Raw genomic sequence first — 55,122 nt, 5'->3', positions numbered from 1 at the left:
TTGACCCGGGGCCTCGCCGTAAAGCTTGCCCAATCGAACAAGAGGCCCCGGATCCAGTCCGGGGCGGGATACGCTCTTGTCGACCAATAGCTCCGATCAATCTTCGAGCGCATCTGCACGTTTTTCAGGGATCAGTTCGGCCTCTTGCGATTTTCGCTTGAGGAACCGTTCGCCGTAAGCGTCATTTTCTTCTTCTCCGATCACTTGCCTGGCCCGTTTGAAAACGTCCTGTTCTTCCTCTTCCATGTGATGTTCGTAATCGTGTTTCAGCGTCTTGAACCGCGTCAGCCAACCGGTCGATGAGAAATCCATCTCGCGCAGCTCTTCCAGCATTTCGTCCATCTGTGCATGCTCATGCACCGAATGGCGCGCCGCATCCTGCCCCCAGGTTTGCTGCATCAATTTGGAATAAAACGTTTCTTCCTCAGCCGCCGAATGGGATTTGATCTCGCGGTAGAATGCGTCCCAGGCGGTCTTGCGTTCCTCGCTTGCGCCTGACGTGTCTGCAATCCGGTCAAGAAGGTCGCGATGCAGGTTGTGATCTTCTCGGATGGCGTCGTAGATAGATGGCATGTCTTGTCCTCCGAATTCGATATGGCAGGCAAACGCCCCCCACCCGAAATTCGTTCCCGCAAGGCTTCGGCGGCGGAACGCCGACACGGCGATCAGGACAGATGTAATGTCGTTTTGGCGGTGCTATATTCACGCTAGGCTCAGCAACAACATGATGCAGGTTCCGTCTTGTCCTTCGACCCAGATCTGGCAGAAATTCGCTTTGGCTGCGGGCTATCGCCTGTGCTGGCCCCTGCAAAATCAACCAAAGCAATACTCGCCGCGCTTTCCGGCCCCGATGACATGGCCGCCCGCTTTCCCATCGAATCGTTCGAGACCTTTCAGGGCCGGATGCTGGAGCGCGCGCGCCAGTCCGCAATCCGTCGCAAGGATCGCGGATCGCCCGCATCCCGTGCGGCAACAAAGGCGATCCGACGCCTGAATCAAACCGCGCGAATCGACGCGGCCGGTTGGTTTGGGCAAACATTGATGCGGCGCACCTGGACCGAAGACGGATTTCGCGAAAGGTTGGCGCATTTCTGGGGCGATCACTTTACGGCACGAGGCAAGACCGGCGTGCTGCGTCGCGCCACCTCTCCCTATATCGAGGATGCCATCCGCCCGCATCTGACCGGCCGGTTTGAAGAGCTTTTGATCGCTGCGGTGAAGCATCCGTTGTTCTTGCATTACCTTGACCAGCAAAACTCTGTGGGGCCGAACAGCGCCGTGGCCACGCGGCGGAAAAAGAACACCGGGCTGAACGAAAACCTTGCCCGCGAGGTATTGGAACTGCACACGCTTGGCGTTGACGGGCCATATACACAACAAGATGTGCGCCAACTGGCAGAGCTTTTTACCGGGCTGACCTTTCAGATCCGCGCCGGGTTCAAGTTCAACAAGCATTTCGCCGAACCTGGCGCGGAGACAGTGCTTGGCAAGGAATATGGCGGCGATCCGGCGCGGCTGCGCGATGTCCATGCTGCGCTGCGCGATCTTGCCCGCCACCCCGCGACAGCCCGGCACCTGTGTTGGAAGCTTGCCGTGCATTTCGTATCCGACACTCCGACAGAGGCGCTGGTCGTTGCGATGACGCGGCGCTACGATGACAGCCGTGGAGATTTGATGCAGGTGTATGAAACCCTGCTCAATCACCCCGACGCCTGGGTCCCGGCAGGCAACATCAAGCAACCGATTGATTTCGTCAGCTCCGCCTGCCGTGCGCTCGCCGTTGCGCCGGAGCTGATCGCGGGGTTCGACGAACGCGCGCTTCAGCTTAACATCATCCAGCCGATGGGGCTGATGGGCCAGATATGGGAGCGTCCCGAAGGCCCCGATGGATGGCCAGAGGAAGACAGGCAATGGGTGACGCCGCAAGGCATTGCCGCACGCCTGCAATGGGCCGTGGCCGTGCCGCAAGTGCTGCGCCCGGACCTGCCCGACCCGCGCGACTTTGTCCGCACGGCGCTTGGGACGCGCAGCAGCGCGGCCACCGCCTTTGCCGCCAAGGCTGCCGAAAGCCGCGCGGATGGCATCGGCCTGATCCTCGCCTCCCCCGCATTTCAACGCCAATAAAGGCAATCCGATGTCGCAACGCCCCCTTACCCGCCGCGCCTTTCTGACACGTTCGGCAGCCCTTGGATGTTCGGCTGCGGCCAGCCCGCTGTTGACGCCGATGACCTTTGCAGCCGCCCCCGGTGACAACCGACTGATCGTGATCATCCTGCGCGGCGGCATGGACGGTATCGGCGTGGTACGCCCCTATGGCGATCCGGCCTATCGCGCCTTGCGCGGCCATCACCCCATGGTCTCGGACACCGGACCGGTCGATCTGGATGGGTTCTTTGCCATTCATCCCGCGCTCCGCCCATTGATGCCTTTGTGGCATGCCGAACAATTGGGCTTCGTTCACGCGGTCTCGACGCCGTATCGCGACAAGCGCAGCCATTTCGACGGGCAGGACCTGCTGGAGGCCGGAACACCCGATCTGGCACAGGGGTTGGCGCGGGACGGTTGGCTGAACCGGATGATGACGACGATGCCGGGTCTCACCACGCGCTCGGCCTTTGCCATCGGGCGCGACAATATGGCGGTTCTGTCCGGTTCGGCCCCTGTGTCCAACTGGTCGCCCGACAGTGATCTGCAACTCAGCCCGCAGGCCATGTTGCTGGCGGAAATGGTTATGGCCGAGGATCCTCTGTTTTCCGCGGCCCTGAAAGAGGCTTACGGTCTTGCCGGGTCGGACGGAGACCCGGTGCGCAGCCTTGCCAGCGAAAGCGAGATACTCGCCGAGATGCAGCAGAACATGCTGGCGGCGACGCGTGGCGGGACGGAAACCAAGATTGCCGAATTTGCAGCGCAACAGCTGCGCGGTGCCACCCGCATCGCGTCTTTTTCTTTGAACGGGTGGGACACGCATGCTCAGCAATACAAGGGACTGAACAAAGCATTGGGCCGGTTGGCACAAGTGATTCTGGAGTTGAAGTCAGGACTGGGGCCGGTCTGGGACAAAACGGCCATTGTCGCGATGACAGAGTTCGGACGGACGGTCCGCCTCAACGGATCCAACGGCACGGATCACGGCACCGCCGGTGCCATGATCATGGCCGGCGGCGCAATTCGGGGAGGCCGGGTGGTGACCGATTGGCCGGGACTGGAAGAAAGCGCGCTTTACAAGCGGCGGGACCTGATGCCCACCCGCGACGTGCGCGCGCATGCCGGATGGCTGATGCGCGAACTGTTCGGGACGTCGGTCAGTGATCTGGAAAGCATCATATTTCCGGGGCTTGAAATGGGAAGCAACCCGCATCTGGTGCTATGACCCCGTCCCATCCGTACCGTACCAACGCCAATTCCCAAGTCACCCAACCATGTGCAGTCAACCAGGCTGGGGCTATTTTGTCATGGAAAGTCGCACGGTTCTGCGCCAGAAATGCAGAATGTTCCTGATGTCACATTTCATCGCAAAGGGCCTTGGATGAGCAATCCGTACAGGCACCGCGAGACCATCGAAGGCTGGTCGCCGCCCCCGCGCCCTGCGGCCGCGCCGATGAATGGACGGTATTGCCTGCTGGAGCCGCTGCGCACGGGCCGCCACGCAGCCGCGTTATTTGATGCCTATCACGGGAATGATGCGGTCTGGGACTATCTGCCATACGGGCCATTTTCGTCCCTGGAACACTATGCCGAATGGTTGCGAAGTGTCGAAGGGCTGGACGACCCGTCCTTCTATGCCATCCACGACAATGACGCGGGCCGCTGGGGAGGTGTCGCCGCTTATCTACGGATCACCCCGCAAGCAGGCTCTATCGAAGTCGGACACATCAACCTTGCGCCGGCGCTGCAAGGCACCCGCGCCGCAACTGAAGCGATCTACTTGATGATGCGCCACGCGTTCGAGGCCGGGTATCGGCGCTTTGAATGGAAGTGTGACGCACTGAATATGGGGTCGCGCCGCGCGGCGCAGCGGCTGGGTTTCAGCTATGAGGGCGTGTTCAGACAGGCCACTGTGGTCAAGGGCCACAACCGTGATACCGCGTGGTTTGCCATGATCGACAAGGAGTGGCCCGCGTTGCAAACCGCCTTTGACACCTGGCTGGACCCTGACAACTTTGCGGCCGACGGGCAGCAGAAAACACGGCTTAGCGATCTGACGAAACCTGTGCGTTTCGCGGATGATCCCGCATTGGCGCTCTGATCAGATCGCCACCCTTTCGCTCAACCTTTCCTGTACCAAACCTGCAAGCGATGCCGCCAGCGACTGCACCGGTTGCCCCTTCTCGCGTGATATCGCCAGAGCATCGGCTGCATCCAGAAGCGTGGAATCCCCGGCACTGCGCGCGACCCCGGACAGGAACTGCACGACATAGGCGATGCTGCGATCGTCACAGGCATCGCTCAGCACGTCTGCGGCATGGGCCATATCGTCGCGATAGGCGACCGGATCCGGGACGATGATCTCGTCAGAAACCGTTCGCAGACCCGCCGGCCTGCGCTCGGCTGGAAGGTGAGCCAGTACTGCGGACTGAAACAGTGACACACCGCTAAGGGGCTTGGCCAGGAAACCGTCGGCACCGGCCGCGATTGCCACCGTCTCGGCGAAATCATCACCGCTGATGGCAAGGATGACATCGACACGCGGCATCGCCCCCGCCATTTCCGCGATCAGATCGGCCCCGGACCCGTCCGGCAGCCCCATATCCACGATGGCCACCGAGGGGCGGTAAACCTGAAGGTGTCGCCGCGCGGATTTCAGACAATCTGCACGGCGCAAACGCGCCCCGCTGCGCAGACACATCAGGCGCATCGCCTCACACGCATAACGGCTGTCTTCGACCACCAGCACGGTCAGGCCAAGCAGGGGCCGCGTGGCAGTGGGCAGTCGGCTCAGGTCAATCTTGTCCAGTTCATCCATGGCAACCTCCTATTCGGACCTCCGCACTCTGCCCTGAACAGCCCTAATGAGCGGTTAATGGACGCAGCCTGCTTGCGCGCTACCACCCGCCCCATGCATAAGCGGCAAAACAACCACGGAGATTTCCCGATGATCGGTCGCCTGAATCACGTCGCCATTGCCGTCCCGGATCTGGAGGCTGCCTGCGCTCAGTATCGCTCGGCGCTGGGTGCATCCGTTGGCGCACCCCAGGACGAACCCGACCACGGTGTAACTGTCGTGTTCATCGAATTGCCCAACACCAAGATCGAACTGCTTTTTCCTTTGGGGGAGGACAGCCCGATCAAGGGTTTCCTTGAAAAGAACCCGGCGGGCGGCATCCATCACATCTGCTACGAGGTCGATGACATTCTGGCCGCCCGTGACCATCTGAAGGCCACAGGTGCCCGCGTGTTGGGTTCTGGCGAGCCAAAGATCGGCGCGCATGGCAAGCCGGTGCTGTTCCTGCACCCCAAGGATTTCAACGGCTGTCTGGTCGAATTGGAACAGGTCTGACAGCTGGGAGCATCGTCAAATGTCCATTGTTTCTGCTGTCGTTCTTTTCGCGGTGATCTGGTTTCTGTGCTTCCTGATCATCATTCCGCTTCGCCTTCAAACACAGGGCGATGTGAACAAGATCGTGCCCGGCACACATGCCAGCGCGCCAGAGCATCACGGGCTGAAAAAGAAGGCCTTGATCACCACGGGGATCTCCGCGGTCTTGTGGGCGATCATCGCCGGCGTCATCCTGTCGGGCTGGATCACCGTGCGTGATCTGGACATGTTCAACCGGATGGCACCCGAGACTGAAGCTCATGAAACAGATGGGTAAAGGTGGCAGCACCCAAAATCGGGATCAACAGGTTCACCAACGGCACCGATAGCGGCACAGCCATCAACACGCCGGCCAGCCAGATCGTGGCCATGTGACGCCTGCGCAGACGTTTCGCCTCGGCCCGGCCCACCCGCCGCATCGCCGCAAGCGTGAAGTATTCCCGGCCCAACAGAAACCCGTTCACGCCCCAGAAGATAAACGGCCACGCGGGCAGAAAGATCAGCCCCAGAATAAGCGCAACAATATTTGCGAGGATCAGTACCCCGAGAAAGTTGACCGTGTCGCGCAGGGCGTCCCCGAAAGGCACTGGGGCTGCGGGAGGCAAATCAGGGTAGTGCTTGTCCTCCACCGCCTGCGCCACATCGTCGAGAAACATCGAGGTAATGGCCGACGCAACCGGCACCATCAGGAAAACCGACAGAACCATCATCAGGCCAATAGCGGCCCAACTGGCGAAATCATCCAATGCGGTGATCTCTCGGCCGAACAACGTCACGCCTTCGGGGATGATCGCGTCGAGCAGCCACAAGAAACCGGCCGTGGCCCCTATCAGCAATGCGATGGTCAGCCCAACCCCCAGCACCAGAACTTTGCGAAACCGCATATCTCCGATTTGGCCGACAGCCGCCAGAAACGACGACAGGATCATTCTGTAACCCAGCTCGTGATGTCGTCCAGCACCGGGCGCGGACGCTCAGGCGGGGCCGCCGTTTCTGTCCCGATATGAATGTATCCGGCGATACGCTCATGCGATGTCAGACCAAGCGCCTCTTCCATGAATTTTCGGTCATGCGCGACCCAGCCAGACAGCCAGTTTGCCCCCCATCCGGTCGCCAGAGCCGCATTCAAAAGCGCAAGGCACACTGCTCCGGCGGAATAGGTCTGCTCCAGCAACGGCACCTTCTCGGCTTTGCGTTCCACCTGCACGACCGCGACACAAAGCGGGCTGTCGGCAAATTGCGACCGCCCCTTGTCAATCTTGCTTTCATCCAGGCCCAGGCTCTTGCCCCGCCGCTCGGCCGCGGTGGCCAGACGTTGCAACGCCGCCCCCTGAAGGACGATGAACCGCCACGGTTCCAGCTTGCCATGATCGGGCGTCCGCGCCGCTGCGGTCAGGATTTTCTCCAACGCCTGCGTGTCGGGTGCAGGGCCTGTCAGGGTCTTGGCGGGACGCGACCGCCGGCTCAATAGAAATTCCATCGCAGAGGGGTTGGGCGCGGGCATTGGCGGTCTCCTGTTATTACTGCCCCTATGTCTGCCGGGAACCGAAAGGTTTCAAGGGTTTTCAAATGGTTTTAATCAGGTATCCTCGGGGGATCATCGTCACATATCCCCCGCAACAGCCGAAAGTTATGCGCGTTTTTGTGGTGCGGTATGATTTGCAGCAATATATATCGACCGGACGAGCAGCCAGGCATCCGACTGTCCGAGCATCACGCACTCACGAACAAGAAACCCCAGGCCCGACAACATCCACGCCCGGTCAGAACCTATGTTGGCTGCCCTGATTTGTATAATGAATAAAGCCCCTTAGCGGTGCTTTGAGTGTAATGGCCATATTCCACACCCGGATGATAAAATCCCGTTTCATCCGGTTTGAGACCGCCCAGCCGATCACAAGATGCGCGACAGGTCCAATAACTCAGCTACTCAGCTACCTAGAGCGCCAATAACCGCCCACCATGTGCGCATAAGCCCATCAAACCAAAAGGTTTCTTCCAGGTGGGGCGCATGCCATGGCGGCACCAAGTCTCTGACCATCAGGGTGTCATCGGTCGGAATTTGGATAGAATCTGGCAGCGTTCGTCCATGTAATTCAACTGGATAGATCAAGGACCTTCTAATCCGTTGGTCAAGCCCAAATTTTGCTTTGAAGTGACGTTGATTAGCAAGTAGTAGAATATCGCGGACTGTTTTACAGCCTGTTTTCAGCGGCTCCGTAGCTCAACTGGATAGAGCGAGGACCTTCTAAGCCGGAGGTCTGGGGCCAGAAGGAGATGAAAATACAGACGGTTAGGGAAATGTCACCGGTTTGAGAACCGTTTTCCGAACCGTTATCAAAGAGCCACGGTCCCGTAGCTCAACTGGATAGAGCACCTGACTTCTAATCAGGATGTTGGGGGTTCGAGTCCTCCCGGGATCGCCAAATCAAACTACTTACTGAAATCCCGCGTTGAAAGCGGCTATTGGGTGTTCCGCGCACCTACCGGATACAAACACGTTTCCGCCAAAGGTGGCGGCAAGGTGCTTGTGCCTGACGAGCCGATAGCCGCCGTGGTTCGCGAAGCTCTCGAAGGTTATGCTAGCGGGTGTTTCGCCAGCCAAGTCGAAGTGCTGCGCTTTTTCAAACGCAATCCGCATTTCCTTAAAGATCGCAAGGACGGCTCATTGCGCTCCATGACGGTCACGCGGCGGCTCAAGAAGGTTGTTTACGCCGGATATGTCGAGGCTCCCAAATGGAAGGTCGCTGTTAGGGAAGGAAAGCACGAAGGTCTTATCAGCTACTAGACGTTCCAGCGCATTCAAGAAAATCTGGCAGGAAGGAAGGAAACGCGCCCCGGCAGCGCGGGCGGATTATCACGAGGATTTCCCGCTACGCGGGTTCGTCGCATGCGGTTCCTGCGGCAACGCCATGACGGCGGCTTGGACTACAGGCTGCCGCAAGCGATACGCCTACTATCGCTGCGAGACGCGGGACTGCGAAGAGCCGCCGAAGTACCGCCGGAATCAAGGGTATAGAACTATAAAATCTGCCTTTTCCCTTCAAGGTGTTAGGGGATTCGACAGGTCTAAATGGAGAAATGGTGCTGTGAGAGAGGATTGAACTCTCGACCTCACCCTTACCAAGGGTGTGCTCTGCCACTGAGCTACCACAGCATCTCGTTTCCAGTTAGTAACCTCTGACGTTGGCACGAGGCAAGAGGGTTCTGGGATTCCTCTATCACGATCAGCGCCTGCTGTTCGTCCGACCGATATGCAGCAGCGATACGTGCGCATACAGGGCAAATGAACCGTAGGAAACCGACGGTGTGGGCGGCTCTCTAGACGCAATTCAGATCGCGTGCAAGCGCAATCTGGACGCTTTTTGCCGAGTGGGTTAAGGAGGGCCGATGAAGCGGAAATCGGACAGTGCAAAACCGGCGAACCGGGATGATCGACTGAAAGCGGCGTTGAAGGCCAATCTGGCCCGGCGCAAGGCGCAAGCGCGCGCCCGAGCCACTGCGGTGGATGACACACAGGCCAACGAGCAGGCCGGGAAAAAGAAAGACTGAGGCATATGGATTCGATCATAGTGACTGGTGGCGGCGAACTCGATGGGCAGATCCCGATAGCCGGGGCCAAGAACGCGTGCCTCACACTTATGCCCGCGACGCTCTTGTCTGAAGAGCCGCTGACGCTGACCAACGCGCCGCGCCTATCGGACATCAAGACCATGACGGAGCTTCTGAGCTCGCTTGGGGCAGAGGTATCCAGCCTTCAGGGTGGCAAGGTGTTGGCAATGTCCAGCCATAACCTGAACAATCACACCGCGCATTACGACATCGTTCGCAAGATGCGCGCATCCAACCTCGTGCTGGGGCCGATGCTGGCAAGGTTGGGGCATGCGATCGTCTCCCTGCCCGGTGGATGCGCCATCGGCGCGCGCCCGATGGATCTGCATATCGATGCACTGGAGGCATTGGGCGCAGAGATTGAGCTGAAAGACGGCTACCTGCATGCGCAGGCTCCGGGCGGGCTGAAAGGTGCCACGCACGAGCTGCGTTTTGCCTCCGTAGGTGCCACCGAGAACACGGTGATGGCGGCGACGCTGGCCAAAGGCACCACCGTGCTGAAGAACGCGGCGCGCGAGCCCGAGATTGTTGATCTGGTGCGCTGCCTGCGCAAGATGGGTGCGCAGATCGACGGTGAGGGTACCTCGACGATCACCATCCAAGGCGTTGACCGGTTGGGCGGTGCGACACATCAGGTCGTCACCGACCGGATTGAACTGGGCACCTATATGCTGGCTCCCGCGATCGCAGGCGGGACGGTCGAATGTCTTGGCGGCCGGATCGAGCTGGTACAGGCTTTTTGCGAAAAGCTGGATCAATGCGGGATTTCGGTCGAGGAAACCGAAGCGGGGCTGAAAGTGTCGCGCAAGAATGGCCGCATTCGGGCCATCGATGTCGTGACAGAGGTATTTCCAGGCTTTCCAACTGACCTTCAGGCACAGATGATGGCGCTGCTCTGCACCGCAGATGGCACCTCGGTCCTGGAAGAGAAAATCTTCGAGAACCGCTTCATGCACGCGCCGGAACTGGTGCGCATGGGTGCGGAAATCGACGTTCAGGGCGGCCTTGCCACGGTGCACGGCGTCGACCGGCTGAAGGGCGCGCCAGTGATGGCGACCGACCTGCGCGCCAGCGTTTCCCTGATCCTTGCCGGGCTGGCGGCCGAAGGCGAAACCATTGTCAGCCGAGTTTACCATCTGGATCGCGGATACGAACAGGTCGTCCGCAAATTCTCGGGCGTTGGTGCCAAGATAGAACGGGTACAACTCAAATGACCGATGATGCAAAATTCGAAGATGGCGGCGATCGCCCGCTGAACCTCGGGGCTTTGGATGTGGAGGATCTGACAGTCTTGTCGTCACTGGCGCAAGACGCGGTTTTCCCGATCACCGAAATGCGTTGGGATCGCGGCACGGGACGGCTGGCGCTGCTGGTCAATCGTTTCCGTTGGGAGGACCTTCAGTCCGCCGGCCAGACAGCACGGTCGCCCGAACGTGTGCAATCGGTTTTGATGATCGAAAACGTTCACCGCGTCGGCACCCAAGGCATCGACCCGAAAGATCGCGATACGGTGCTGTCCCTGCTTGCGCTGACATTCGAGGCCACCGATGCGCCCTCTGGCAACGTCATTCTGACGCTGGCCGGCGACGGTGCGATCCGGGCCGAGGTTGAGGCTTTGGACATTCGGTTGCGCGACGTGACCCGCCCATATCTGGCACCCTCACGTCAAGCGCCCCGCCATCCAGAGTAGAGCGCACGGTCGCAAGCCGTTCGCCGCGCCCCGTGCCCTGAGACACTCAGCCCCGGCACCCTGTCGGGTGCGGCCCGCCAAACCATGCACTTGGAGAGAGAGATTGAGCGGACCGCCATTCATCCCGGCGGGAGGAGTTTGAAACCGGCAGAGGACCTCGCCGTTTCTGCGTCTGATACTGTCAAACCACGGGCAGAAAGCGAATTCTTATTTCCTAAGAACATGTCAGCCCAAAACCGGTGTCAGCCCTTCAAGGCAAAAACCACGATTGCGCTGCGTCCGGATCTCAAATCCGAAATCCTGCCCGGCGATCTTTTTTCGCAGATAGCCGATATAAACATCGACGACATTTTCCGTGCCGGACCCGTCGGTCGCCCATAACATGTCAAAGATCTGCCCGCGCGACACCGGTGATCCGGCGTTGTCCGCCAGAATGCGCAGCAGCGAAAACTCCCGCTCTGTCAAGAAAGTTTCCCCCTGCGCGCGGCGCAAGCAACGCGTCCTTTCCGTCATGACAGCGGGTGCCGGGCGACTGACCATCGCGCGTTTCTCCTGCACACGCAGCCGGGCCACCAGCTCGTCGAAGGAAAACGGCTTGACGATATAGTCATCTGCGCCGGCCTCCAGGCCGGCGGCGCGATGATCCACATCCGACAGGGCCGACAGCATGATGATCGGCACCACGATACCTCCGGCACGCGCAGAGCGGACAACGTCGATGCCATTCTCTTCCCCCAGCATGACATCGAAAATCGCACCATCGTACTGATCGGCCATCAGCCGTTCCAATGCCCTGTCGGCGCGGTTCTCGGTATCCGCGATATAACCATGCAGGGCCAGACCGCGCGCAAGGGCTGCGGTGATTCCGGGGTCATCATCGACGATCAGAAGGCGTGTTGTCATAGCGGCAGTTTACGGATCCTTGCGCGGCAGTCTAACGGATACTTTCGTTCCGTGCCCGCCCGCATCGTCGGACGGCAGCGGGCTTTGCATCCGGATCGTGCCCCCCTGTGCTTCGACCACCCAACGCGCCAGCGCCAGCCCGATCCCGAACCCCTGCCCTTCCGGGCTGCGCCCGCGCCTGAACCGCTCAAACAGTTCTGCGATGTCGGAGGGGGGCACGCCGGGACCATGATCCACCACGGCAATTCCGACCGATTGCGGCTCGTCTATGGGCACCAAACGCACGATCCCACCGTCCCGCGCATGTCGCACGGCGTTGCGCACCAGCCCCACCACCACCTGCCGCATCCAGTTGGCATCCGCCACAACCGGAAGCGCGGGGCACGACGCCATCTCCAGCACCATGCCCGCATTTGCGCATTCATGGGCAACCTCTTCGGCCACATCGGTCAAGATCTCGGCCAGATCAACAGGCTGCGGATCCAGCGCCAGTTCACCACTTTCCGAACGCGCCACCCGCAGCAAATCATCAATCCGCCGGTTCAGACGCGCTGCGCGTTCTTCAATCGTCGCGAAGGCAGAATCCGCCCCGGACCCCTGCCTTTGGCCGATCTGCGCCTCCATCAGGATCACCGTCAGCGGCGTGCGCAGCTCATGGCTTATATCGGCGAAAAAGCGGCGGCGGTTTTCATCGGTTTTCGCCAGCGCCGCATTGGCGGTGCGCAGCTCCGCCGTGCGCTGTTCGATGATCTCATTCAACGCCTCACGGTCTTTGCGTATGTTGTCCTCGCGCAGGCTTAGCGCCTGTGCCATCCGGTTGGTCTCGGAGTAGAGCAGCCCGATCTCATCCTGCCTGGTTTCGGGCAGCGCGACGGCGTAATTCTCTGACCCGATCTGCCGGGCCGCATCGCGCAGCCGGTCAAGTCGCCCGAATTGAGGCCGAACCAACCCGAAATAAAAGGCCAGTGCGGTCAGGACGGACAGAACGGCAATCACGATTGCCAGCCGTCCAAGCGACTGCCGCAATCTCTCGATCCCCGTCAGGATTTCGTTTCTGAACAGGATTTCGGCATTCACCGCCTGATTGAGCAGCGGATCAAACCCGGATGCGAACCCATTGATCCGTGCCCTCAGCGTTTCTGCATTGTCAGGACCTGCCTGCAATCCGCTGACAGTATTACCGATCAAAGCCTCCATCCGCGCCAGACCCAACGATTGCGTGGCATAGCGGGATTGCGCGTCCAGCCCCAACGCCTCGACCTGCGCGACGGCCTGTTCCAGATCCCGGCGCAACTGCCCAAAAGTGGTATTGATGTTCCTGACGACCGGCTCAAGCCGTTCTCCCCGCGCCCCGGCATCAAGTCCGGCTTGCACCGCTTCGGTCGAAATCACGAGAAAGGTGGAAATCTGGGTAGAGAGCGTGGAATAGCGCGCAATCCGCGCCTCTGCGGCCAGGGCGGTTTCCAACCGATCCGAAACGCGGGTCATCCCGATGAACATCGCCCCCGCGGTAAAAAGCGTCCCCACCGTCAGAAGCATTGCCCCGCCCGCCAGGCGGACCTTGAGAGAGACCTTTCTACGCTGCGACATCACAATTCGACCATTTCTTCGGCATAGGCCGAAAGATGGACAAGAAAACGGATAGTTCGCATGATCATTCCTGCCAACATTTCGTCGATTTCAGGACCCATCGTTAAAGGTGCAACGCCACAGTGCGTTCGGGCTTAGGGGATGTATTGCAGAGAAGTGCGCCGCGCGTAAACGCAATTGCATGCCCTGCGCCATTTTGCAGAGGCCTATCGGAAGGCAACGCCGTTGCAAAGGTTCCGACGGCTTGCGCTTCTCAATCCTTGGCGCGGTTGACCTGTCTATGACAGCACCCAGGTTCATACATTCCCAACCCAAAAGAAAGCGGCTCTCGCCCGAAACCTGACGGGAGATATACGCAGCACCGGGGGAGTGCATTGCGACCCAACCGAGGAGGTACCCATGAAATATATAGTATCCCGCAATGCCTTGGCCGCTGTCCGCTTTTGCTGCATCGGGACGGGAAAATCCTGAATGCAATGCTCCGGCCAATCCGGGCGGCCGCTGGAATTTCATCTGCCGTCAAGTCGGTAAATCCGTGCAGGATCAAGAGTTCATCGACCTTCGGCACTGGCGAGCTGCGCGGAGGCACCATGCAATTGCACAGCGCGTCCGGTATTCGCTGTGCAACCATCACCGGATGAAGCCCGCGCAAAAGAAAGCCCCGGCCAGCGCGTGCTGACCGGGGCGGGTTCGTTCACGTTCAGTGGCCCCGTCAGTGGCCCAGTGTCGCCGCATCGACGCGGCGGGGGTCCGAGGCACCGAACAGGTAGCCGCTTGCTTCGTCCACAAGGATCGACTGGGTCGAGCCCATCACGGACTGTTCGCTGACCTTGTGTCCGCGCTGTTCCAGCAGGCCAATCGTATCGACGCTGATCCCATCCTCGATGCGGATTTCATCGGGCAACCACTGGTGGTGGATGCGGGATGCAAAGCTGGCCTCGGCGATGTTCATGCCGTGGTCAATCACGTTCATGATGACTTGCAGCGTGGTCGTGATGATCCGCGACCCACCCGGCGAACCGGTCACCATGAAGACCTTGCCATCCTTCATCACCAGCGTCGGCGACATCGACGACAGCGGCCGCTTGCCACCTTCGACAGCATTGGCATCCCCGCCGATCAACCCGTAGGCGTTGGGCACGCCCGGTTTGGCGGCAAAGTCGTCCATTTCGTTGTTCAGCAGCACGCCGGTGCCGTCAGCGACCATGCCCGACCCGTAGGAGAAGTTTATGGTGTAGGTATTGGCGACGGCGTTGCCATCCTTGTCCACAATCGAGAAATGCGTGGTCTCATTACTCTCATAAGGCGCTAGGTCGCCCGGTTTGATCGTGCTGGAGGGTGTTGCGGCATGCAGGCTGATCTGCTTGCGAATGTCGGCGGCATAATCCTTGGACGTGATCTCTGCCAGCGGCACATCGACAAAATCACTGTCCCCCAGATACTCCGAGCGGTCCGCATAGGCGCGCTTCATCGCTTCGGCCATCAGGTGGATCGTGTCGGCGGAATTGTGGCCCAGAAAGCCAATGGGATAGCCTTCGAGGATATTGAGGATCTGCACGATATGCGCCCCGCCGGAACTGGGCGGCGGCATCGAGACGATCTCGTATCCGCGATAGGTGCCGCTGACCGGGTCCCGCAGGACGGGCTTGTAGTTCGCCATATCCTCGACCGTGATCCGCCCGCCGGTATTCTGCACGGCCGTCGCGATCTTTTCCGCTGTCTCGCCCTTGTAGAAACCGTCAATGCCCTCATCGGCGATCTTCTGAAGCGTGTTGGCCAGATCGGCCTGCGTCAGGGTTTCGCCCGGTTCGTAGAATCCGCCGCCTTCCTTGAAGAAAATTGCTTCGGATGAGGGCCATTTCTTGAGCCGTGCCTCCAGTCCTTTGAGGCTGTCGGCAAGGCCCGGCGTTACGGCAATCCCGTCGCGCGCCAGTTCGATCGCGGGCTGGATAACCTCGGCCAGCGTCATGGTGCCGTATTGGTCCAGCGCCATCTGCATACCCGCGACAGTGCCCGGTACGCCCGTGGCAAGGCCGGTGAAGCGTGACAATTCGGAATCGGCATTGCCTTCTTCGTCAAGATACATGTCCCGCTCGGCCGAGGCAGGGGCCATTTCGCGGTAATCAATCGCTTTGGTCTCGCCAGATTCCGCGTCATGCACAAGCATGAAGCCCCCCCCGCCGATATTGCCCGCACGCGGCAGGGTCACTGCCAGCGCAAAAGCCACAGCCACGCCCGCGTCGATGGCGTTGCCGCCGGCTTTGAGAATGTCGAGCCCGACGCGGGCGGCAACACCTTCCTGCGCCGCGACCATGCCATTTTCCGCATAAACCGGATGAACGCGGTCAGCACCCGAAAAAATCGCGTCTTCCTGCGCGTGAAGCGTAGAAGCACTGGCGAATGCGAGGCATAAAGCCCCGGAAAAGAGCTGTCTCATGGTGTCCCTTTCATGCTGCGGAAATTATTCAAAACCCAAACGTCTCGGCAAGGATCGTGCCAATTCCATGCCTCCGGATCAACCACCTTTCGATGCATGATGCCCAACAACACACTCTGAGCGAGAGTTCGCCGCGAATTCGGGGCGCCATTCGGTGCATCGTCCGCGCCACGCCATATAGAAAAGATACAGTAAAAAACGGTGTCCGCGTCCTACCGCACGATGCTGAATATTGGCCCTATCGGTGGCGGCCAGTTGGCGGCACTGAACAAACTTCGCGCGTGGCTGAACAACTCGGCGAAGCCCGGCGACCTGTTCAGGACAGCGGTGGCCTGATATTCGAACGCGCCGCCAAGAGAGGAGAGCTATGTATTGCCCGCCCTGAGAATCGTAACATATTGTATTATATTCTATATTTCAGAAATCTCTTAATTCCCTGGCGGTCCGGGGTCGCGGCCCGATCCATTTCATCGACACCAACGCGCCGGATGCAGGCCGTCACCAATACCAAGGATCCGGCTGACATCTGAAAATACTTGAAGGGATCGCTTTTGTCACAATTTCGACTGTCGGCGTTTGCGTCATCATGTGTCACCAGAAACGCACTGTTGGCACGATCCGTGTTCCAGCACGCGCTGATTTTTTGCAAACCACTAATGGGTCTCAAAGACCGGCACGAAGGCCGCCGGAGCCAGGGTTTCGGAAAGTGAAATCGCATCGACATTGTCCCCGGTGATGACTTGGATCTTCGGTCCGGCCTTGGTGATCTCAAGCTTGCCTTCGATGGCACGCACCGCCATTTCGATGGCCAGCCGCCCTTGCAGGATTGGAAAATCAGTCGGTGCCGCGAGAATTCTGCCGCGTCTGATGCCGCGATAGACCGCATGGCTCATGTAATCGGAAACGATCAGAATCTGCTCATCAAGCCCTCGCGCGCGCAGCAACGACACCGCCGCTTCGGCGGTCGGGGCGCTTCCGACAATGTAATCGAGATCGGGGAAATCATCGAGCGCCTCTTCGACCAGTCGCACCTGGATCTCACGACCGGTATCGCCGAATTTGCTGACAACGACTTCCGCCGAACTGCCGCGCAAGGCCTTGTGAAAGCCGTTCTGAACAAAGCGCACCCAGCCAGCTCCTTCGGGGCCGGGAAACCAGGCCAACCGCACCGGCGCGCTGCCCTCCGGGTGGCGCTCTGCGATGATCCGCCCGGCGGCGGCACCCATTTCCTCCCAAGACACGGCCGAACGGGCGCTGATACCGCCTTCGGCGATGTCATTGACCGCAGCGATAACCGGGATCTGCCCGGCGATCTGGCGGATGGTTGTCGAGAGTCCGTGAAACGACACTGTTCCGATGATCAGCGCATCGGCACCGGAGGCGACGCAGCTTTCGACCTGCTCGATCTGGCGCGCGAGATTGGGATAGCCGCCCGCCTCGACCAGTCGGAATGAGACCCCCAGACGGCGGGCTTCCTCGACCATGCCGTAATTGACGCTAAGCCAATAGGCGTCCTTCATATGCGGATATGAGACGCAGATCCGCCAGCGCCGCGCAGCGCCTTCGAGCGGCTGATAGGCAATGGTATCGACCGTCTGCTTACCCTCGGCGGAGAGACGCGGCACGTCGAGATCCCAGCTTTGCGCCAAGGCCGGTGCGCTCAGGGCCAGCCAGATCAGTGCGGCGAGATTTCGCATGGGGGTCCATTCCTGTGAAGTCCGGGCAGTAGACACCGGGCGCGACTGCGTTTCAAGTTTGCGCAAGCGCGACTTTGCTGCGTAAGCTGGCGCATGTTCGAAAGATTGGGATTGGGCGGGCGGTTGATCCTGGCGTTCCTTGTGATCGCCGGGTTGCCGACGCTTGCTGGTGTGTTCGGCCTGATTGAACTGCGCGACATCGCCCATAGTCAGTCGCGCATCGTGAATGAAACGATCCCGGCGATCGCCCATGTGCGCGGCATCACCGAGGAAAGCGGTCGGGTAATCGCCGCCGCGCCGGAACTCGCCAAGGAAACCTCGCAGGTCGGGCGCGAAAGGCGCGCGCAGTTTCTGGCCGAGCAGGTGGCGGCCCTGAGCGGTCGGCTGGAGCGCGATGGCAGTGAGGAGATCGGGAATACCATGGTGCTGCGCGGCGCGGTGGCCGATGTCGAAGCGCGGATCTTCCGGCTTAACGATCTGGTCGAGCAGCGCATCACCCTGACCGAGATCCGCCGCGACCGTCTGCGCGCGGCGTTGCAAGCGGCCACCGACCTGCTCGACATGGCCGATACGCTGGTCGCCAATGCCGAGATGGGCACCACCGCGGTGATCACCAGCCTCTATGATTACAGCACCGAGGATATCAGCCGCGCCGATACGCTCGACAAGCTGATCGAGGTTGACCTTTTTCAATTGGGCCTGATGTTCGAGCTGCGCTCGCGCACCGCCGAGATCGGGCTGCTGGTGAACCGGATCGCCGAAGCCGGCGCGCTGGCGCAATTGCTGGAGATCCGCGCGATGCTCAACAACCGCATCGAGGTGGTGGCGCGGCGGGTCACCTCGATCCGCGATCCGGGACGGTCCGAACAGGCCGCCGCCCATTTGCAGGTATTGTTGCCGCTGGTAGAGGGCGAGCGCGATATTTTTGCATTGTCCGCAGACATCCTGCGCATCCATGACGAGATTGCAGCCCAGCAGACCGAGCTGCAATCCGCCGCGATCCAGCTGGGCAAAGAGGCCGGCAGAGTGGCAAGCATCGCGCAGGAACAGGCGATCGCCACCGGCGTGGCCGCAACAGCGCAATTGCGCCGCACCCAACTGCGCAACGGCATTGCAGCAAGTATCGCGCTGGCAGTGTCGCTGGCGGTGCTCTGGTTCTTCATTCGCGGCAATATCACCCGCCGCCTCGACCGGCTGTCGGGCGCGATGGCCGCTTTGGTCAGCGGTGACCTGGAACGCCGTGTCGTGCCCCTGAAAAGCGATGAGATCGCGCGGATGGAAGAGGCGGTGGAGGTGTTTCGCCAGCAGGCCATCGACAATCGCGAGCTTGAAGCAGAGCGTGATCGCAACGCCCGCGAATTGCTCGAACATCGCAATAACCTGCAAGTTCTGGTCACCCAGCAGACCGAGCAGTTGCGCGAAGAGGTGGAGGCGCATGATGCAGCAAGGCGCAAGGCCGAGAGCGCGGACCGGGCGAAATCGGAATTTCTGGCGATGATGAGCCATGAGATACGCACGCCGATGAACGGCGTGCTGGGCATGTTGCGCACCATGTTTGGCGAGGGGTTGAGCCGGACACAGACAAGACGTCTGCATGCTGCGATCACCTCAAGCCAGAGCCTGCTGCGGATCCTCAACGGCATTCTTGATTACACCAAGATCGAAAGCGGCGTGCCGACACTGGAAGCCACCACCTTTTCCCTGCGAGAGCTGGTCGAGGATATCGTGACGCTGATGCGGCCCACGGCGCGCGAACGCGGCGTCGAACTGCTGCTTGACCTGCCGCCAGAGGTGCCCCCGGCGCTGAAAGGCGATGCCGGGAAGCTGCGGCAGATCCTGTTCAATCTGGTATCCAATGCAGTGAAGTTCACCGCCCAAGGCGAGGTAGTATTGCGGGTCCGGCTGGGAAGCGAGGAAGACGCTCAGCTTGGCGTGACGTTCGAGGTCAGCGATTCCGGCGTCGGGATTTCGGCACAGGCGCAGCAGCGCATTTTCGAAGCATTTGAACAGGAAGACCGCAGCATCGCACGGCAATTCGGCGGCACCGGGCTGGGGTTGGCGATCTGCAAGCGCTTTACCGATGTGATGGGCGGCACGCTCAGCGTCGAGAGCAGCAAGGGCCGCGGCTCGGTTTTTACGCTAAGCGTGGCGCTTGAGCCGGGCGATGCGGCTGATCTGCCGCACGCCGAGGATTCGTTAAGCTTTCCGACCCCGGTACGGGCTTTGCGCATACTGGTGGTGGAGGATAACGAGATCAACCGTATGGTGGCGCGCGGGTATCTGGAAAGATTGGGCCATACCTGCCGCTGCGTCGGCTCGGCGGAAGAGGCGCTGTCGGTGCTCGGGGCGGAGGATTTCGACGTGGTGCTGATGGATGTGAACCTGCCGGGGATCAGCGGCACCGCGGCGACCCGCAAGCTGCGCCAGTCAACCGATCAGCGACTGGCGACCCTGCCCGTGATCGGCATTTCGGCGCATGTACAGGAGGAGCAGACCTCGGTTCATCTCGATGCCGGGATGGATTGCTTCGTGGCCAAACCGATCTCACCGGATCGGCTGGCCCAAGCGCTCGACGCGGTGACGGCAGGCCACAAGCGCAAGGTTTTTCTGCCACAGCACATGGAAGGTTCCGGTGCGATCGCCGACGATCTTCGCCGCGCGCTGGCAGAGAATGCCGCGGATTTCGGCACGGCACGCACGCTGGAAATCGCCGATTTGTTTCTTGAGCAACTCGGGCGCGAGCAGCGCGACCTGCACGCTGCCTGTGCCTCGCAGGACTGGCACAGAGTGTGCAAGCTTGCGCATCGGATCAAGGGCGCGGCGGGAAATTTCGCCCTGACCGAGATGATCGAGACCCTGCAAAAAGTCGAACGGGCGGCAGAACACGGCGAAGGCGCGCTTGTGATCCGCCATCTAAAAAGACTGACCCGCGAACTGACTGCTGCACAGGAGGCGATGGAGCAGGCGCTGACGGAAATGCGCGAGCTTACTCCAGTGGCGCAGTAAAAACGTACCCCTCGCCATGCACCGTGGTGATGAACCGCGGCGCGGCCGGGTCTTCCTCGATCTTGGCGCGGAGGCGGCGGATCAGCACGTCAACGGTGCGCGGATTGGTGCCAAACTGGCGATGGGTGACGCTGCCCATCAACATGTCACGGCTCAGCACTTCGCGGGCGCGCCCGATCAGCGTGTTGAGCAGCTCGAACTCGGCGCGGGTCAGCGGTACTGTCTCGCCGTCGCCATCCTGCAGGCGGCGGCTGGCGCTGTCGAATGTGAAATCGCCAAAGCGCACGACGCGGCGGGACAACCGGCGGATATCAGAGGTGCGGCGCAGCAGGTTCTTGATTCGGGCAAGCAATTCGCGCCGGTTGAACGGCTTGCAGACGTAATCATCAGCGCCAAGCTCAAGCCCGACAATCCGGTCCACGTCATCACTGCGTCCGGTCAGCAGGATAATCCCCAAATCCGATCGCGCCCGCTGCTCGCGGGTAATCTCCAGCCCGTCCTTACCTTCGAGGTTGATGTCCACGATCAGCAGATCTATCTCTTCGGACGGAAGCAGGTCCTCGGCCTCCGGGGCGCTTGCTGCTTCGAAAACAGTATAGCCCTGCGCCTGCAAATAGCTGGCGAGGGTGGTCCGGGTGACCGGTTCATCCTCGACGATCAGGATCTGATATTTGCGCAATGCCGCTGCCCTCCCGCAAGACTGTTAACAAATTTTAACATTCTCTACCATCCTGTTCATCACAACAGGCTTACCTGTTCACATATCCTGAATAATCTGCTGCTGCGGAAGGTCAGACCCGTCCGCGGAACACCGTAGTGCCCACCAGTGGCACCGGGAAACCATCAGGGAGAATTAGATGAAAACGCAATTCAAACTTTTCACGCTTGCCGCGGGACTAAGCCTCAGCGCCACAACTGCTTTTGCCGAAGATTCCTCCGACCCCATTGTCATTCCGACCCATAATTGGTCGAGCCAGATCGTGATGAGCCATGTGGTTGGGCAGATCTTCGAATCGATGGGCACAAATGTCGAATATGTGTCCACCGACAGTCAGGCAGTCTATGAATCCGTGCGCCTGGGTGACGTGACGCTTGAGCTCGAAGTTTGGGAAGGTGCCTTCGGTAATTCGTTCCGAGCCGCGCAGGAGAAGGGCGGGATCGTCGATGCCGGGGACCATGACGCAATCACCCGTGAGGATTGGTGGTATCCTAGCTGGACCAAAGATGCCTGCCCGGGCCTGCCCGATTGGGAAGCCCTGAACGCCTGCAAAGCAGAATTCGTCACGCCCGAAACCGGCGATAACGGCCGTTTCCTTGGGGGTCCAGTGGACTGGCTCAAGCATGACGCAGAGCGCGTCGAGGCGCTGGATATGGATTTCACCGTGGTAAACGCGGGCTCCGCATCGGCGCTCTGGGCCGAAGTGGCCGCAGCCGAAAAGACCAAGCGCCCCGTGGTGATCTTCAACTGGACGCCCAACTTCGTTGAAGCGCTTTATCCGGGTGAATTCGTCGAATTCCCGAAATGGGAAGAAGGCTGTGACACTGATCCGTCGGTCGGTCCGAACCCTGACGCGACCTATGATTGCGGCAACCCGGCCAACGGTTACCTCAAGAAGGCCGCTTGGGAGGGAATGGAAGAGAAATGGCCCGCCGCCTACAAGACCCTGACCGAAGTCAGCTTTACCAACCCGCAGATCGCGGAAATGGCCAAGCTTGTCGATATTGACGAGATGGAGCCCGAAGAAGCAGCTGCGGCATGGCTCGAATCCAACGAAGATGTCTGGAAGCCCTGGGTGGCCGGTGGCGCCTGAGTTGCGCCGACCTGTCATCGCTCTCCGCCCGGCAACTGAGCCGGGCGGGTTCATCGCATCAAGGGGAAAAATTTCATGACCACACCGGAAACCGTCATTTCTTGCAGCAATGTCTGGAAGCTGTTTGGAGAGAAAGCGGAAAACTATCTGGCGGGCATGACCGGCAATCCGACTTTCGATGAAATTCGCCAGGCCGGTTATATCGCCGCCGTGCGCGATGTCTCAGTTGATATAACTCGAGGCGAAATGCTGGTGATCATGGGGCTTTCGGGCTCTGGCAAATCAACCTTCGTACGCTGCCTGTCGCGGTTGCTCGACATCACTGGCGGCACCGTCAAGGTCGAAGGGCAGGATATTGGCGCTCTCGACGAAAAAGAACTGATCGATCTACGCCGCAACAAGATGGGCATGGTATTCCAGAGCTTCGGCCTGCTGCCGCATCGCAACGTGCTTGATAACGTCGCTTTCCCGCTGGAGATGCGCGGCCAGGACCGCCACACCCGCCGCGCCCGGGCGCTCGAAGTGATCGAACTTGTCGGGCTTGGTGGGCGCGAGGAATATTTCCCACGCGAATTGTCCGGTGGCCAGCAGCAGCGCGTCGGCATTGCCCGGAGCCTCGCCATCGAACCCGATATCTGGTTCCTGGATGAGCCGTTCTCGGCACTCGACCCCCTAATCCGCCGGGAGATGCAGGATGAATTTCTGCGCCTGCAGGAAATGCTCGGCAAGACCATCGTTTTCATCACCCATGATTTCGACGAGGCGCTGCGCCTTGCCGACCGGATCGCGATTATGAAGGACGGCGCGGTTGAGCAATGCGACACGCCCGACAAGATCGTGCTGGAACCAGCAACCGAATATGTCCGCAAGTTCACCGAAGATATCAATAAGGCCCGCGTGGTCCATGCCCGCGGTCTGGCCCGCCCGATCAACGGCATCGCCCCGACCGGCGAGCCGATTGCCGGACATACGACCATTCAGGAAATGGGCCGCCTGCTGGTCAATGACACGCGCGACCTGATGCCGGTTTCCGACAAGAACGGCAAGGTGATCGGCGCGATGGCAAGACAGGAAGCGCTCGACGTGCTCTTCGGAGCACCCGCATGACCACCGCGCTTACCAACAATCCGCAGGCGCGCTTGCCCGCGCTCTCAAAAACCCGCGTCGCCCAGGGGCTGCTGGGGTTTGCCGTGCTGCTGGTGCTGACCAAGACCTTGCTCCCCGCCGGGCTGGTCCGGCCGCCGGAATGGCTGGTCTGGCCCTTTGCCGACTGGATCAACGCGCTGTTCAACTTCCTGCGCGATGATCTGGGATTGATGCATGTCACCCGCGCCTTCGCCGAAGGGGTCGAGTGGTTGCTAGATGTCACCGCCAACCTGCTCTATGGGCGCAACCGCTGGCCATATCTGGGCCCGATTCCCTGGAGTGTCATCGCTGTGACCGCCGGGGTTGTGGGTTATGCGTTGCAGGGCTGGCGTCTGGCTCTGCTTTCGGCGGGAACATTTGTTTGGATCGTGGTGATGGGCCAGTGGACCTGGTCGATGGAAACGCTGTCAGTCATTGTCGTAGCGGCACCGTTTTCGATCCTCTTTGGTCTGATGATCGGGGTACTCGGGTGGAAATCACCGCGTTTCGAGAAGATCCTCAACCCGATCCTCAACATCGCACAATCATTGCCGCATTTCGCCTATATGATCCCGGTCGTGGTGTTCATCGGAGTCGGCCCAAAGGCGGGGGCGATCGTGACGATCATCTTCTCAGTGCCGCCGATGATCAGGATGACCTTGCTGGGCCTCAAGAAGGTTTCACCCGAAGTGGTGGAAAGCGGGCATATGTGCGGCGCGACGCGCTGGCAATTGCTGCATTCGGTACAGATCCCGACGGCACGCACCGACATTCTCGTGGGCGTCAACCAGGTGATCATGCAATGTCTCGCCATGGTGGTTCTGGCCAGTTTCATCGGCATGCCGGGCCTCGGCCAGAAACTGCTACAGTTGCTACAAGCGCTGAAGATCGGTCGCTCGGTCGAGATCGGCATTACCATCGTGCTGCTCGCAGTCATGCTCGACCGCTGCACCAAGGCGTGGGCGGTGAGGCAGCCCGAGCATTTCGAGAAGGGCACATCCTGGGTTGTGAGTAACAAGTTTCTGGTGATCTGGGCGGTGCTGGTCGCCGTTGCCTTCGCGCTGGCGCAGGTGTTTCCAATGCTCGACCAGGTCAAGCGCAGTCAGGCGCTGAGCATGGCCAAACCGATCGATGCGGTGGTGGACTGGTTCATCGTGCTGATCGATCCGGTCACCCAATGGCTGCGCTGGTTCCTGATCACCTGGATACTGATCCCGATGCGTGACGCCTATCTGTACCTGCCGTTCAGCGCCGTGCTGGCGTTGCTGGCGGCAATCGGCTGGGCCATCGGTGGGCTGCGCTCGGCGCTGGTCTGCCTTGGCTTCTTCGGGCTGATCGCAATGTCAGGCTGGTGGGATCGCGCGATGATCACCGTCTATATGGTGAGCTTTTCTGTGCTGCTGGCGCTGCTCGTTGGCTTTCCGATGGGGATCTGGGGCGCGCGCAATGAAAAACGCGCCGTCAAAGTGCTGCTGATCTGCGACACGTTGCAGACCTTTCCGAGCTTTATCTACCTGATTCCGGTGGTGATGCTCTTTGGGGTCAATGACGTTGCCGTGGTCAGTGCCGTGTTCCTGTTCGCTGCGGTGCCGCTGGTGCGCTACACGATCGAGGGGCTGCGCGGCGTGCCGGAAGCGCTGATCGAGGCGGCTAACATGTCCGGGGCGACACAACGCCAGACCTTGTGGAATGTGCGCCTGCCGATGGCCCTGCCGACGATCATGGTCGGGGTCAACCAGTCGGTGATGTTCTCGCTGTTCATGGTGATCATCGCCGCCTTCATCGGCACCCAGGATCTCGGTCAGGAGATGCAGCGGGCACTTTCCTCCACCGATGTCGGCAAGGGGCTGGTGCTGGGCTTTGCGGTGGCCTTCATGGGGCTGATGGTCGACCATCTGGTGACCCGCTGGGCTTCTGGACGGCGACAGGCACTGGGGCTCGCATAGCGATTCGTCAGGGGCGGGCCAATGGTCCGCCCCGAGATGGGGGTGTCTGGGGGCTGAGCGTTGGCCCAAAAGGCACCGCCCCCTGAAACTCAACATCTTAAGGTAAAAAGTGGTGTCCGCGGCGGGATTCGAACCCACGGCCCCAGGATTCATACCACTTCGGCTTTCACCGCCGCCCTTGCGGGCGTTCGTGGTCTGGACTGTCCCTTCACCCTAGACCATCGGTCCGTAGGCGCTGCCCATCCAGTCTCTACACCTTCCCCTTGCGGGGCTTGGCTCGGGATTGGCAAGATGCGAGCGCATCGTAGCTTTCCCCGACTTTGAGCAGATCCGTTGCGCGGTTTCCCATCGCAACGCCCAATTGAAAATTAGGAATCCTGTGCTCTATCCAGCTGAGCTACGCAGACACATCTGACCTTTTTCTACGATTGTTCGCCTTGACCGACAAGTCCCAAAAGTCCCGCCGTAGAACACCGCTCGCCGCGGTGGCGTTTGGGCGGTCATGTCGAAGCCCCGACGCACCGACTGCGCGGCTTTGCTGGCTTGAACAGGCTCGGGCGATTGCGTAGCATCGACTGAACCATCACAGGATTACCCACTTTGGCAAACGATGACTCCCGCCCCTTGACCCTGCGCGACGTGTCCGAGGCGTCGGGCGTGTCCGAAATGACCGTCAGCCGCGTGTTGCGAAACCGCGGCGACGTGTCGGATGCAACCCGCGAAAAGGTGCTGGAGGCCGCGCGCAGGCTGGGCTACGTGCCCAACAAGATCGCAGGCGCGCTGGCCAGTCAGAGGGTTAATCTGGTGGCAGTCATCATTCCGTCCCTGTCGAACATGGTTTTTCCGGAGGTTCTGACCGGCATCAACCAGGTGCTGGAAGGCACGGATCTGCAAGCGGTCGTGGGCGTCACCGATTATACCCCTGAAAAGGAAGAGCGTGTCCTGTATGAAATGCTGTCATGGCGGCCCTCGGGCGTGATCATCGCCGGGCTGGAACATACGGATTCCTCGCGTGCGATGATGCAGGCGGCCGGCATTCCGGTGGTCGAGATCATGGATGTGGACGGCACGCCCGTCGATTGCATGGTCGGCATTTCGCATCGCCGCGCAGGCCGCGAGATGGCAAAGGCGATCCTGAAAGCAGGCTACAAGCGGATCGGCTTCATGGGCACCAAAATGCCGCTGGATCACCGCGCCCGCAAACGCTTTGAAGGGTTCACGGAGGCGCTGGCAAAGGGCGGTGTCGAGGTCGCGGATCAGGAGTTCTATTCGGGCGGATCGGCTTTGGTGAAAGGACGCGAGATGACCCATGCCATGCTTGAACGCACACCGGATCTGGATTTCTTGTATTATTCCAACGACATGATTGGCGCGGGTGGCTTGCTTTATCTGCTTGAGAAGGGCGTCGATATCCCCGGAGAGATCGGACTGGCCGGTTTTAACGGGGTCGATCTTCTGGATGGATTGCCAAAGCAATTGGCGACAATGGATGCCTGCCGTCTGGATGTTGGCAAGACCGCCGCCCAGATCATCGCGACACGGGTCGCAGATGGGGATGCGGCTGAATACGAAAGCCATGTGGAACTGACCCCGACGATCGCTTTTGGCGATACGCTCAAACGGAAGTGACGCAGCCGCCGGTCCTGAAGAACCGTGCGGCGCGGCGGCTGTTTCTTGACCGGCACGCCTTGGCGGAAGCACCCACCGGGTCCGCAAAGGGTGCGGATCTCGCGGCTTTGATCAAGCGGCTGGGCTTTGTCCAGATCGACAGCATCAATACCGTGGCGCGCGCGCATCACATGATCCTGCATGCGCGGCGGCAATCTTACCGGCCCGCCGATCTTGCACCTTTGCTGGACCGCGACCGGACGATATTTGAACACTGGACGCATGATGCTGCGGTGATCCCCACAGAATTCTATCCCTATTGGCACCTGCGCTGTGCCCGTGACGCTGCTGCGCTGGGAAAGCAATGGCGCAAGGGACGCCCGGACGGTTTCGAACACAAGACGCAGCCGGTGCTGGATCACATCCGCACCCACGGTCCCGCCAGTTCGTCCGAGGTCGGCAAGGACGAAGGCCGCAGCTCGGGCGGCTGGTGGGAATGGCACCCGTCAAAAACGGCGCTGGAATATCTCTGGCGGTCGGGCGCGCTGGCGGTGACGCGGCGCGAGGGGTTTCGCAAGATCTACGATCTGGCCGAAAACGTGATCCCCGAACGCCATCTTGCCCACCGTCCCACCGAGGCCGAGACAATCAATTGGGCCTGCAACGCGGCGCTGGACCGCCTGGGTTTTGCCACTGCCGGCGAAATCGCAGCCTTCTGGGCCAAGGCCACCGCCGCCGAGGCGAAGGCCTGGGTAGCGCGCGGTCTGGCATCGGGCGCTTTGCAAGAGATTGACATCGAAGGCACGGATGGCAGCCTGCGCCGCTCTGTCGCGCGGCCCGGCATCGCGGACGCCGCACAAAACGCGCCCAAGCCACCTGCCCGGATGCGCGTGCTCAGCCCGTTCGATCCGGCGCTGCGCGACCGCGCCCGGGCAGAGCGCCTGTTCGGGTTTCACTACCGGATCGAGGTCTTTACCCCGGCCCCCAAACGCATTTATGGCTATTACGTCTTTCCGTTGCTGGAAGGCGACCGGCTGGTGGGGCGGATCGACATGAAAGCTGACCGGTCGGCGGGGGTTCTGAACGTTGCCGCAGTCTGGCCCGAACGCGGTGTGCGCTGGACTGACGCCCGCCACGCACGGCTGGAAGCGGAACTGGCCCGCATCGCCCGCTTTGCCAAGCTGGAAGACGTTCGTTTTCCCGCTGGGCCGCTGATCGCCGAAACGCTGTAATGCCAAAAGGCGCCGGGTCAGGCCCGGCGCGCGTATCGCGGAGACCGCATGACCTATCGCCGTTACGCGATCTATTACACACCTCAGGAAAGCGCGCTGGCACGGTTCGGCGCGGCGTGGTTGGGCTGGGACATGTTGACCGGCATGGCCTGCACCGCCCCGGTGGTAAACGGGCTGCATGCGCCTGCACATAGCCTGACCGAAACACCGCGCCGCTACGGGTTTCACGCAACGATCAAGCCACCCTTCCGGCTGGCTGATGAACAAAGCGCGACCACACTTGCAGCGGCACTGGAAACACTGTCCGTGCGCCTGCCCCCCGCGTTTGCCGACTCTCTGAAGATCACTCGTCTGGGCCGTCTTGTGGCACTGACACCTGCGAGAGAGACCACCGCGATTGCGAATCTTGCGGCGCGGACGGTAGAGGCGCTTGATGTTTTCCGCGCGCCGTTAAGTCAGGCCGACCTTGATCGCTACGGGTCACACCCTTTATCCGACCGGCAGAAGCAAATGTTACAACGCTGGGGCTATCCCTATGTGATGGACCAATTCCGGCTCCACCTCACGCTGAGCAGCAAGCTGCCGGTCGCTCAGGCGCGGATGCTTGAGGCGACGCTTGCCGATCATCTGACACCGATCCTGCCCACGCCCTTCGCGCTGGACGCGCTGACCCTTGCGGGCGAAGACGCCGACGGGATGTTTCATGCGATTTCCACGCACCAGTTGCGTGGCCGAGCATGATCCGGCGGCTTCCAAAACAGCTCGTCATAGCGATGTTACATCACACCCTTAATCAAACTGTGGCTGGAAAGATTGAAATCCAGCCGCAAACCCCAAAACGTTTCAGAACGCGTCGGGGCGGCCCCTCGGACCGCCCCAATTCTGTATCAGATTGCGATAGGCTCCGGCGTTAATTCAGCGCCTTGTCGGTGACGGCGTGAGTCCAGGCACCTTCGGGCTGCTTGGTGATCACCGGATCGGATCCGCCCGACAGCAACGAGTCGACGGTCCGTTGATAATCCGCCTCGTCCAACGCACCGTTCGAGCCTGAGGTCAGCTTGCCAATCTCGCGCATCATCCGCTTTTGATGCGCTTCGGTCTGCGCGCCCGTCTCGTCATATTCCAGCACGATCTCTGCGGCTTCATCCGGGTTCTCTTCGGCGTATTTCCAGCCCTTCATCGAGGCGCGCACGAAACGGGCGAGCTTATCAACGGTCGCTTCGTCCGACAGCGTGTCCTCCAGAACATACAACCCGTCTTCAAGCGTCGCGACGCCCTGATCCTCATATTTGAACGTCACAAGGTCTTCTTCGGCGATTCCCGCATCCAGAACCTGACCGTATTCGTTATAGGTCATGGTCGAGATGCACACCGCCTGCTTCTGCAACAGCGGATCGACGTTGAAGCCCTGTTTCAGAACTTCGACACCGTCCTCACCGCCCTCTGTCGGGATTCCAAGCTGGCTCATCCAGGACAGGAACGGGTATTCATTGCCGAAGAACCAGACACCCAGCGTGTTGCCGGGGAAATCCTCGGGGCCTTCGATGCCACTTTCCTTGAGGCAGGTCAGCATCATGCCCGACGACTTGAAAGGCTGCGCGATATTGACCAGCGGCAACCCCTTTTCACGCGCGGCCAGCGCGGCGGGCATCCATTCGACGACCACATCGGCGCCACCGCCTGCGATCACCTGTGTGGGCGCGATATCCGGGCCGCCCGGCTTGATCGTGACGTTCAGATCCTCGTCCTCGTAAAAGCCTTTTTCCAGCGCCACATAATAGCCCCCGAACTGGGCCTGTGTGACCCATTTCAGTTGCAGCGTCAGATCATCCGCCGCCTGTGCGCCCGAAGCGATCAGCCCTGCGGCAACGGCCAGTCCGGCAATCTTGTTCATCGTCATTCTTTAAACTCCGTGTTGTTGATCGCGTTTCATTGTTATCGGCCCCGCCGTTGCGACGGGTGCCAAAAGGTCACCCAACGCTCGATCAGTACGACGAACCCGTAGAGAACCGTTCCTGTCAGCGCAGAAACGGCGATTTCGGCCCAGACCATATCAATCCCCAACCGTCCGACCTCTGTCGAGATGCGGAACCCCATGCCTTTGGTGGGCGAGCCGAAATACTCCGCCACGATAGCACCGATCAACGCAAGGGTGGCCGAGATTTTCAGGCCATTGAAGACAAACGGCATGGCTGCGGGCAGGCGCAATTTGGTCAGGGTCTGTGCATGGCTCGCCGAATAGGTGCGCATCAGGTCGCGCTGCATCCTGTCGGTTGCCGCCAGCCCTGCCAGCGTGTTCACCAGGATCGGGAAGAACACCATGACCACCACAACCGCAGCCTTGGACTGCCAGTCAAATCCGAACCACATCACCATGATCGGCGCGACCCCGACGATCGGCAGGGCCGCCACGAAATTGGCTACCGGCAACAGGCCGCGACGCAGGAAATCCACGCGGTCAATCGCCAATGCAGCCACAAAGCCCGCAACCGCCCCGATCAGAAGGCCGGTCAACGCCCCTTTCAGTACGGTCTGCACCCAATCGACCCAGAGGATCGCAGTTGAGCGTTGGATGGCGGCCCAAATCTCCGACGGTGCGGGCAGGATCGCACGGGGGATGTTGAATCCGACAACAAACAGCTCCCACAAGACAAGCACGGCGATCCCGAACCCAAGCGGCAACCCGATCCGCAAAAACAAGGATGGCTGCCCGGTCATGTCTGCCCTCCGCCCATCGTCCGCACCGCAATTTTCTCGATCCCGGAGACGATCCATATCAGCAAGGCTGCCAGGATTGCCGCGGCAAACAGTGCCGACCACATGATCATCGGATTGCCGAATTGCGATCCGATCAGCATCCGCGCGCCCAAGCCAGAGATCGCGCCCGTTGGCAGCTCGCCTACGATGGCACCGACGAGGCTGGCCGCCACTGCGATTTTCAGCGAGGCGAAGAAATAGGGCAAGGATGCGGGCAGGCGTAATTTCCAGAACACCTGGCCCGGGGATGCGCCATAGGTGCGCAGCAAATCCAGTTGCATTCCGTCAGGGCTGCGCAAGCCCGCAACCATGCTGACAAGTATGGGAAAGAAGCCAAGATACCCCGCGATGATCGCCTTTGGCACCATCAGGCTACCCGCACCGGCGGCATTGGCCAGCACCACGATCATCGGCGCGAGTGCCACCACCGGGATGGTCTGGCTGATGATCGCCCATGGCATCAGCGTCAGGTCCGCAAAACGGCTCAGCACGATGGCAACCGCCAGCGCGACGCCGGCAATGATCCCCAGCGCAAAGCCTGCCATCGTCGCCTGAAACGTGATGAACCCGTGATAAACCAGACTGCGTTTCGAGGTGACCTTCTTGTTGACCACCCCGTCATACAGCTCTGCCGCAACTTGGTGCGGCGCGGGCAGTTTGGCACGATCCTGATTCATCGTATCGCGCAATACTTCCGTGAAGCCCGGTTCAGTCCCGGCCCGCGCGGCCTGATCCATCACCCATGTGCGGTTCATCAGAAAACTGCCGACATACCAGATGGCAAAGATCGTCAGCACGACCACCAGCACCGGACCAAAACGCCTCATCGCCGCCACTCCGTCCGCAAGCGCGCAATACTGGCACGCAGCATCGGACCCCATTCTAAACTGTCGGCTTCGCCACAGGCATCGTCGGTCGATGTTTCGGCTTTCGGACGGACGGACATCAGTGCGGCCTTGCGGGCAGCACGACGCGCAACGCAGGCCTCAGTCATCATAACCATGCCCCGCGCGCAACCCATCGCGCACCCGATGCGCGATCTCGATGAATTCGGGCGTATCGCGGATTTCCAGCGGGCGCTCCTTGGGCAAAGGGCTGTCGATCACGTCGCTGATCCGTCCGGGGCGCGGGCTCATCACCACGATTTTGGTGGACAGATACACCGCCTCGGGGATCGAATGCGTGACAAAGGCGATGGTCTTTTCCGTTCTTCTCCATAACGCCAGAAGCTGTTCGTTCAGATGGTCGCGGACAATCTCGTCCAGCGCCCCGAAAGGTTCATCCATCAGAAGAATATCCGCGTCAAATGCCAGCGCGCGCGCGATCGAGGCCCGCTGCTGCATCCCCCCCGAAAGCTGCCACGGGAATTTCTTCTCGAACCCGTCAAGTTCCACCAGTTCCAACACTCGGGCCACCCGTTCAGCCTGATCCGCCTTGGAATACCCCATGATCTCCAGCGGCAGGCGGATGTTGCCGCCGATCGTGCGCCACGGGTACAGCCCCGCCGCCTGAAACACATAACCATAGGCGCGGTTGCGCCGCGCCTCCGCCGCGCTGACGCCATTGACTGTGATGCTGCCCCCTGTCGGATGCTCCAGATCGGCCATGACGCGCAGGAACGTCGTCTTGCCGCAGCCGGATGGGCCGATGAAGCTGACGAAATCGCCCTTATGGATATCCAGCGACACGTCCTTGAGCGCATGGACGGGGCCATCGTTGGTTTGGAACGTCAGCGATAAATCACTGGCGGAAATCACAGAGCGGTTCATGGCGCATTCACTACCGGTTTGGCCCGCAAAAAGCGCACGGAAATTAATATCAGCGTAATCAAGGCCAGTGGACCAATGACATATAGGTAAACCCGATCAATAACTCCGCCTGCGGAATCGCAGTTGAATATCATTTGCCCCTCCCCGCCCTCACCGGGCGCAGGGGGAACATAACGAGGGGCGTGCAAACAATGAAAGATCCCGCGAACAATGTTTTGTGCAAGCCAGATGCTCGCCAGCGCCCCGATTCCAAAGGCGGCGATCCGATGTAGCCACCGGTTCGCTATCCATGAAGCGGACCAAACGATCCCCACGAAAAACGCCATCCCAACCGCGGTGACAAAAAGATGCGCGGCGAGCATTCATATCCCCGCCGGAATGTTCAGCGGATCGCGCTGGATCATCTTGGGCGCGGTCAGTGCCTTCCACTTGCTCAGCGCCTCATGCGCAGATGGGAATGCGGGGCGCGGGACGAACTTGCCGCGGCCGGGTTGGGGTTGCGAATTCTGGCCCCAGGCCCAAATCACCTCGCCACGGCTAAGCGTGTAGCGGCTTTGCGCGGACACGTTGAACCCTTCAAAGACGTTGTAGTCCAGCACTGAATGGTGGTTCGTGGGCGAGATCGTCTTGGAGATTTTCGGATCCCACACCACGATATCCGCATCCGCCCCTTCGACGATGGCCCCCTTCCTGGGGTAGATGTTGAGGATTTTCGCCACATTGGTCGAGGTCGCCGCGACAAACTCGTTCGGGGTCAGGCGGCCGGTTTCGACCCCTTCGGTCCAGAGCACGGCCAGCCGTTCCTCCACCCCGTTCGATCCGTTGGGGATGATCCGGAAATCGTCCCGGCCCGCGCGCTTTTGTTCGGTGTTGAAGGCCGCATGATCCGTGGCTACCACCTGCAACGATCCCGATTGCAGCCCGGCCCAAAGGCTGTCCTGATGATCCTTGGACCGGAAGGGCGGCGACATGACACGACGGGCGGCGTGGTCCCAATCCTTGTTGAAATACTCGGATTCGTCGAGTGTCAGGAACTGGATCAGCGGCTCGCCGTAAACCCGCATCCCCTTTTGACGCGCGCGCCGGATGGCTTCATGCGCCTGCTCGCAAGAGACATGCACGATATACAGCGGCACCCCCGCCGCATCTGCGATGGTGATCGCGCGATTGGCCGCCTCGCCTTCAAATTCCGGCGGGCGGGAATAGGCGTGACCCTCGGGGCCGGTGATGCCCTGATCGAAGTATTTCTGCTGCATCTCGGCCACCAGATCACCGTTTTCGGCGTGCACCATCGGCAGTGCGCCGAGTTCGGCGCAGCGCTTGAAAGAGGCGAACATCTCGTCATCCTCGATCATCAGCGCGCCCTTATAGGCCATGAAATGCTTGAAAGAGTTGACGCCCATATCAACGGCGTCCTTCATCTCGTTGAAGATGGTCTCGTTCCAGCCGGTGATCGCCATGTGATAGCCGATGTCAGCACATATCTGCGGGGCGGATTTGCGGTGCCATTCGTTGATGGCGTTCTTGATCGACCCATCCGCACCGGGCAGACAGAAATCCACCAGCATCGTCGTGCCGCCGGTGGCCGCCGCCCAAGTGCCGGACTCAAAGGTCTCTGCCGCCGTGGTGCCCATGAAAGGCATCTCCAGATGAGTATGCGGATCGATGCCACCGGGGATGACATAGGCGCCCTCCGCGTCGATATATTCGTCGCCTTTGAGGTCTTCACCGATCTGCTTGATCACCTCGCCCTCGATCAGGACATCCGCTTTCCAAGTGCGATCCGCCGTGCAGACGGTGCCGTTCTTGATGACTTTGGTCATATCTTGCCTCCCTGTGCCAACCCGTCCCGGCCCTGAGCCGGGACCTTGCGTCGGCTCAATCTGGGATTTGGGGTGTTAATTCGTGCCAATTCGGATTGCTTTGCGTTATCAGCGCAATTTTCCAGTCGCGACGCCACCGTTTGATCGCTCGCTCGCGCCTGAGTGACGCCTCGAAACAGTCGTGTTCTTCGAACCAGACCAAGCGTCGGATGTTGTATTTTGCGGTATGCACAGACAACCCAGCGCGATGCGCCTCCACTCGGGTACGAAGATCCGTTGCCCTTCCTGTGTACATGGCTCCGCAAGGCCGAGAGGCCATGATGTAGACAAAATGCGCCATGCCGTAAGATGTCGCGAATAGCGTTACGATTGAGTGAACCCCGTCCCGGGCTTGACCCGGGACCTTGTTCCACGCTGGCCAAAAGGTCCCGGGTCAAGCCCGGGACAGGTCGGATGACACTAAAGCTCACTCCACGATCCCCGCCGTTTCGACCACGGCGTGAAACAGGACGTCCGCACCGGCGGTGGCCCAATCCTTGCTGATCTCCTCGGCCTCGTTGTGGCTTAAGCCGTCCACGCAGGGACACATCACCATCGCCGCGGGCGCGACCTGGTTGATCCAGCAAGCATCGTGGCCTGCGCCAGAGATCAGGTCGCGGTGGGAATAGCCCAAGCGTTCGGCGGCGTTGCGCACGGCCGTCACACAGTCCTTGTCGAACTCGACAGGATCAAAGCCACCGACCTTTTCGAATGAGACTTCCAGACCCATTTCCTCGCAAATCTTCGCTCCCTCAACGCGCAGGCGCTTTTCCATATCCTCGATCACGCTCAGGTTGGGCGAGCGGAAATCGACGGTGAAGACCGTCTTGCCGGGGATCACGTTGCGCGAGTTGGGATAGACGTCGATGTGACCCGCTGCGCCAACTGCATCCGGCTTGTGCGACCAGGCAATCTGATCCACCAGTTCCAGGATACGCGCCATGCCAAGGCCTGCATTCCTGCGCATCGGCATCGGGGTAGAGCCGGTATGGCTGTCCTTGCCGGTCACCGTCACTTGCGTCCAGGACAAGCCCTGCCCGTGTGTCACAACACCGATGTCCTTGCCCTCGGCCTCCAGAATGGGCCCCTGTTCGATATGCAATTCGAACATCGCATGCATCTTGCGCGCGCCGACCTCTTCTTCGCCTTTCCAGCCGATACGTTCCAACTCATCGCCAAAGCTCTTGCCCTCGGCATCTTCGCGGTTGTAGGCCCAATCCTGCTCGTGAACGCCTGCGAACACACCCGAGGACAGCATGGCGGGGGCAAACCGCGTGCCTTCCTCGTTGGTCCAGTTGGTGACAACGATCGGGTGCTTGGTCTTGATGTTCATGTCGTTGAGCGAGCGGATAATTTCCAGCCCGCCCAGCACGCCCAGCACGCCGTCGTATTTGCCACCCGTAGGCTGCGTATCCAGATGCGAACCGACATAGACCGGCAGCGCCTCCGGGTCGGTGCCCTCACGGCGCGCAAACATATTGCCCATCGTATCAAGCCCCATTTCCATGCCAGCCGCTTCGCACCATGACTGAAACAGCGCGCGGCCTTCGGCATCGGCGTCCGTCAGCGTCTGGCGGTTGTTGCCGCCTGCCACACCGGGACCAATCTTTGCCATTTCCATCAAGCTGTCCCAAAGCCGGTCGCCATTGATCCGAAGGTTTTCGCCGGGTGCTGCCATATCCGTCATCCTACCTTATCTGTCGGCCGGGCTGCCCGCCGACCTGGTTGCGCCACCTATGACCAAAAGACCCTGCCTTAAGGCTTGCCACAGCGCCGCATGTTTTTTACCAATTGGTAAAGGCACGATTGCAAGGGCACCGAATTGTGTCAAGGATTGACTTCCACCACCCGCACGGAACCATCAACGCGGGACAAAGACTGCCCAACTAATCAGCAGGTGAAAAACCTCATGGATGACGGCAAGCCCCCGCCCGAAACACCCAAACGCAGCCGTATCCAGAAACGGAACCGAAAGCGTATTCTGGACGCAGCGCTGAATGTGTTCTCGCAGCACGGGTATCGTGGCGCGACACTGGATCAGATCGCGACAGAGGCCGGGCTGTCAAAGCCCAACATCCTTTATTATTTCGATGGCAAGGAAGCGATCCATGTCGATTTGCTGAACACGCTGATGGCCGAATGGCTGGCCCCGCTGCAAGAAATGGATCCGGAGGGTGAGCCACTGGACGAACTGATGCGGTATATTTCGCGCAAGCTGGCGATGAGCCATGCCTATCCGCGCGAAAGCCGTCTGTTCGCCAATGAGATCATTCAGGGCGCACCCCGGATGGGGCCGCATCTGGCCTCAGGGCTGAAAACACTGTTTGACGAGAAATGCGCCTTGATTGCAACCTGGGTGCACCACGGCAAACTGGCCCCGGTCGATCCGGGGCATCTGATCTTTTCAATATGGGCGGTCACGCAGCACTACGCGGATTTCGAAGCCCAGGTAGAGGTGCTGATGCCCCGCAAGACAGAAGCCCGCGCAGGCGCAGAGGCCCATGTGGAAACGCTTTTCCGCAAACTGCTGACTCCGCCGGGTTACAGCGTCAGGACAGCCTGACGCGCCGCCCGACCTGCGATCAGTCGTTTTTGGACGCAGCTTCCAGTGCCGCGATCCGCGCGGACAATGCCTCATTCTCTTCGCGGGCCTTTTGCGCCATCGCGCGCACGGCATCAAACTCTTCGCGCGTGACAAAATCGCGATCCGCGAGCCAGCGATCCATCATGGACTTCATCGCGGTCTCGGCCTCTTGCCGCGCGCCCTGGGCCACGCCCATCGCGTTGGTCATCAACTGCGAGATGTCGTCGAATACTTTGTTGCGGGTCTGCATGTGTCACTCCGGCTTTTGGTCTGTTGCCTATATGGGCGTCGAGGGCGAATATCACAAGGTTGACTTCCCCCGAAGGACAGAGGCACAGAGACGCACATGAACGCTGGCATCCCCTTCCCGCCCCTCTCGCCCGAGGTTTTTTCGATCACCGCATTCGGGATCGATTTTGCGCTGCGCTGGTATGCGCTGGCCTATATCGCAGGCATCCTTGTTGGGTGGTGGCTGGCCGCCCGCGCCTTGCGAAACACCGGGCTTTGGCGGGACGACACGCCGCCGATGTCGCCCAAACAGCTGGAAGATCTGGTCACATGGGTCATCCTTGGCATTATCCTCGGCGGTCGGCTGGGATTCGTGCTGTTCTATCAGCCTGCCTATTACCTTTCGAACCCGGCAGAGATCCTGATGGTCTGGCAGGGCGGGATGTCCTTTCATGGCGGGATGCTGGGGGTGGCGCTGGCTGGTCTGCTGTTCGCGCGTCGGGTCGGCGCGCCGGTGCTGTCCGTGGCTGACATCATGGCATTGGCAACGCCGCCGGGGCTGCTTTTCGGGCGTCTCGCGAATTTCGTGAATGCCGAGCTGTGGGGCCGTCCCAGCGATGCGCCCTGGGCGGTGATCTTCCCCGGCGCTGCGGCACAGGATTGCGGGCAGGCATTGGATCAACTCTGCGCGCGGCACCCGTCACAATTGTACGAGGCCGCGCTGGAGGGGTTGCTGCTGGGCGGTTTCCTGCTCTGGCAGGCCTGGCGGCGCGGCGCTTTCAAAGTCCCCGGCCGGCTGACCGGCTATTTTCTGACAGGCTATGGCTGCGCACGGTTCTTTGTCGAGTTCTTCCGGCAGCCTGACGCGCAGTTCGTGGCACTTGGCAATCCGCTGGGTCTGGCGGTCGAAATCGACGGCTACGGGCTGACGATGGGGCAGCTCCTGTCACTGCCGATGATCCTGATCGGGTTGACGTTGATCGGCTGGACGCAGCGGCGCATGGTATCGAAGTGACCCCGCTGTTGCGGATATTGCGCACACGGATCGCCGCCGAAGGGCCAATCCCGGTTGCGGATTTCATGGCCGAAAGCCTGCTGCACCCCGTCCACGGCTATTACGCCACGCGCGACCCGCTGGGTGCGAAGGGCGATTTCACCACGGCCCCCGAGATCAGCCAGATGTTCGGCGAGCTTATCGGCCTCTGCCTTGCGCAAAGTTGGCTGGATCAGGGCGCGCCTGCGTCTTTCACGCTGGCCGAACTTGGGCCGGGCCGCGGGACAATGATGGCCGACATCCTGCGCGCCACGGCCCGCGTGCCGGGATTTCACGATGCCGCCGGGATCTACCTTGTCGAGGCGTCCGCACCGCTGCGCGCCCGTCAGGCAGAGGCGCTGGCAGGCCATGCGCCAGCATGGCTGGACCACGCGGCGGACCTGCCCGACGCGCCGCTCTGGCTGGTGGCAAACGAGTTCTTCGACGCCCTGCCCATCCGGCAATATGTCCGCAATGGCGCTGCATGGTGCGAACGCCGGGTCGGGCTGTCCGATGACGGGCTGCAATTCGGCCTTGCCCCGCCTGCCCCCGTCAGCGCGCTGACGCACCGGCTGGACGACACGCAAGACGGCGATCTGGTAGAGCATTGCCCGGCTGCCGCCACGATCATCCAGACCATCGGCCAACGCATCGCCGATCACGGTGGCGCGGCACTGATCGCGGATTATGGCGACTGGCGCAGTCTTGGCGACACGCTTCAGGCGCTACAAGCGCACAGCCCGGTTGATCCGCTGGCCGCGCCGGGCGAGGCTGACCTGACCGCGCATGTGGATTTCGAGGCATTGGCTCGCGCCACGCCCTCTGCGCACACAAGGCTTACCACGCAGGGCGTGTTTCTTGAACGGCTGGGAATCACCGCCCGTGCGCAGCAATTGGCCGAGGCGCTAAGCGGTACGGTACGCGAGTCGCATATCGCCGCACATCGCCGGTTGACGCACCCCTCGGAAATGGGGACGCTGTTCAAACTGCTGGGGCTCTTCCCGCAGACCGCTCCACCGCCGCCGGGACTGGACGCATGACACTGGAAATCATCACTGCCGATAGTTTGGCCCCCCTGCGACACGGGTTCTTTACCCGCCGCGGCGGCGCATCGTCCGGCGTGTTTTTCGGGCTGAACTGCGGTCCGGGATCGTCCGACCAGTCCGAAATCGTGGCGATCAACCGCGCCCGTGTCGCAGCCGCGATGGAGGTCAGCCCCGACCACCTTGCGTCTGTGCATCAGGTGCATTCGGCGGATGTGGTCCATGTGGACGCACCCCAAACCGATCCGCGCCCCCAGGCCGATGCGCTAGTGACAGCCACTCCCGGCATCGCGCTTGCGGTTCTGACGGCGGACTGCCAGCCCGTGCTGTTTGCCGACCACGAGGCCCGCGTGATCGGCGCGGCCCATGCCGGTTGGCGCGGTGCGCTGGACGGGGTTCTGGAAGCAACAGTCGATGCGATGGAAGGCTTGGGCGCACGCCGCGCGCAGATCCATGCCGTCATCGGCCCCTCGATCAGCCAGAGAGCGTATGAGGTGGGCGCGGAGTTTTTTGACAATTTCCTTGACGAGGATCCGCAAAACGCGCGCTTCTTTGCCAATGGCGACGGGGACCGGCTGCATTTTGATCTGACCGGCTTTGGCCTGCACCGGTTGCGCGCCGCTGGCGTGAATGCCGAATGGACGCGGCATTGCACCTATTCGGACGCGGATCGATTCTATTCCTACCGGCGGGCGACACATGCCAAGGAAGCGGATTACGGGCGGCTGATTTCAACCATCCGGCTGTGATGCGGATTGCGGCGTTTTTGCCCGCCGCACACAGCACCCCCCTTGTCGCGGCTCAGGCGCTGCGACTCAGCCTGTCTTCCAGAACTTCGAAAGGCACGCCGGGTTCATCCTTTGCGCCGCGGATCACCAATGATGTCTTGACGGACCCGACATTCGTGGCGGTCAGAAGCTGATCCGTGAGAAAAGTCTGAAATGTGCTCAGATCCGGTGCCACGCATTTGAGGATGAAATCCACCTCGCCGTTCAGCATGTGACATTCGCGGACCAGCGGCCAGGCGCGGCAACGGTCCTCAAAGGCGCGCAGATCGGCCTCGGCCTGACTTTGCAGCCCCACCATGGCGAAAACCTGAACCTCGAAGCCCAGTTCACGCGGATCGACATCGGCATGATAGCCACGGATAAATCCTTGCTCTTCCAGCGTACGAACACGCCGCAGGCAAGGTGGCGCGGAAATTCCGACGCGCTTTGCCAGCTCGACATTGGTCATCCGACCATCGGCCTGCAATTCTGACAAGATTTTGCGATCAATTGGATCAAGCCGCACAGCGCGCATCCTTCATGCTCTCCCAAAGCTGCCGGATTGTTATACCACCAATGTCGTACGCGCAATAATCTTTCACAACTGCGCAACATTATTAACTGATCGGCATTTTGAGCAGTTCTACAGGCGTCAGAACGGTGCAAGGGTTTCCGTCCTGATCTCTCATCTCTATATGCAAGCACGACACCGGGCCGACAAGCCCTCAAAATCTGCACGAAGGAAGCTTCGCGATGTCCGACACGCGCCATATCAAGGTACTCATCATCGGCTCCGGCCCGGCAGGCTATACGGCGGGCGTCTATGCCGCGCGCGCCATGCTGAACCCGGTTCTGGTGCAGGGAATCGAACCGGGCGGCCAGTTGACCACCACCACCGAAGTGGAAAACTGGCCCGGTGACACCGAGGTGCAGGGCCCGGATCTGATGGTCCGCATGGAAGCGCATGCCAAGGCGATGGGCTGCGAGATTGTCGGCGACATCATCACCAGCCTTGATCTTTCAAACCGGCCCTTCGTGGCCAAGGGCGACAGCGGCAACACCTATATCGCCGACGCCGTGATCCTTGCCACCGGCGCGCGGGCGAAGTGGCTGGGCCTGCCGTCCGAGGAAAAATTCAAGGGCTTTGGCGTCTCGGCCTGTGCCACCTGCGACGGCTTCTTCTATCGCGGACAGGAAATTGTGGTCATCGGCGGCGGCAACACCGCCGTCGAAGAGGCGCTGTTCCTGACCAATTTCGCCTCCAAGGTGACGCTGGTCCACCGCCGGGACGAGTTGCGCGCCGAAAAGATCCTGATCGACCGGTTGATGAAAAACCCCAAGATTGTCCCGCTTTGGGATCATCAGCTGGAAGAAGTGACCGGCACGGACACCCCGCTGGGCGTCGAGGCCATCAAGGTCAAGCATGTCAAAACCGGCGAGATCACCGAAATTCCCGCCAAGGGCGTGTTTGTCGCCATCGGCCACGCGCCCGCCAACGAGTTGGTCAAGGATGCGCTGGAAATGCACAATGGTGGCTATGTCAGCGTCAAACCCGGAACGACCGAAACCAGTGTCCCCGGAGTGTTCGCCGCAGGCGACCTGACCGATCACAAATACCGGCAGGCCGTCACCAGCGCCGGAATGGGCTGCATGGCCGCGCTGGATGCCGAGAAGTTCCTCGCCGAGACCGAAGCGGATGTCGAACCGGTGCCGCAAGAAGCCTGAATGAAAGGTTTTTCTTTGCCAAGCCCGTCCTGTCGGCGGGCCTCCGGCACCAAGCCATGCGCCAAACGCAACGCGGCATTTCCGCACCACGGGCTAAAAACCCATGAGAACCCCTTGATACAAAGGGCATCACGGGTCTAAAGGCGCGCGAAGATGATGGGGCCTCCGGATCCCGCCTGTGCGAATTGTTTCAAACGAGAATAAGAGAGATGACCATGTCGAATCTGGCACCGATCCCGGAGCTTTACGTTTCCTATGACAGCGCTCAGAAGCTGAAGAACGAAGCTGCCGAATTGACGTCGCATGACCTGTCGCCGCGCCAGATCTGTGACCTGGAGCTGCTGATGAACGGTGGCTTCAACCCTCTCAAGGGCTTTCTGACCGAGGAAGATTACGACGGTGTCGTTGAAAACATGCGTCTCTCCAGCGGCGCGTTGTGGCCGATGCCGATCACGCTCGACGTGTCCGAGAAATTTGCCAAAACGCTTGAACTGGGACAGGACATTGCCCTGCGCGATCAGGAAGGCGTGATCCTGGGCACCATGACCGTGACCGACCGCTGGACCCCCGACAAATCGCGTGAGGCCGAGAAGGTCTTCGGTGCCGATGACACCGCGCATCCCGCCGTGAACTACCTGCACAACACCGCCGGCAAGGTCTATCTGGGTGGCCCTGTCACCGGCATCCAGCAGCCGGTCCACTATGATTTCCGCGGCCGCCGCGACACACCCAACGAGTTGCGCGCCCATTTCCGCAAACTGGGCTGGCGCAAGATTGTCGCCTTCCAGACCCGCAACCCGCTGCACCGCGCCCATCAGGAGCTGACCTTCCGCGCCGCGAAAGAAGCGCAGGCCAACCTGTTGATTCATCCCTCGGTCGGCATGACCAAACCCGGCGATGTCGACCATTTTACCCGCGTGCGCTGCTACGAGGCTGTTCTGGACAAGTATCCCGCATCGACCACCACCATGTCGCTGCTGCCCCTGGCCATGCGCATGGGCGGCCCGCGCGAGGCCGTCTGGCACGGGCTGATCCGCGCCAATCACGGCTGCACCCACTTCATCGTGGGCCGAGACCATGCCGGCCCCGGCAAGAATTCTCAGGGCGAGGATTTCTACGGGCCCTACGATGCGCAGGAACTGTTCCGCAAGCATCAGGCCGACATTGGCGTCGAGATGGTCGATTTCAAACATATGGTCTGGGTGCAGGAACGCGCACAATACGAACCGATGGACGAGATCGAGGACAAGGACAAGGTCACGATCCTGAACATCTCGGGCACCGAACTGCGCCGTCGTCTGTCCGAAGGGCTGGAAATCCCCGAATGGTTCTCCTTCCCCGAGGTCGTCAAGGAACTGCGCCGGACCAAGCCGCCGCGGGCCAAGCAGGGCTTTACCGTGTTCTTCACCGGTTTCTCCGGCTCAGGAAAATCGACCATCGCCAACGCGCTGATGGTCAAGCTGATGGAAATGGGCGGTCGTCCCGTGACACTTCTGGACGGTGACATTGTTCGCAAGAACCTGTCATCCGAACTGGGCTTCTCGAAAGAGCATCGCGATCTGAACATCCGCCGCATCGGCTATGTCGCGTCCGAGATCACCAAGAACGGTGGTATCGCCATCTGTGCGCCGATCGCGCCCTATGCCGCGACCCGCCGCGCCGTGCGCGAAGACGTCGAAGCCTTTGGTGCCTTTATCGAGGTGCATGTGGCGACCTCGATCGAGGAATGCGAACGTCGTGACCGTAAGGGTCTGTACAAGCTGGCCCGCGAAGGCAAAATCAAGGAATTCACCGGGATCTCTGATCCTTATGACGTCCCTCAGAATGCCGAGCTTGTCGTCGAGACGGAAAACGTCGATGTCGACAACTGCGCGCATCAGGTGATCCTGAAGCTGGAATCAATGGGCCTGATTGCGGGCTGAGATCGCGCTTTTATGAAAAGATCATGGGGCCGGGTGCAGATGCGTCCGGCCCCATGACCATAAAACCATCGTGTCTAGCTTGAACGGCTAAGCGATTGCGACCCAACGTAAAATGGAGGAAGCGGAATACAGCTTGAAACGCGCGGTGCCACGACGACGGCAACATCGGGATGTAGCAGGCTTCTTTTGTTTTCCGAAGTTGCCAGTTATGCCTCTGAAGGCCCGTCTCATCGCAGCCGTTAGGGCTGCGACGCTCGTAGGTTTTGCGATCCGCTCTTCTGCCGCGATTATTCTTAAGGTCATTCTACGCGCACGGAGAAAATTGACGTCCCCGTTGGAAACGAATGAAACGGATTTGAGAGATTTTCCAATGACGTTTCGGTTTTGAAGAATGACTCTTATGTCAACTTCTTCTCCGCGACGTTCTTGATGGCGATGGGCCAATCTTCCGAGTGAAGACTGACCCTTTTTGTTGCATTTCATCAACGGTTCACTGTGTCCACCACCAGCGGCGCAACCCCGTTCACCCGCGGTTGCGCCGCCGTTGGTTCATCACCTGTTGCGTGCTAGATCAATGCACCGTCACCGGTGCCAGATCGTTCTGTCGCGCAAGGATAAACGCCATGTCGCGATCCTTGACCAAAGCCAGCCGTTCGCCATCGGCGCTGTGGACGGCGTAAAGCTGCTTTATCCCAACCGCTTGATTCTGAACCTCTTCGGGCAATTCAGAGACATCGACCGGACGCACATATACGATGCGATCATCATTTTTCTTGGGGAGCTCGATTTCAGTATGCATGACGTCAGCCTTTCCTGATCTGAATTGTCTGGACAACGGCCTCGGGTCGCGATCGTTCCAGATCGACATGAAGAAGCCCGTTTTCCATGATTGCGTCGCCCACTTCGACCCCTTCGGCCAAGACGAAGGACCGCTGAAATTGTCGCGCTGCGATGCCACGGTGCAAAAAGATGCGATCCTCATCATCATCGCCCTGCTTGCCACGGATCACAAGCTGCCGATCCTCGACTGTAATCGCCAGATCGCCCTCGGAAAACCCGGCCACGGCCAAGGTGATTCTGTAAGAGCATTCTGACGTTTGTTCGATATTGTAGGGCGGATAGCCTTCGTTGCCGGATTTCGCGGTGCGTTCCAACGCACGCTCCAGCTGCTCGAACCCCAACATATGAGGGTATGAGCCTAGTGTCAGTTTCGTCATGCCGTGTCCTTATCACTCAAGCGACAGTGCTGCGGCGGCCCTTGTAGGCACCCCCGCAACACAAATATGGGTTGCCCTTTGCAGGCTTGCAAGACCTTTGCCAAACGCAATGCAAGGCAGTATCCTAAGAGCGAACAATCTATCAGGTATGATCCCATGAACGCGCCCACCGATCTCTCCATGAAGAATGACGATGTGCTGCGTGTGGAGCTGGAGGTTTTTCGCCGCGAGCATCGCGATCTTGACGAAGCAATCCGCGCGCTGTCCACAAGCGGCACGGCGGATCAGATCACCTTGCAAAGGCTGAAGAAAAAGAAGCTTCGGCTGAAGGATCTGATCGCCCGGATCGAGGATCGGTTGCTGCCCGACATCATCGCCTGACAATCGTTGCCACCAGATGCGATCCAGCTATAGTGCGCGCTCTGATTTCGCGGAGGGCGGCATGGGCGACGACACTTTGATCCGGGTGGGTATCATCATGGGCAGCCAGTCTGACTGGTCCACGATGAAGGAAGCTGCGGATATGCTGGACACGCTTGATGTCCCCTATGAAAAGCGCATCGTCTCTGCCCATCGCACGCCGGACCGCCTGTGGGACTATGGCAAGACAGCCGTGGATCGCGGCCTTCAGGTCATCATCGCAGGGGCCGGTGGGGCCGCGCATTTGCCTGGCATGATGGCCTCCAAAACCCGTGTGCCGGTCATCGGCGTGCCGGTGCAGACCCGCGCATTGTCCGGCGTCGATAGCCTGTATTCCATTCTCCAGATGCCGCGCGGCTTTCCGGTGGCCACTATGGCCATTGGCGCGGCGGGTGCCGCCAATGCCGGGTTGATGGCGGCGGGCATTCTGGCGCTTCAGGACGCAGCGTTGGCAGAGCGGCTGGACGCGTGGCGCATCGCCCTGTCCGCGTCGATCCCCGAGACGCCGACTGACGACTGACGCCGCTTGCGGTCCTGCACGGCCTTCTGTAACCCGCGAAAGAACACAGGCCCAGACCACAGCCCGGAGGTTTCCGACGATGACAAACCCGCTTCCCACAGGATCGACCATCGGCATTCTGGGCGGTGGCCAGCTTGGCCGGATGCTGTCAGTCGCAGCGGCACGGCTGGGCCTGCGCACCCATATCTTCGAGCCGGGTGCCAATCCGCCGGCGGGCGACGTTGCCCATGCCGTGACGACAGCGCCCTATGAAGATGCCACCGCCCTGACCGCCTTTGCGAACAGTGTCGATGTCATCACCTACGAGTTCGAGAACATCCCGACCCAGGCGCTGGACGTGCTGGAGGCCATCACCCCCGTCTTTCCGGGCCGCGAGGCGTTGCGCGTCAGTCAGGACCGCCTGACAGAGAAAGATTTCCTCAACGATCTGGGATTGACGACCGCGCCTTACAAGGCGGTTGATACTGCCGAAGATCTGGACACCGCGCTGACACAAATCGGCATGTCCGCGATCCTGAAAACCCGTCGTTTCGGCTACGATGGCAAGGGGCAGGCGCGCATCTCGGCACCGCAAGAGGCCGCGCAGGCATTGTCCGATATGGCCGGGTCGCCTGCGATCCTCGAAGGGTTTGTGGATTTCAGCCACGAAGTGTCCGTGATTGCCGCGCGCGGGCTGGACGGCTCCGTTGCGGCCTTCGATCCGGGCGAGAATGTACATAAGGACGGCATCCTGCGCACCACCACCGTGCCTGCGCGGCTAAGCTCTGCGCAACGCTCGGATGCTGTTCTGCTGGCCGCGCGGATTCTGAATGCGCTGAACTATGTCGGTGTCATGGGCGTGGAACTGTTCGTGACCCCCAAGGGGTTGATCGTGAACGAAATCGCGCCGCGTGTGCACAATTCCGGCCATTGGACACAGAATGGCTGTGCCATCGATCAGTTCGAGCAGCACATCCGCGCGGTCGCGGGCTGGCCGCTTGGCGACGGGCAGCGACACACGGATGTGGTGATGGAAAATCTGATCGGCGACGATATGGACCGCGTGCCGGATCTTGCCGCAGAACCAGGTTGTGCGCTGCACCTCTACGGCAAGGCCGAGGTCAAACCCGGCCGCAAGATGGGCCATGTGAACCGTATTCAGAAGGCCTAGGCCTCACTCCAGACGTCACACGACCATGCATCGCCTGATTTTCGACATATCCTTTGGCATCGCCGGAAAAGTCACAGCAGCCAGCCGCACGGCTCAGGCCAGAAAGCGCGCCGCGATCCGTCCAGTCAGATAGGCGATATGTCCGCCGCTGATCACCGCCCCCACGCGCTGTGTATCTGCGTCCAGCACCAGCAGATCGGCGCGCTTTCCCTGTTCAAGCACACCGCGATCGGTCAGGCCCAGCACCCGTGCAGGACCGCTGGACACCAGCGCCCATGCGTCCTGCAATGTCAGGATGTCCTGTTCGACCAGCCGCCAGACCGCCTGCCGCATCGCCGGGTAGTGGTAATCCGAGGCCAGCGCATCGCACAGCCCCTCGCGCACCAGTTCCGTGGCCGAGGCGTTGCCCGCATGGCTGGCCCCGCGCACCACGTTCGGCGCCCCCAGAACCACCGCATCACCACCTTGCCGCGCGGCAGAGGCGGCCTCGAATGTCTCGGGAAATTCGGACACATGCACCCCCATGGCCCGCCAATCCGCACGCACCTCTGCCGTGTGGTCGTCGTGGCTGCCCAGCCGGACACCGCGCGCGGTCAATCTCTGGCAGAGCGCCACCACGGCCTCTGGCACCTCTGCGCTTCGGGCATGCAGCCCCTGCATCAGGGCCAGCAGCTTTTCGGGCGAGCGGCCGGATTTCAGCGCCTGTCCGGTCAGGCGCGGGGGTTTGCGTCCCTCTGACAGGCGTTTGTGCGGCAGGTGGTCGTTCAGCACAACGTAGGAAATGTCATGTGCCGCGACCATGTCCAGCATCTGCGGGAAGTCGTCCATCATATGTGTCTCCAACCGCAATTGCAGTTGCAGATCCACCGGCAGGCTGTCGCGCACAGCTCCCACGGCCCCAAAGACCGATGCGGCGAAGTCGGGACTGCGCAGCCCGCCTTCCCAACTGAAGAACTGCGCCATCACGCCGGTGGTGATGCCGTTAACCGCCAGCTCTGCCGCCGTGGCAATCACACCATTTTCAGCCTCGCGCAGTGCACCACGGCGCGGCGCCATGTGCCGTTCGAACCCGTCACCATGCACGTCAATGAGACCCGGCAGGACCAGACAACCCGTCAGATCCACCTGCCGCCCTGCGGGCGCGTCGGCAATCACCCCGCCCGACACAGAAAGCGCGCCGCCATCGAACCCACCGGGGCGAAGGACACGCGCGCCTGTCAGCGTCAGGTCAAGGGCTGGGCCCAAAGTCGGTCGGGTCATCGTCATCCTCCAGACAGCCCTTCACGGCACAGGTCAGGCCGCTGCGATCCAGCACTTCTGCCCATCCCATATCCGGCCTGAAATGGCCGGTGCCCAGATATTCCAGAACCTGCGCAATCACCAGCGGGCTTTGCATCATGAACGTGTGGGTGACGGGCAGCACGATGAAATCGTCCATGCCCGCGACACGGGTGGACTCGACGGACACCTTGCCGTCATCCGCCCCGTCGATCATCAGCGAGAAGATGGGATTCAGCGAGCGATTGCCAGCAATCACACCAAGATCGGCATCCACCGGGGGCAAATCCGGCACCGGCCCGTCGCTGGCAAGCTGGTCGCCCGCCGGGCCATTGACCCATCCAAAAGCCGCCAGACTGCGCAGATGGTCCACCAGTTCACTGCCCGCGTTTGGCGGGCCAAGCATCACGACGCGGCCCATGTTTTCCGGCCGGTTGCCTTCTGCCAGCCAAAGACGCAGCAGGATACCCCCCATCGAATGGGTGACGAAATGCACGCGGTCCTCGCCGCATTGCGCAACTGCGGCGGGCAGGGTTTCCCGCATCAGCGGCTCCAGCGGCTCATGCGTGGAATCGTAGCCGGGATTGACGGTGCGGTAGCCTGCGGCCTCAAGGCTCCATGCCATTGGTGTCAGGCTTGCCTGCGTCCGCGCCAGCCCGTGCAACAACACCACGCAATCGGCCAGGGCCGCGCCGGGAAGCAGAAAGAGAATGAGGAAAATCCACCGCATGCGTCTTGAGATAGTCCGCCCGGCGGCCCTACAACAGGGGCAATCGCACACGGAGCCACCTTATGCCGCCACGTCTTGCCCTGCGCGCCATCATTGTCGAAGATGCGCGCCTGTTGATCGTCAACGCATGGAAAGACAGTGACCTGTGGTGCGCCCCCGGTGGCGGCGCGGAAATGCATCAGTCCTTGCCGGAAAATCTTGCGCGCGAAGTGTGGGAGGAATGCGGCCTGACGATCGATGTCGGCCCGGTCTGCCTGCTGAACGAATATCACGACGAAGCGCGCTGCTTTCATCAGGTCGAACTGTTCTTTCACTGCCGGATCACCGCCGGCGACCGTCACGGTGCCTGGACAGATCCCGAAGGCGTGGTGAACCGGCGTCTGTGGGTCACGCAGACCGAACTGGCCGCCCTGCGACACAAACCCGACAGCCTTGCGCAAGTGGCATTCGGGCCGCCCTCGCTGCCGCTGTATGATCCGATCGAGCCGCTGGCCTACTGACTGCTCAGCCGAAAGCGTGGGGATATTTCAGCGTTTCCTTCGGCGCGTCTTCGCCCGGCCCGGCCAACAACAGATGTGACACGGGATAGGGCGCGCTGAGACCTGCGGCGCGTTCTGACGAAAACCCGCAGCGACGGTAAAACTCCGGTTCGCCCAGAACCACAAGGAATACGCCCGACCTGCGCGCCCAGTCCGCCAGGATCCCCACCATGCGACGGCCATGGCCAAATCCCTGAAACTCGGGCGCGATGGCAACCGGGGCAAGGCAAAGCCAGCCTTCCGGGCTGCGCATTTCAGACAGGGCGGCGTAGCCCGCAATGCCGTCCTCAAACGGCAACACCTGCTCCCCTGCCAGCACCCGGTCACTGCGCAGCTTCTTGACCAAATCAGCCTCGTCGCGCCGCCCGAACGCGTTTTTCAGCAAACGGTCCACCTGAGACAGTTCCGTGCCGCGCATTTCGCGCAAAAATCCCGGACGTCGGATCACCAGAGGTTTCTCCTGTCGGAAGGGGCGCACCGGGCGCCCCATCGTTTCGATTTGCATGTTTCCTTCAGCGTCACGAGCGGCTGGGATACGCACCCGTGATGGCGATGCAGAACTTCATCCCGACATAGGGCTGCACCACGGTCATGGGTTGGCTTCCGCCGGTTGCGCCGATCGTCGTGCTGACGGTCGTGGTCGCCGCATCGCTGCGCAACGTGGCATCGACTGCGGCACCGCTATCGTAATTGGCCCCGCTGCCCTCGGCAAGGATTGCGCCCTCGGGGCTTTGTTCGGTCGCGCCTTCATTGGTCGCATTCAGCACCGTCGAGGCCGTGCTGGTCGCCACATGGGTGTGGTTCGGCAGTTGTGCCTGCGTGATCGTCACTGTCTCGACCCCGCCCATCTGACCTTGACGGATGTTGGCTAGTCCTGCGCCCTGCCCCATACCGACCACGACCCGCGATTGCAGGTTCGGCAAGGCGAATGTGGTGCGTCCATCGCCGCCGTAGGTCGTGCCCAACAACGAAAACAGCGCTGAATACTGAGAGATGGGCATGAGTTGACCGTTGGTTTCGGCCCAGCCGCGCGGGCAGTAGTTTTCTCCGACCATGACGATATCCCCCATATAGGGGTCCGGACCTGCGAGCGCCGCGCCCGGCGCGCTGGTCAACATCATTCCGGCTGCGGCGGCAATAATTGCCAGTGATTTCAACATTTTCTCTCCTGATAGTTCGAAATTTGATTGCAATCAACCAAATCACAACAACCATAAGATGAAATAACGCACCGCGAAAAGGATAAAGTTGACGCTTGGTCAATCAAAGATTTGATGCGGTTTGCAGAAACGAAAAGGGGGCCGCCCGAAGGCGACCCCCAATCAGTTTGCCAAAGGGGCAGATTACATCATGCCGCCCATGCCGCCCATGTCGGGCATGCCGCCACCGGCACCTGCGCCTTCTTTCGAAGGCTTGTCGGCAACCATCGCCTCGGTGGTGATCAGCAGACCGGCGATCGAGGCAGCGTCCTCAAGCGCGGTGCGGACCACTTTGGCCGGGTCGATCACGCCGAACTTGAACATGTCGCCATATTCGTCGGTCTGCGCGTTGTAGCCGAACTTCAGGTCATCGGATTCGCGGACCTTGCCAGCCACGACGGATCCGTCGACACCGGCGTTCTGCGCGATCTGGCGCAGCGGTGCTTCCAGCGCGCGGCGCACGATGGTGATGCCGGCGTTCTGGTCGGCATTTTCACCGGTCAGGCCTGCAAGCGCCTTGGCCGCCTGGATCAGGCTGACGCCACCGCCAACCACGATGCCTTCTTGAACGGCAGCGCGGGTCGCGTTCAGCGCGTCGTCGACACGGTCCTTACGCTCTTTGACTTCGACTTCGGTCATGCCACCGACGCGGATGACAGCAACACCGCCTGCGAGCTTCGCAACACGTTCCTGCAGCTTCTCACGGTCGTAATCGCTGGTGGTTTCTTCGATCTGGTTGCGGACCTGGGCAACGCGTGCCTCGATCTCGGCCTTCTCGCCTGCACCGTCAACGATGGTGGTCTCATCCTTGGTGATCGTGACCTTCTTGGCGGTGCCAAGCATGTCCATGGTCACGGATTCCAGCTTCATGCCCAGATCTTCCGAGATCACCTGACCGCCTGTCAGGATCGCGATGTCCTGCAGCATGGCCTTGCGACGATCACCGAAGCCCGGTGCCTTGACGGCAGCAATCTTCAGGCCGCCGCGCAGCTTGTTGACCACGAGGGTCGCCAGCGCTTCGCCTTCGACGTCTTCTGCAATGATCAGCAGCGGCTTCTGCGACTGGATCACCTGCTCGAGCAGCGGAACCATCGGCTGAAGCGACGACAGTTTCTTCTCGTGCAGCAGGATCATGCAGTCTTCGAGATCTGCAATCATCTTGTCGGAGTTGGTGACGAAGTAGGGGCTGAGGTAGCCACGGTCGAACTGCATACCTTCGACAACATCGGTCTCTGTTTCCAGACCTTTGTTTTCTTCGACGGTGATGACACCCTCGTTGCCGACTTTCTGCATCGCGTCTGCGATCTGACGACCGATTTCAGCTTCGCCGTTGGCAGAGATGGTGCCGACCTGCGCGACTTCGGCGCTGTCGTTGACCGGACGGGACGCTGCTTTGATCCCTTCAACAACCTTGGAGGTTGCCAGATCGATGCCGCGCTTCAGGTCCATCGGGTTCATGCCAGCGGCAACCGATTTCAGACCTTCCTTGACGATGGCCTGAGCCAGAACCGTCGCGGTTGTTGTGCCGTCGCCGGCCTCGTCATTGGTGCGGCTGGCCACTTCCTTGACCATCTGCGCGCCCATGTTTTCGAACTTGTCTTCCAGTTCGATTTCCTTGGCGACAGTGACACCGTCCTTCGTGATGCGCGGTGCGCCGAAGGATTTGTCGATCACAACGTTGCGGCCTTTGGGGCCGAGCGTCACCTTGACCGCATCGGCCAGGATGTTGACGCCTTTAAGCATGCGATTGCGGGCGTCTGTATCGAATTTGACGTCTTTAGCGGACATTCGGGATTACTCCTCAGGTTTCCGTAAATTTCTGGATATGGGGTTGATCGCGATGGATCAGGCGGCCTTGGCGGCTGCGTCGTCCTCGATGATCCCGAGAATGTCGCTTTCCTTCATGATAAGAAGTTCTTCGCCATCTACGGTGACCTCGGTGCCGGACCATTTGCCGAACAGGATCTTGTCGCCGGCCGATACGGCCATGTCGATCAGTTCGCCTGAATCCTTGCGTGCGCCTTCGCCACAAGAAACGACGATACCTTCAGCGGGCTTTTCCTTGGCACTGTCTGGAATGATCAGGCCACCCTTGGTTTTTTCGTCGCTTTCTACACGGCGGACCAGCACACGGTCATGAAGCGGTTTGAATGCCATTGTAAGAAGCTCCCTGGCTCTTAAGTTTCCTCAGACCCTCCGGTGGCATCCGGCAGGATCGTTATCACTCGCATCGGTCGAGTGCTAACGACGCTTAGGTAGGCATGTCGCAGGGCCGTGTCAACGGGCGGGTTCCAGATTTCTTGCAGAAACGATCTTCGCCAGAAGGCCCCTGCCTCAAATCCGCGGGGGTGCCGTGCAATGCGCGCGGTTTCGTGATTGGATGGCCACGCCCCGCTTGCCGGGAAGATTCGCACAAGGCTCCGATATGGCAATTCATCCCTCAGCCCCCCTGCGGGCGCAGCGCAGTCCTGCGCCGTCCGACAATACGCGTGGCACCATCCTCATGGCTTTGGGATTTTTTGCCTTTGCCGGCACCGATCTGCTGGCAAAGCTGCTGACGGAATCGTTGCATCCGGGCCAGATTGTCTGGTTCCGCCTGATCGGGTTGTTTCTGGGCGTACTGGTCCTGCTATGCATCAAAGGCCCTAAAATACTGCGGACGGCGCATCCCGGCATACAGATTTCGCGCGGCACACTCGCGGCCGTCTCTGCAACTCTGTTCATCTTCGGCGTCAGCAAAGTGCCGCTTGCGGACGCGACCGCCGTGACCTTCATCGCCCCGTTTGTTGTAACCGTCGCAGGGGCACTGGTGTTGAAAGAGCCCGTCGGCATGCGTCGCTGGTTGGCTGTGGCAACCGGCTTTCTAGGGATGCTGATCGTGATCCGTCCAGGCTTTGGCGTGTTTGACCCGGCAATCTTTTTCATCGTCCTTGCCGCTTTGTGCTTCGCCACCCGGCAAATTCTGTCGCGGTTGTTGTCCGGGGAAGACGGCATTGCCACGACCGTCGCCTACACCTCGATCTCGGCGACCGTGCTGATTTCGCTGGCCATGCCGTTTGTCTGGATCACACCGACCGATCCACGGGTGATAGCCTATCTGATCGCAATTGCGATTGCCGCAGCCATTGGCGAATTGCTGATCATCCGCGCGCTTGAGATGGCCCAAGCCGTTGTTGTCGCCCCGCTGCAATATTCACTGATCATCTGGGCGACGCTTTACGGATATTTCGCGTTTGGCGATTTGCCGGACCGTTGGACCCTGATCGGCTGCGCCATCATCGTCGCCTCGGGTCTTTTCACGCTTAGCCGGGAACGGTTTCGCGCGCGCCAGAAGGAACGCAAGATCGGAACCGCATCACCCAAGGACTAAGTCCGCGCCCTTTCTAGTCCCAACTATAGGCCCAGTGGACCAGCCCCTCGCGCCCCTGATCGGTCAGGGCATAGACGCCGGTGCTGACCTTCTCGAACCAGCCATAGTGGTTTTCACGCATGATCCGCGTGGCGGTTGCCACATTGGTGGCACGAACCACATCGCGACCGCGACTGGCTCCGGCATGCGCCAGATAGCCGGCACAGCGCAGCGCGTCCTGCCGGTAGCCGGTGACAATGCCGTGCCGCGTGGCACCTCCTTCGTTGGGATCGCCCTCCAGCCTGTCGAATTCACGCAGCAATCGGGTTTGCGCCTTGCGGTTACGGCGCGGCGCGAAAGGACCGGGATCGCAATGCACCTCGACCCGGCCATCCCCCCGCACCGTCATCAGCCCCAAGCCCAGCCTTCGGCAGAGCGACAGGTTGTCCTTCAGCATCCGTCGCGCGGTCTTGCCGGTGGGCCTGGGCACGGCGATATACACTGCCTCTGTTATCGAAAGCCGTCGCACCGCCTGATGGAACAGCGTCAGCGCAAAGCGCAGCTTCAACTCCACGATCACCGGCGGATCGTCGCCGCGGCGCGCCACCAGATCGGCCGCGCCAACCTCGCCCTTGACCGCATAGCCCTGACGTTCCAGCAGCGCCTTGACTGGCGGATATAGATCGCTTTCACGGTTCATTGCGCGATCATGCCCGCGCGGCCCGCCTTGTCCAGAGCGCGCCGCCGAGAAATCCCTTTCATGCGATGCACAAGATCAGGCAGCGAGGCCGCGCCCCTTGAGAAGCGCCTCGACCCCCGGCATCCTGCCGCGAAACG

General features: G+C 60.6%; 59 protein-coding genes, 2 tRNA genes and 1 pseudogene (1 of these 62 only partly in view). 31 read left to right on the top strand and 31 right to left on the bottom strand.

Features of this window, described 5'->3' with window-relative positions:
• Positions 1-96 precede the first annotated feature (96 nt).
• On the bottom strand, positions 97-573 hold the full coding sequence (locus B8991_RS07090) for a hemerythrin domain-containing protein (protein WP_084351801.1): 477 nt from the start codon (positions 571-573) through the stop codon (positions 97-99).
• A 168-nt stretch (positions 574-741) separates the two neighbouring features.
• Here B8991_RS07090 and B8991_RS07085 point away from each other — a divergent pair, with 168 nt between their 5' ends.
• From B8991_RS07085 to B8991_RS07075, 3 genes are all read left to right on the top strand, one after another.
• Positions 742-2,124, top strand: a complete 1,383-nt coding sequence (locus B8991_RS07085) for a DUF1800 domain-containing protein (protein WP_084351798.1) — start codon at positions 742-744, stop codon at positions 2,122-2,124.
• Positions 2,125-2,134: 10 nt separating this feature from the next.
• On the top strand, positions 2,135-3,370 hold the full coding sequence (locus tag B8991_RS07080; protein WP_084351796.1) for a DUF1501 domain-containing protein: 1,236 nt from the start codon (positions 2,135-2,137) through the stop codon (positions 3,368-3,370).
• 156 nt (positions 3,371-3,526) lie between these two features.
• The gene (locus B8991_RS07075; RefSeq protein ID WP_084352232.1) at positions 3,527-4,246 is read left to right on the top strand and encodes a GNAT family N-acetyltransferase; all 720 of its coding nucleotides are present in this window, start codon (positions 3,527-3,529) and stop codon (positions 4,244-4,246) included.
• Here B8991_RS07075 and B8991_RS07070 read toward each other — a convergent pair whose 3' ends face one another.
• Positions 4,247-4,963, bottom strand: coding sequence for a response regulator (locus tag B8991_RS07070; RefSeq protein WP_084351794.1), 717 nt, complete (start codon positions 4,961-4,963; stop codon positions 4,247-4,249).
• Positions 4,964-5,092: 129 nt separating this feature from the next.
• Here B8991_RS07070 and mce point away from each other — a divergent pair, with 129 nt between their 5' ends.
• Complete coding sequence (gene mce / locus B8991_RS07065) at positions 5,093-5,497, top strand: methylmalonyl-CoA epimerase (protein WP_084351792.1); 405 nt, start codon at positions 5,093-5,095, stop codon at positions 5,495-5,497.
• 19 nt (positions 5,498-5,516) lie between these two features.
• Entirely contained in the window at positions 5,517-5,813 is a 297-nt protein-coding gene (locus B8991_RS07060) for a DUF1467 family protein (protein ID WP_084351790.1), read from the top strand.
• Here the strand turns inward: B8991_RS07060 and B8991_RS07055 are convergent.
• The 3 genes and pseudogenes from B8991_RS07055 to B8991_RS21865 form a co-directional block, all read right to left on the bottom strand.
• Positions 5,767-6,465, bottom strand: coding sequence for an EI24 domain-containing protein (locus B8991_RS07055; protein ID WP_084351787.1), 699 nt, complete (start codon positions 6,463-6,465; stop codon positions 5,767-5,769). The genes B8991_RS07060 and B8991_RS07055 overlap by 47 nt on opposite strands.
• Entirely contained in the window at positions 6,462-7,040 is a 579-nt protein-coding gene (locus B8991_RS07050; protein WP_084351785.1) for a nitroreductase family protein, read from the bottom strand. The genes B8991_RS07055 and B8991_RS07050 overlap by 4 nt, the downstream gene beginning before the upstream one ends.
• A 268-nt stretch (positions 7,041-7,308) precedes the next feature.
• A pseudogene (locus tag B8991_RS21865) lies at positions 7,309-7,434 on the bottom strand (IS3 family transposase); the annotation flags it as partial.
• Between the two features lie 451 nt (positions 7,435-7,885).
• Here B8991_RS21865 and B8991_RS07045 point away from each other — a divergent pair.
• From B8991_RS07045 to B8991_RS22235, 3 genes are all read left to right on the top strand, one after another.
• Positions 7,886-7,962: transfer RNA gene (locus B8991_RS07045), tRNA-Arg, on the top strand.
• A 44-nt stretch (positions 7,963-8,006) separates the two neighbouring features.
• Complete coding sequence (locus B8991_RS21420) at positions 8,007-8,324, top strand: serine integrase family protein (RefSeq protein WP_084351783.1); 318 nt, start codon at positions 8,007-8,009, stop codon at positions 8,322-8,324.
• The gene (locus B8991_RS22235; protein ID WP_179141440.1) at positions 8,257-8,640 is read left to right on the top strand and encodes a recombinase zinc ribbon domain-containing protein; all 384 of its coding nucleotides are present in this window, start codon (positions 8,257-8,259) and stop codon (positions 8,638-8,640) included. The genes B8991_RS21420 and B8991_RS22235 overlap by 68 nt, the downstream gene beginning before the upstream one ends.
• On the opposite strand, the gene B8991_RS07035 is transcribed toward B8991_RS22235, so the two are convergent.
• Positions 8,619-8,693: transfer RNA gene (locus B8991_RS07035), tRNA-Thr, on the bottom strand. The genes B8991_RS22235 and B8991_RS07035 overlap by 22 nt on opposite strands.
• A gap of 233 nt (positions 8,694-8,926) precedes the next feature.
• On the opposite strand from B8991_RS07035, the gene B8991_RS21415 reads away from it, so the two are divergent.
• From B8991_RS21415 to B8991_RS07025, 3 genes are read left to right on the top strand one after another with little or no spacing between them, the layout of a single operon-like run.
• Positions 8,927-9,088 carry a hypothetical protein gene (locus B8991_RS21415; protein WP_179141439.1) on the top strand — a complete coding sequence of 54 codons (162 nt, stop codon included), beginning with the start codon at positions 8,927-8,929 and terminating at the stop codon, positions 9,086-9,088.
• Positions 9,089-9,093: 5 nt separating this feature from the next.
• A complete protein-coding gene (gene murA, locus B8991_RS07030) occupies positions 9,094-10,362 on the top strand; it encodes a UDP-N-acetylglucosamine 1-carboxyvinyltransferase (RefSeq protein WP_084351781.1) in 1,269 nt (422 codons plus the stop codon).
• Positions 10,359-10,838, top strand: a complete 480-nt coding sequence (locus B8991_RS07025) for a DUF2948 family protein (protein WP_084351779.1) — start codon at positions 10,359-10,361, stop codon at positions 10,836-10,838. The genes murA and B8991_RS07025 overlap by 4 nt, the downstream gene beginning before the upstream one ends.
• Before the next feature lie 225 nt (positions 10,839-11,063).
• Here B8991_RS07025 and B8991_RS07020 read toward each other — a convergent pair whose 3' ends face one another.
• Entirely contained in the window at positions 11,064-11,741 is a 678-nt protein-coding gene (locus tag B8991_RS07020; RefSeq protein WP_084351777.1) for a response regulator transcription factor, read from the bottom strand.
• A 9-nt stretch (positions 11,742-11,750) separates the two neighbouring features.
• Positions 11,751-13,331 carry a sensor histidine kinase gene (locus tag B8991_RS07015; RefSeq protein ID WP_084351775.1) on the bottom strand — a complete coding sequence of 527 codons (1,581 nt, stop codon included), beginning with the start codon at positions 13,329-13,331 and terminating at the stop codon, positions 11,751-11,753.
• A 421-nt stretch (positions 13,332-13,752) separates the two neighbouring features.
• Between B8991_RS07015 and B8991_RS22280 the strand changes: the two genes are divergently transcribed.
• Positions 13,753-14,010, top strand: coding sequence for a hypothetical protein (locus tag B8991_RS22280; RefSeq protein ID WP_084351773.1), 258 nt, complete (start codon positions 13,753-13,755; stop codon positions 14,008-14,010).
• A 33-nt stretch (positions 14,011-14,043) separates the two neighbouring features.
• Here the strand turns inward: B8991_RS22280 and ggt are convergent, their stop codons facing one another.
• A complete protein-coding gene (gene ggt / locus B8991_RS07005) occupies positions 14,044-15,768 on the bottom strand; it encodes a gamma-glutamyltransferase (protein WP_084351771.1) in 1,725 nt (574 codons plus the stop codon).
• 201 nt (positions 15,769-15,969) lie between these two features.
• On the opposite strand from ggt, the gene B8991_RS22145 reads away from it, so the two are divergent.
• Positions 15,970-16,104: a hypothetical protein gene (locus tag B8991_RS22145; RefSeq protein WP_268876730.1), complete on the top strand. Its 135-nt coding sequence runs from the start codon at positions 15,970-15,972 to the stop codon at positions 16,102-16,104.
• Positions 16,105-16,421: 317 nt separating this feature from the next.
• On the opposite strand, the gene torT is transcribed toward B8991_RS22145, so the two are convergent.
• Entirely contained in the window at positions 16,422-17,465 is a 1,044-nt protein-coding gene (torT, locus tag B8991_RS06995) for a TMAO reductase system periplasmic protein TorT (protein WP_084351767.1), read from the bottom strand.
• 93 nt (positions 17,466-17,558) lie between these two features.
• Here torT and B8991_RS06990 point away from each other — a divergent pair, with 93 nt between their 5' ends.
• Complete coding sequence (locus B8991_RS06990) at positions 17,559-20,471, top strand: ATP-binding protein (protein WP_084351765.1); 2,913 nt, start codon at positions 17,559-17,561, stop codon at positions 20,469-20,471.
• On the opposite strand, the gene B8991_RS06985 is transcribed toward B8991_RS06990, so the two are convergent.
• Positions 20,452-21,150, bottom strand: coding sequence for a response regulator (locus B8991_RS06985; RefSeq protein WP_084351763.1), 699 nt, complete (start codon positions 21,148-21,150; stop codon positions 20,452-20,454). The genes B8991_RS06990 and B8991_RS06985 overlap by 20 nt on opposite strands.
• 178 nt (positions 21,151-21,328) lie before the next feature.
• Here B8991_RS06985 and B8991_RS06980 point away from each other — a divergent pair, with 178 nt between their 5' ends.
• From B8991_RS06980 to B8991_RS06955, 6 genes are all read left to right on the top strand, one after another.
• Complete coding sequence (locus tag B8991_RS06980) at positions 21,329-22,282, top strand: ABC transporter substrate-binding protein (protein ID WP_084351761.1); 954 nt, start codon at positions 21,329-21,331, stop codon at positions 22,280-22,282.
• A 75-nt stretch (positions 22,283-22,357) separates the two neighbouring features.
• Complete coding sequence (locus B8991_RS06975; RefSeq protein WP_084351759.1) at positions 22,358-23,389, top strand: quaternary amine ABC transporter ATP-binding protein; 1,032 nt, start codon at positions 22,358-22,360, stop codon at positions 23,387-23,389.
• On the top strand, positions 23,386-25,353 hold the full coding sequence (locus B8991_RS06970; protein WP_084351757.1) for an ABC transporter permease: 1,968 nt from the start codon (positions 23,386-23,388) through the stop codon (positions 25,351-25,353). The genes B8991_RS06975 and B8991_RS06970 overlap by 4 nt, the downstream gene beginning before the upstream one ends.
• Before the next feature lie 600 nt (positions 25,354-25,953).
• Entirely contained in the window at positions 25,954-26,982 is a 1,029-nt protein-coding gene (locus B8991_RS06965; RefSeq protein ID WP_084351755.1) for a LacI family DNA-binding transcriptional regulator, read from the top strand.
• Complete coding sequence (locus tag B8991_RS06960; protein ID WP_179141438.1) at positions 26,979-28,193, top strand: winged helix-turn-helix domain-containing protein; 1,215 nt, start codon at positions 26,979-26,981, stop codon at positions 28,191-28,193. Before B8991_RS06965 ends, B8991_RS06960 begins: the two co-directional genes overlap by 4 nt.
• Positions 28,194-28,241: 48 nt before the next feature.
• Positions 28,242-28,934 carry a DUF1045 domain-containing protein gene (locus B8991_RS06955; RefSeq protein ID WP_084351753.1) on the top strand — a complete coding sequence of 231 codons (693 nt, stop codon included), beginning with the start codon at positions 28,242-28,244 and terminating at the stop codon, positions 28,932-28,934.
• Positions 28,935-29,103: 169 nt separating this feature from the next.
• Here the strand turns inward: B8991_RS06955 and B8991_RS06950 are convergent, their stop codons facing one another.
• The 8 genes from B8991_RS06950 to B8991_RS06920 form a co-directional block, all read right to left on the bottom strand.
• A complete protein-coding gene (locus B8991_RS06950; RefSeq protein WP_084352228.1) occupies positions 29,104-30,087 on the bottom strand; it encodes an ABC transporter substrate-binding protein in 984 nt (327 codons plus the stop codon).
• A 41-nt stretch (positions 30,088-30,128) separates the two neighbouring features.
• Positions 30,129-30,911: an ABC transporter permease gene (locus B8991_RS21040; RefSeq protein ID WP_235866570.1), complete on the bottom strand. Its 783-nt coding sequence runs from the start codon at positions 30,909-30,911 to the stop codon at positions 30,129-30,131.
• Positions 30,908-31,777, bottom strand: a complete 870-nt coding sequence (locus tag B8991_RS21035; protein WP_143514507.1) for an ABC transporter permease — start codon at positions 31,775-31,777, stop codon at positions 30,908-30,910. Before B8991_RS21035 ends, B8991_RS21040 begins: the two co-directional genes overlap by 4 nt.
• 159 nt (positions 31,778-31,936) lie before the next feature.
• On the bottom strand, positions 31,937-32,719 hold the full coding sequence (locus B8991_RS06940) for an ABC transporter ATP-binding protein (RefSeq protein ID WP_179141437.1): 783 nt from the start codon (positions 32,717-32,719) through the stop codon (positions 31,937-31,939).
• On the bottom strand, positions 32,716-33,081 hold the full coding sequence (locus tag B8991_RS06935; RefSeq protein ID WP_084351749.1) for a hypothetical protein: 366 nt from the start codon (positions 33,079-33,081) through the stop codon (positions 32,716-32,718). Before B8991_RS06935 ends, B8991_RS06940 begins: the two co-directional genes overlap by 4 nt.
• Entirely contained in the window at positions 33,082-34,542 is a 1,461-nt protein-coding gene (hydA, locus tag B8991_RS06930) for a dihydropyrimidinase (protein WP_084351747.1), read from the bottom strand. It abuts the gene before it with no gap.
• Between the two features lie 55 nt (positions 34,543-34,597).
• A complete protein-coding gene (locus tag B8991_RS06925; protein ID WP_084351745.1) occupies positions 34,598-34,882 on the bottom strand; it encodes a GIY-YIG nuclease family protein in 285 nt (94 codons plus the stop codon).
• Positions 34,883-35,008: 126 nt separating this feature from the next.
• On the bottom strand, positions 35,009-36,259 hold the full coding sequence (locus B8991_RS06920) for a Zn-dependent hydrolase (protein WP_084352226.1): 1,251 nt from the start codon (positions 36,257-36,259) through the stop codon (positions 35,009-35,011).
• A 231-nt stretch (positions 36,260-36,490) separates the two neighbouring features.
• Between B8991_RS06920 and B8991_RS06915 the strand changes: the two genes are divergently transcribed.
• Complete coding sequence (locus B8991_RS06915; protein ID WP_084351743.1) at positions 36,491-37,144, top strand: TetR family transcriptional regulator C-terminal domain-containing protein; 654 nt, start codon at positions 36,491-36,493, stop codon at positions 37,142-37,144.
• 19 nt (positions 37,145-37,163) lie between these two features.
• On the opposite strand, the gene B8991_RS06910 is transcribed toward B8991_RS06915, so the two are convergent.
• Positions 37,164-37,415, bottom strand: coding sequence for an accessory factor UbiK family protein (locus B8991_RS06910; protein WP_084351741.1), 252 nt, complete (start codon positions 37,413-37,415; stop codon positions 37,164-37,166).
• A gap of 96 nt (positions 37,416-37,511) precedes the next feature.
• Here B8991_RS06910 and lgt point away from each other — a divergent pair, with 96 nt between their 5' ends.
• From lgt to pgeF, 3 genes are read left to right on the top strand one after another with little or no spacing between them, the layout of a single operon-like run.
• Entirely contained in the window at positions 37,512-38,408 is an 897-nt protein-coding gene (lgt, locus tag B8991_RS06905) for a prolipoprotein diacylglyceryl transferase (RefSeq protein ID WP_084351740.1), read from the top strand.
• Positions 38,405-39,466, top strand: coding sequence for a class I SAM-dependent methyltransferase (locus B8991_RS06900; protein WP_235866569.1), 1,062 nt, complete (start codon positions 38,405-38,407; stop codon positions 39,464-39,466). The genes lgt and B8991_RS06900 overlap by 4 nt, the downstream gene beginning before the upstream one ends.
• Complete coding sequence (pgeF, locus tag B8991_RS06895) at positions 39,463-40,218, top strand: peptidoglycan editing factor PgeF (protein ID WP_084351738.1); 756 nt, start codon at positions 39,463-39,465, stop codon at positions 40,216-40,218. Before B8991_RS06900 ends, pgeF begins: the two co-directional genes overlap by 4 nt.
• Positions 40,219-40,270: 52 nt before the next feature.
• On the opposite strand, the gene B8991_RS06890 is transcribed toward pgeF, so the two are convergent.
• On the bottom strand, positions 40,271-40,771 hold the full coding sequence (locus B8991_RS06890) for an Lrp/AsnC family transcriptional regulator (RefSeq protein ID WP_084351736.1): 501 nt from the start codon (positions 40,769-40,771) through the stop codon (positions 40,271-40,273).
• 218 nt (positions 40,772-40,989) lie between these two features.
• Between B8991_RS06890 and trxB the strand changes: the two genes are divergently transcribed.
• A complete protein-coding gene (gene trxB, locus B8991_RS06885; RefSeq protein WP_084351734.1) occupies positions 40,990-41,961 on the top strand; it encodes a thioredoxin-disulfide reductase in 972 nt (323 codons plus the stop codon).
• A 209-nt stretch (positions 41,962-42,170) separates the two neighbouring features.
• Positions 42,171-43,883, top strand: coding sequence for a bifunctional sulfate adenylyltransferase/adenylylsulfate kinase (locus tag B8991_RS06880; RefSeq protein ID WP_084351732.1), 1,713 nt, complete (start codon positions 42,171-42,173; stop codon positions 43,881-43,883).
• Positions 43,884-44,454: 571 nt separating this feature from the next.
• Here B8991_RS06880 and B8991_RS06875 read toward each other — a convergent pair.
• Both B8991_RS06875 and B8991_RS06870 read right to left on the bottom strand, forming a co-directional pair.
• Entirely contained in the window at positions 44,455-44,682 is a 228-nt protein-coding gene (locus B8991_RS06875; protein ID WP_084351730.1) for a DUF1150 family protein, read from the bottom strand.
• 4 nt (positions 44,683-44,686) lie between these two features.
• On the bottom strand, positions 44,687-45,100 hold the full coding sequence (locus B8991_RS06870; RefSeq protein ID WP_084351728.1) for an Hsp20 family protein: 414 nt from the start codon (positions 45,098-45,100) through the stop codon (positions 44,687-44,689).
• 156 nt (positions 45,101-45,256) lie between these two features.
• Between B8991_RS06870 and B8991_RS06865 the strand changes: the two genes are divergently transcribed.
• The 3 genes from B8991_RS06865 to B8991_RS06855 all read left to right on the top strand — a co-directional run bounded on the left by B8991_RS06865 (position 45,257) and on the right by B8991_RS06855 (position 47,190).
• Complete coding sequence (locus B8991_RS06865) at positions 45,257-45,481, top strand: YdcH family protein (RefSeq protein ID WP_084351726.1); 225 nt, start codon at positions 45,257-45,259, stop codon at positions 45,479-45,481.
• 61 nt (positions 45,482-45,542) lie between these two features.
• The gene (gene purE / locus B8991_RS06860) at positions 45,543-46,040 is read left to right on the top strand and encodes a 5-(carboxyamino)imidazole ribonucleotide mutase (protein WP_084352222.1); all 498 of its coding nucleotides are present in this window, start codon (positions 45,543-45,545) and stop codon (positions 46,038-46,040) included.
• Between the two features lie 79 nt (positions 46,041-46,119).
• A complete protein-coding gene (locus B8991_RS06855) occupies positions 46,120-47,190 on the top strand; it encodes a 5-(carboxyamino)imidazole ribonucleotide synthase (RefSeq protein WP_084351724.1) in 1,071 nt (356 codons plus the stop codon).
• Between the two features lie 93 nt (positions 47,191-47,283).
• Here B8991_RS06855 and B8991_RS06850 read toward each other — a convergent pair whose 3' ends face one another.
• Both B8991_RS06850 and B8991_RS06845 read right to left on the bottom strand, forming a co-directional pair.
• Positions 47,284-48,450 (bottom strand): alpha-D-ribose 1-methylphosphonate 5-triphosphate diphosphatase, encoded by a 1,167-nt coding sequence (locus B8991_RS06850; RefSeq protein ID WP_084351722.1) that lies wholly within the window; start codon positions 48,448-48,450, stop codon positions 47,284-47,286.
• Positions 48,419-49,198, bottom strand: a complete 780-nt coding sequence (locus tag B8991_RS06845; protein WP_084351720.1) for an alpha/beta fold hydrolase — start codon at positions 49,196-49,198, stop codon at positions 48,419-48,421. Before B8991_RS06845 ends, B8991_RS06850 begins: the two co-directional genes overlap by 32 nt.
• Positions 49,199-49,260: 62 nt before the next feature.
• Here B8991_RS06845 and B8991_RS06840 point away from each other — a divergent pair, with 62 nt between their 5' ends.
• On the top strand, positions 49,261-49,698 hold the full coding sequence (locus B8991_RS06840; RefSeq protein ID WP_084351717.1) for an NUDIX domain-containing protein: 438 nt from the start codon (positions 49,261-49,263) through the stop codon (positions 49,696-49,698).
• Positions 49,699-49,702: 4 nt separating this feature from the next.
• On the opposite strand, the gene B8991_RS06835 is transcribed toward B8991_RS06840, so the two are convergent.
• The 4 genes from B8991_RS06835 to B8991_RS06820 form a co-directional block, all read right to left on the bottom strand.
• Positions 49,703-50,242 carry a GNAT family N-acetyltransferase gene (locus B8991_RS06835; RefSeq protein WP_235866568.1) on the bottom strand — a complete coding sequence of 180 codons (540 nt, stop codon included), beginning with the start codon at positions 50,240-50,242 and terminating at the stop codon, positions 49,703-49,705.
• A gap of 13 nt (positions 50,243-50,255) precedes the next feature.
• Positions 50,256-50,897, bottom strand: coding sequence for a phage tail protein (locus B8991_RS06830; RefSeq protein ID WP_218673192.1), 642 nt, complete (start codon positions 50,895-50,897; stop codon positions 50,256-50,258).
• Between the two features lie 183 nt (positions 50,898-51,080).
• On the bottom strand, positions 51,081-52,724 hold the full coding sequence (gene groL / locus B8991_RS06825) for a chaperonin GroEL (protein WP_084351715.1): 1,644 nt from the start codon (positions 52,722-52,724) through the stop codon (positions 51,081-51,083).
• Between the two features lie 57 nt (positions 52,725-52,781).
• Complete coding sequence (locus B8991_RS06820; RefSeq protein WP_084351713.1) at positions 52,782-53,093, bottom strand: co-chaperone GroES; 312 nt, start codon at positions 53,091-53,093, stop codon at positions 52,782-52,784.
• 268 nt (positions 53,094-53,361) lie between these two features.
• Here B8991_RS06820 and B8991_RS06815 point away from each other — a divergent pair, with 268 nt between their 5' ends.
• A complete protein-coding gene (locus tag B8991_RS06815; protein WP_084351711.1) occupies positions 53,362-54,306 on the top strand; it encodes a DMT family transporter in 945 nt (314 codons plus the stop codon).
• 13 nt (positions 54,307-54,319) lie between these two features.
• Here B8991_RS06815 and B8991_RS06810 read toward each other — a convergent pair whose 3' ends face one another.
• Together B8991_RS06810 and B8991_RS06805 are read right to left on the bottom strand one after the other, a co-directional pair.
• Positions 54,320-54,985 carry a DUF2161 domain-containing phosphodiesterase gene (locus B8991_RS06810; RefSeq protein WP_084351709.1) on the bottom strand — a complete coding sequence of 222 codons (666 nt, stop codon included), beginning with the start codon at positions 54,983-54,985 and terminating at the stop codon, positions 54,320-54,322.
• 75 nt (positions 54,986-55,060) lie between these two features.
• Positions 55,061-55,122, bottom strand: the 3' portion of a protein-coding gene (locus B8991_RS06805; protein ID WP_084351707.1) for a M3 family metallopeptidase. The gene runs 1,951 nt beyond the window's last position; the window shows 62 of its 2,013 coding nt (coding positions 1,952-2,013); its start codon lies beyond the right edge, outside the window; the stop codon is at positions 55,061-55,063.

The organism is Primorskyibacter flagellatus (genome assembly GCF_900176485.1).
Taxonomy (GTDB): Bacteria; Pseudomonadota; Alphaproteobacteria; order Rhodobacterales; family Rhodobacteraceae; genus Primorskyibacter; species Primorskyibacter flagellatus.
Note: the sequence above shows the minus strand (reverse complement) of the source record. Positions and strands in the feature narration are given on the sequence as shown.

Bases quoted from the DNA above. Each gene is read 5' to 3' on its own strand.
- B8991_RS07090 (WP_084351801.1), bottom strand. From the start codon at position 573: ATGCCATCTATCTACGACGCCATCCGAGAAGATCACAACCTGCATCGC.
- B8991_RS07080 (WP_084351796.1), top strand. From the start codon at position 2,135: ATGTCGCAACGCCCCCTTACCCGCCGCGCCTTTCTGACACGTTCGGCA.
- B8991_RS07075 (WP_084352232.1), top strand. From the start codon at position 3,527: ATGAGCAATCCGTACAGGCACCGCGAGACCATCGAAGGCTGGTCGCCG.
- B8991_RS07070 (WP_084351794.1), bottom strand. From the start codon at position 4,963: ATGGATGAACTGGACAAGATTGACCTGAGCCGACTGCCCACTGCCACG.
- mce (WP_084351792.1), top strand. From the start codon at position 5,093: ATGATCGGTCGCCTGAATCACGTCGCCATTGCCGTCCCGGATCTGGAG.
- B8991_RS07060 (WP_084351790.1), top strand. From the start codon at position 5,517: ATGTCCATTGTTTCTGCTGTCGTTCTTTTCGCGGTGATCTGGTTTCTG.
- B8991_RS07055 (WP_084351787.1), bottom strand. From the start codon at position 6,465: ATGATCCTGTCGTCGTTTCTGGCGGCTGTCGGCCAAATCGGAGATATG.
- B8991_RS07050 (WP_084351785.1), bottom strand. From the start codon at position 7,040: ATGCCCGCGCCCAACCCCTCTGCGATGGAATTTCTATTGAGCCGGCGG.
- B8991_RS22235 (WP_179141440.1), top strand. From the start codon at position 8,257: ATGTCGAGGCTCCCAAATGGAAGGTCGCTGTTAGGGAAGGAAAGCACG.
- B8991_RS21415 (WP_179141439.1), top strand. From the start codon at position 8,927: ATGAAGCGGAAATCGGACAGTGCAAAACCGGCGAACCGGGATGATCGA.
- murA (WP_084351781.1), top strand. From the start codon at position 9,094: ATGGATTCGATCATAGTGACTGGTGGCGGCGAACTCGATGGGCAGATC.
- B8991_RS07025 (WP_084351779.1), top strand. From the start codon at position 10,359: ATGACCGATGATGCAAAATTCGAAGATGGCGGCGATCGCCCGCTGAAC.
- B8991_RS07020 (WP_084351777.1), bottom strand. From the start codon at position 11,741: ATGACAACACGCCTTCTGATCGTCGATGATGACCCCGGAATCACCGCA.
- B8991_RS07015 (WP_084351775.1), bottom strand. From the start codon at position 13,331: ATGTCGCAGCGTAGAAAGGTCTCTCTCAAGGTCCGCCTGGCGGGCGGG.
- B8991_RS22280 (WP_084351773.1), top strand. From the start codon at position 13,753: ATGCCTTGGCCGCTGTCCGCTTTTGCTGCATCGGGACGGGAAAATCCT.
- ggt (WP_084351771.1), bottom strand. From the start codon at position 15,768: ATGAGACAGCTCTTTTCCGGGGCTTTATGCCTCGCATTCGCCAGTGCT.
- torT (WP_084351767.1), bottom strand. From the start codon at position 17,465: ATGCGAAATCTCGCCGCACTGATCTGGCTGGCCCTGAGCGCACCGGCC.
- B8991_RS06990 (WP_084351765.1), top strand. From the start codon at position 17,559: ATGTTCGAAAGATTGGGATTGGGCGGGCGGTTGATCCTGGCGTTCCTT.
- B8991_RS06980 (WP_084351761.1), top strand. From the start codon at position 21,329: ATGAAAACGCAATTCAAACTTTTCACGCTTGCCGCGGGACTAAGCCTC.
- B8991_RS06975 (WP_084351759.1), top strand. From the start codon at position 22,358: ATGACCACACCGGAAACCGTCATTTCTTGCAGCAATGTCTGGAAGCTG.
- B8991_RS06970 (WP_084351757.1), top strand. From the start codon at position 23,386: ATGACCACCGCGCTTACCAACAATCCGCAGGCGCGCTTGCCCGCGCTC.
- B8991_RS06955 (WP_084351753.1), top strand. From the start codon at position 28,242: ATGACCTATCGCCGTTACGCGATCTATTACACACCTCAGGAAAGCGCG.
- B8991_RS06950 (WP_084352228.1), bottom strand. From the start codon at position 30,087: ATGAACAAGATTGCCGGACTGGCCGTTGCCGCAGGGCTGATCGCTTCG.
- B8991_RS21040 (WP_235866570.1), bottom strand. From the start codon at position 30,911: ATGACCGGGCAGCCATCCTTGTTTTTGCGGATCGGGTTGCCGCTTGGG.
- B8991_RS21035 (WP_143514507.1), bottom strand. From the start codon at position 31,777: ATGAGGCGTTTTGGTCCGGTGCTGGTGGTCGTGCTGACGATCTTTGCC.
- B8991_RS06940 (WP_179141437.1), bottom strand. From the start codon at position 32,719: ATGAACCGCTCTGTGATTTCCGCCAGTGATTTATCGCTGACGTTCCAA.
- B8991_RS06935 (WP_084351749.1), bottom strand. From the start codon at position 33,081: ATGCTCGCCGCGCATCTTTTTGTCACCGCGGTTGGGATGGCGTTTTTC.
- hydA (WP_084351747.1), bottom strand. From the start codon at position 34,542: ATGACCAAAGTCATCAAGAACGGCACCGTCTGCACGGCGGATCGCACT.
- B8991_RS06925 (WP_084351745.1), bottom strand. From the start codon at position 34,882: ATGGCGCATTTTGTCTACATCATGGCCTCTCGGCCTTGCGGAGCCATG.
- B8991_RS06920 (WP_084352226.1), bottom strand. From the start codon at position 36,259: ATGGCAGCACCCGGCGAAAACCTTCGGATCAATGGCGACCGGCTTTGG.
- B8991_RS06915 (WP_084351743.1), top strand. From the start codon at position 36,491: ATGGATGACGGCAAGCCCCCGCCCGAAACACCCAAACGCAGCCGTATC.
- B8991_RS06910 (WP_084351741.1), bottom strand. From the start codon at position 37,415: ATGCAGACCCGCAACAAAGTATTCGACGACATCTCGCAGTTGATGACC.
- lgt (WP_084351740.1), top strand. From the start codon at position 37,512: ATGAACGCTGGCATCCCCTTCCCGCCCCTCTCGCCCGAGGTTTTTTCG.
- pgeF (WP_084351738.1), top strand. From the start codon at position 39,463: ATGACACTGGAAATCATCACTGCCGATAGTTTGGCCCCCCTGCGACAC.
- B8991_RS06890 (WP_084351736.1), bottom strand. From the start codon at position 40,771: ATGCGCGCTGTGCGGCTTGATCCAATTGATCGCAAAATCTTGTCAGAA.
- trxB (WP_084351734.1), top strand. From the start codon at position 40,990: ATGTCCGACACGCGCCATATCAAGGTACTCATCATCGGCTCCGGCCCG.
- B8991_RS06880 (WP_084351732.1), top strand. From the start codon at position 42,171: ATGACCATGTCGAATCTGGCACCGATCCCGGAGCTTTACGTTTCCTAT.
- B8991_RS06875 (WP_084351730.1), bottom strand. From the start codon at position 44,682: ATGCATACTGAAATCGAGCTCCCCAAGAAAAATGATGATCGCATCGTA.
- B8991_RS06870 (WP_084351728.1), bottom strand. From the start codon at position 45,100: ATGACGAAACTGACACTAGGCTCATACCCTCATATGTTGGGGTTCGAG.
- B8991_RS06865 (WP_084351726.1), top strand. From the start codon at position 45,257: ATGAACGCGCCCACCGATCTCTCCATGAAGAATGACGATGTGCTGCGT.
- purE (WP_084352222.1), top strand. From the start codon at position 45,543: ATGGGCGACGACACTTTGATCCGGGTGGGTATCATCATGGGCAGCCAG.
- B8991_RS06855 (WP_084351724.1), top strand. From the start codon at position 46,120: ATGACAAACCCGCTTCCCACAGGATCGACCATCGGCATTCTGGGCGGT.
- B8991_RS06850 (WP_084351722.1), bottom strand. From the start codon at position 48,450: ATGACCCGACCGACTTTGGGCCCAGCCCTTGACCTGACGCTGACAGGC.
- B8991_RS06845 (WP_084351720.1), bottom strand. From the start codon at position 49,198: ATGCGGTGGATTTTCCTCATTCTCTTTCTGCTTCCCGGCGCGGCCCTG.
- B8991_RS06840 (WP_084351717.1), top strand. From the start codon at position 49,261: ATGCCGCCACGTCTTGCCCTGCGCGCCATCATTGTCGAAGATGCGCGC.
- B8991_RS06835 (WP_235866568.1), bottom strand. From the start codon at position 50,242: ATGCAAATCGAAACGATGGGGCGCCCGGTGCGCCCCTTCCGACAGGAG.
- B8991_RS06830 (WP_218673192.1), bottom strand. From the start codon at position 50,897: ATGTTGAAATCACTGGCAATTATTGCCGCCGCAGCCGGAATGATGTTG.
- groL (WP_084351715.1), bottom strand. From the start codon at position 52,724: ATGTCCGCTAAAGACGTCAAATTCGATACAGACGCCCGCAATCGCATG.
- B8991_RS06820 (WP_084351713.1), bottom strand. From the start codon at position 53,093: ATGGCATTCAAACCGCTTCATGACCGTGTGCTGGTCCGCCGTGTAGAA.
- B8991_RS06815 (WP_084351711.1), top strand. From the start codon at position 53,362: ATGGCAATTCATCCCTCAGCCCCCCTGCGGGCGCAGCGCAGTCCTGCG.
- B8991_RS06810 (WP_084351709.1), bottom strand. From the start codon at position 54,985: ATGAACCGTGAAAGCGATCTATATCCGCCAGTCAAGGCGCTGCTGGAA.